Annotated in this window: 51 protein-coding genes and 2 pseudogenes (1 of these 53 running past the window's edge); 32 read left to right on the top strand and 21 right to left on the bottom strand. The window is 69.5% G+C overall.

The window, feature by feature from the left end:
• Positions 1–299: the final stretch of a CoA transferase subunit B gene (locus E3O49_RS02815; RefSeq protein WP_134366317.1), read on the top strand. Its footprint begins 346 nt before the window's first position; only the last 299 of its 645 coding nucleotides appear in the window; its start codon lies beyond the left edge, outside the window; the stop codon is at positions 297–299.
• Between the two features lie 10 nt (positions 300–309).
• Positions 310–660 carry an MmcQ/YjbR family DNA-binding protein gene (locus E3O49_RS02810; protein WP_134366316.1) on the top strand — a complete coding sequence of 117 codons (351 nt, stop codon included), beginning with the start codon at positions 310–312 and terminating at the stop codon, positions 658–660.
• A gap of 9 nt (positions 661–669) precedes the next feature.
• On the opposite strand, the gene E3O49_RS02805 is transcribed toward E3O49_RS02810, so the two are convergent.
• The gene (locus E3O49_RS02805; protein WP_338144967.1) at positions 670–1353 is read right to left on the bottom strand and encodes a histidine phosphatase family protein; all 684 of its coding nucleotides are present in this window, start codon (positions 1351–1353) and stop codon (positions 670–672) included.
• 38 nt (positions 1354–1391) lie between these two features.
• Here E3O49_RS02805 and E3O49_RS02800 point away from each other — a divergent pair, with 38 nt between their 5' ends.
• Positions 1392–1721: an antibiotic biosynthesis monooxygenase family protein gene (locus E3O49_RS02800; protein ID WP_134366315.1), complete on the top strand. Its 330-nt coding sequence runs from the start codon at positions 1392–1394 to the stop codon at positions 1719–1721.
• 81 nt (positions 1722–1802) lie between these two features.
• Entirely contained in the window at positions 1803–2156 is a 354-nt protein-coding gene (locus E3O49_RS02795) for a TM2 domain-containing protein (RefSeq protein WP_134366314.1), read from the top strand.
• Between the two features lie 10 nt (positions 2157–2166).
• Here E3O49_RS02795 and E3O49_RS02790 read toward each other — a convergent pair whose 3' ends face one another.
• A complete protein-coding gene (locus E3O49_RS02790; RefSeq protein WP_134405415.1) occupies positions 2167–2616 on the bottom strand; it encodes an Lrp/AsnC family transcriptional regulator in 450 nt (149 codons plus the stop codon).
• Positions 2617–2741: 125 nt separating this feature from the next.
• On the opposite strand from E3O49_RS02790, the gene E3O49_RS02785 reads away from it, so the two are divergent.
• The 4 genes and pseudogenes from E3O49_RS02785 to E3O49_RS18890 all read left to right on the top strand — a co-directional run bounded on the left by E3O49_RS02785 (position 2742) and on the right by E3O49_RS18890 (position 7129).
• The gene (locus E3O49_RS02785; protein ID WP_134366312.1) at positions 2742–3773 is read left to right on the top strand and encodes an ornithine cyclodeaminase; all 1032 of its coding nucleotides are present in this window, start codon (positions 2742–2744) and stop codon (positions 3771–3773) included.
• Positions 3774–3819: 46 nt separating this feature from the next.
• A complete protein-coding gene (gene ctlX, locus E3O49_RS02780) occupies positions 3820–4857 on the top strand; it encodes a citrulline utilization hydrolase CtlX (RefSeq protein ID WP_198416009.1) in 1038 nt (345 codons plus the stop codon).
• 256 nt (positions 4858–5113) lie between these two features.
• The gene (locus E3O49_RS02775) at positions 5114–5806 is read left to right on the top strand and encodes a thermonuclease family protein (RefSeq protein WP_134366311.1); all 693 of its coding nucleotides are present in this window, start codon (positions 5114–5116) and stop codon (positions 5804–5806) included.
• A gap of 253 nt (positions 5807–6059) precedes the next feature.
• A pseudogene (locus E3O49_RS18890) lies at positions 6060–7129 on the top strand (aggregation-promoting factor C-terminal-like domain-containing protein).
• Between the two features lie 92 nt (positions 7130–7221).
• On the opposite strand, the gene pflB reads toward E3O49_RS18890, so the two are convergent.
• On the bottom strand, positions 7222–9486 hold the full coding sequence (gene pflB, locus E3O49_RS02765; RefSeq protein ID WP_134403056.1) for a formate C-acetyltransferase: 2265 nt from the start codon (positions 9484–9486) through the stop codon (positions 7222–7224).
• A gap of 260 nt (positions 9487–9746) precedes the next feature.
• Here pflB and metH point away from each other — a divergent pair, with 260 nt between their 5' ends.
• Positions 9747–13409: a methionine synthase gene (gene metH, locus E3O49_RS02760; protein WP_134450957.1), complete on the top strand. Its 3663-nt coding sequence runs from the start codon at positions 9747–9749 to the stop codon at positions 13407–13409.
• Here metH and E3O49_RS02755 read toward each other — a convergent pair.
• The 5 genes from E3O49_RS02755 to cls form a co-directional block, all read right to left on the bottom strand.
• A complete protein-coding gene (locus tag E3O49_RS02755; RefSeq protein WP_134366307.1) occupies positions 13297–14205 on the bottom strand; it encodes an ECF transporter S component in 909 nt (302 codons plus the stop codon). The genes metH and E3O49_RS02755 overlap by 113 nt on opposite strands.
• Positions 14205–16178 (bottom strand): ATP-binding cassette domain-containing protein, encoded by a 1974-nt coding sequence (locus E3O49_RS02750; RefSeq protein ID WP_160141007.1) that lies wholly within the window; start codon positions 16176–16178, stop codon positions 14205–14207. Before E3O49_RS02750 ends, E3O49_RS02755 begins: the two co-directional genes overlap by 1 nt.
• A gap of 14 nt (positions 16179–16192) precedes the next feature.
• Positions 16193–16729 (bottom strand): hypothetical protein, encoded by a 537-nt coding sequence (locus E3O49_RS02745; protein ID WP_134366305.1) that lies wholly within the window; start codon positions 16727–16729, stop codon positions 16193–16195.
• Positions 16730–16945: 216 nt separating this feature from the next.
• The gene (locus tag E3O49_RS02740) at positions 16946–19498 is read right to left on the bottom strand and encodes a cation-translocating P-type ATPase (RefSeq protein WP_134434577.1); all 2553 of its coding nucleotides are present in this window, start codon (positions 19496–19498) and stop codon (positions 16946–16948) included.
• A 21-nt stretch (positions 19499–19519) separates the two neighbouring features.
• Positions 19520–20974: a cardiolipin synthase gene (cls, locus tag E3O49_RS02735; protein WP_166789199.1), complete on the bottom strand. Its 1455-nt coding sequence runs from the start codon at positions 20972–20974 to the stop codon at positions 19520–19522.
• 120 nt (positions 20975–21094) lie between these two features.
• On the opposite strand from cls, the gene E3O49_RS02730 reads away from it, so the two are divergent.
• Positions 21095–21565, top strand: a complete 471-nt coding sequence (locus E3O49_RS02730; RefSeq protein WP_134410242.1) for a methyltransferase family protein — start codon at positions 21095–21097, stop codon at positions 21563–21565.
• A 105-nt stretch (positions 21566–21670) separates the two neighbouring features.
• Positions 21671–23254 (top strand): HNH endonuclease signature motif containing protein, encoded by a 1584-nt coding sequence (locus E3O49_RS02725; RefSeq protein WP_134450953.1) that lies wholly within the window; start codon positions 21671–21673, stop codon positions 23252–23254.
• 9 nt (positions 23255–23263) lie between these two features.
• Here the strand turns inward: E3O49_RS02725 and E3O49_RS02720 are convergent, their stop codons facing one another.
• Positions 23264–23572, bottom strand: a complete 309-nt coding sequence (locus E3O49_RS02720; protein ID WP_134366301.1) for a hypothetical protein — start codon at positions 23570–23572, stop codon at positions 23264–23266.
• Positions 23573–23688: 116 nt separating this feature from the next.
• Between E3O49_RS02720 and E3O49_RS02715 the strand changes: the two genes are divergently transcribed.
• The 5 genes from E3O49_RS02715 (at position 23689) to E3O49_RS02695 (ending at position 31979) form a co-directional block, all read left to right on the top strand.
• A complete protein-coding gene (locus tag E3O49_RS02715) occupies positions 23689–23949 on the top strand; it encodes a heavy-metal-associated domain-containing protein (RefSeq protein ID WP_134434573.1) in 261 nt (86 codons plus the stop codon).
• Positions 23950–24084: 135 nt separating this feature from the next.
• Positions 24085–26301: a heavy metal translocating P-type ATPase gene (locus E3O49_RS02710; RefSeq protein ID WP_134450952.1), complete on the top strand. Its 2217-nt coding sequence runs from the start codon at positions 24085–24087 to the stop codon at positions 26299–26301.
• A gap of 71 nt (positions 26302–26372) precedes the next feature.
• The gene (locus E3O49_RS02705) at positions 26373–27878 is read left to right on the top strand and encodes a DUF3375 domain-containing protein (RefSeq protein ID WP_134366298.1); all 1506 of its coding nucleotides are present in this window, start codon (positions 26373–26375) and stop codon (positions 27876–27878) included.
• A complete protein-coding gene (locus tag E3O49_RS02700) occupies positions 27868–28599 on the top strand; it encodes a DUF4194 domain-containing protein (protein ID WP_160141006.1) in 732 nt (243 codons plus the stop codon). Before E3O49_RS02705 ends, E3O49_RS02700 begins: the two co-directional genes overlap by 11 nt.
• Complete coding sequence (locus tag E3O49_RS02695) at positions 28596–31979, top strand: ATP-binding protein (protein ID WP_160141005.1); 3384 nt, start codon at positions 28596–28598, stop codon at positions 31977–31979. The genes E3O49_RS02700 and E3O49_RS02695 overlap by 4 nt, the downstream gene beginning before the upstream one ends.
• Here E3O49_RS02695 and E3O49_RS02690 read toward each other — a convergent pair.
• Positions 31976–32806, bottom strand: a pseudogene (locus E3O49_RS02690) (SUMF1/EgtB/PvdO family nonheme iron enzyme). The gene E3O49_RS02695 and the pseudogene E3O49_RS02690 overlap by 4 nt on opposite strands.
• Here E3O49_RS02690 and E3O49_RS02685 point away from each other — a divergent pair.
• Entirely contained in the window at positions 32772–33353 is a 582-nt protein-coding gene (locus E3O49_RS02685) for a hypothetical protein (protein ID WP_134366295.1), read from the top strand. The pseudogene E3O49_RS02690 and the gene E3O49_RS02685 sit on opposite strands and share 35 nt — an antisense overlap.
• Here E3O49_RS02685 and E3O49_RS02680 read toward each other — a convergent pair.
• The 6 genes from E3O49_RS02680 to E3O49_RS02660 are packed head-to-tail and all read right to left on the bottom strand — an operon-like array spanning position 33350 to position 36808.
• Complete coding sequence (locus tag E3O49_RS02680; RefSeq protein WP_134366294.1) at positions 33350–33577, bottom strand: hypothetical protein; 228 nt, start codon at positions 33575–33577, stop codon at positions 33350–33352. The genes E3O49_RS02685 and E3O49_RS02680 overlap by 4 nt on opposite strands.
• Positions 33567–34667, bottom strand: coding sequence for a glycosyltransferase family 2 protein (locus tag E3O49_RS02675; protein WP_241976078.1), 1101 nt, complete (start codon positions 34665–34667; stop codon positions 33567–33569). Before E3O49_RS02675 ends, E3O49_RS02680 begins: the two co-directional genes overlap by 11 nt.
• Positions 34664–35011: a hypothetical protein gene (locus E3O49_RS16960; RefSeq protein ID WP_241976079.1), complete on the bottom strand. Its 348-nt coding sequence runs from the start codon at positions 35009–35011 to the stop codon at positions 34664–34666. Before E3O49_RS16960 ends, E3O49_RS02675 begins: the two co-directional genes overlap by 4 nt.
• Positions 35012–35063: 52 nt before the next feature.
• On the bottom strand, positions 35064–35507 hold the full coding sequence (locus E3O49_RS02670) for a DoxX family protein (RefSeq protein WP_174235665.1): 444 nt from the start codon (positions 35505–35507) through the stop codon (positions 35064–35066).
• A complete protein-coding gene (locus E3O49_RS02665; protein ID WP_134366293.1) occupies positions 35504–35812 on the bottom strand; it encodes a hypothetical protein in 309 nt (102 codons plus the stop codon). Before E3O49_RS02665 ends, E3O49_RS02670 begins: the two co-directional genes overlap by 4 nt.
• 51 nt (positions 35813–35863) lie before the next feature.
• Positions 35864–36808, bottom strand: a complete 945-nt coding sequence (locus tag E3O49_RS02660; RefSeq protein ID WP_241976080.1) for a 1-phosphofructokinase family hexose kinase — start codon at positions 36806–36808, stop codon at positions 35864–35866.
• A 220-nt stretch (positions 36809–37028) separates the two neighbouring features.
• Here E3O49_RS02660 and E3O49_RS02650 point away from each other — a divergent pair, with 220 nt between their 5' ends.
• The 3 genes from E3O49_RS02650 to E3O49_RS02640 all read left to right on the top strand — a co-directional run bounded on the left by E3O49_RS02650 (position 37029) and on the right by E3O49_RS02640 (position 38681).
• Positions 37029–37502 (top strand): hypothetical protein, encoded by a 474-nt coding sequence (locus E3O49_RS02650; protein ID WP_134366291.1) that lies wholly within the window; start codon positions 37029–37031, stop codon positions 37500–37502.
• Entirely contained in the window at positions 37499–38050 is a 552-nt protein-coding gene (locus E3O49_RS02645; protein ID WP_134366290.1) for a hypothetical protein, read from the top strand. Before E3O49_RS02650 ends, E3O49_RS02645 begins: the two co-directional genes overlap by 4 nt.
• Positions 38051–38303: 253 nt before the next feature.
• On the top strand, positions 38304–38681 hold the full coding sequence (locus tag E3O49_RS02640; RefSeq protein WP_134366289.1) for a rhodanese-like domain-containing protein: 378 nt from the start codon (positions 38304–38306) through the stop codon (positions 38679–38681).
• 79 nt (positions 38682–38760) lie between these two features.
• Here E3O49_RS02640 and E3O49_RS02635 read toward each other — a convergent pair whose 3' ends face one another.
• Positions 38761–39507, bottom strand: coding sequence for a ferritin-like domain-containing protein (locus tag E3O49_RS02635; protein WP_134366288.1), 747 nt, complete (start codon positions 39505–39507; stop codon positions 38761–38763).
• A 143-nt stretch (positions 39508–39650) separates the two neighbouring features.
• Between E3O49_RS02635 and E3O49_RS02630 the strand changes: the two genes are divergently transcribed.
• From E3O49_RS02630 to E3O49_RS02575, 12 genes are all read left to right on the top strand, one after another.
• Positions 39651–40337, top strand: a complete 687-nt coding sequence (locus tag E3O49_RS02630) for a response regulator transcription factor (RefSeq protein WP_134366287.1) — start codon at positions 39651–39653, stop codon at positions 40335–40337.
• The gene (locus E3O49_RS02625) at positions 40334–41749 is read left to right on the top strand and encodes a HAMP domain-containing sensor histidine kinase (protein ID WP_134366286.1); all 1416 of its coding nucleotides are present in this window, start codon (positions 40334–40336) and stop codon (positions 41747–41749) included. Before E3O49_RS02630 ends, E3O49_RS02625 begins: the two co-directional genes overlap by 4 nt.
• A gap of 16 nt (positions 41750–41765) precedes the next feature.
• Entirely contained in the window at positions 41766–42503 is a 738-nt protein-coding gene (locus E3O49_RS02620) for a glutamine amidotransferase (RefSeq protein WP_134366285.1), read from the top strand.
• A gap of 70 nt (positions 42504–42573) precedes the next feature.
• Entirely contained in the window at positions 42574–43263 is a 690-nt protein-coding gene (locus E3O49_RS02615; protein ID WP_134450947.1) for a universal stress protein, read from the top strand.
• A 9-nt stretch (positions 43264–43272) separates the two neighbouring features.
• On the top strand, positions 43273–43764 hold the full coding sequence (locus E3O49_RS02610; RefSeq protein WP_134366283.1) for a hypothetical protein: 492 nt from the start codon (positions 43273–43275) through the stop codon (positions 43762–43764).
• Positions 43761–44282, top strand: coding sequence for a hypothetical protein (locus tag E3O49_RS02605; RefSeq protein WP_134366282.1), 522 nt, complete (start codon positions 43761–43763; stop codon positions 44280–44282). The genes E3O49_RS02610 and E3O49_RS02605 overlap by 4 nt, the downstream gene beginning before the upstream one ends.
• A gap of 32 nt (positions 44283–44314) precedes the next feature.
• Positions 44315–46456 (top strand): 4-alpha-glucanotransferase, encoded by a 2142-nt coding sequence (malQ, locus tag E3O49_RS02600; protein WP_134366281.1) that lies wholly within the window; start codon positions 44315–44317, stop codon positions 46454–46456.
• A 69-nt stretch (positions 46457–46525) separates the two neighbouring features.
• Positions 46526–47548, top strand: a complete 1023-nt coding sequence (gene ligD / locus E3O49_RS02595) for a non-homologous end-joining DNA ligase (RefSeq protein WP_134366280.1) — start codon at positions 46526–46528, stop codon at positions 47546–47548.
• A gap of 79 nt (positions 47549–47627) precedes the next feature.
• Positions 47628–48578 (top strand): ABC transporter ATP-binding protein, encoded by a 951-nt coding sequence (locus E3O49_RS02590; RefSeq protein WP_198417462.1) that lies wholly within the window; start codon positions 47628–47630, stop codon positions 48576–48578.
• Positions 48575–48856, top strand: a complete 282-nt coding sequence (locus E3O49_RS02585) for a hypothetical protein (RefSeq protein ID WP_134366279.1) — start codon at positions 48575–48577, stop codon at positions 48854–48856. The genes E3O49_RS02590 and E3O49_RS02585 overlap by 4 nt, the downstream gene beginning before the upstream one ends.
• An 18-nt stretch (positions 48857–48874) precedes the next feature.
• Complete coding sequence (locus E3O49_RS02580) at positions 48875–50269, top strand: ABC transporter permease (protein ID WP_255578700.1); 1395 nt, start codon at positions 48875–48877, stop codon at positions 50267–50269.
• Between the two features lie 48 nt (positions 50270–50317).
• Positions 50318–52021 (top strand): AMP-binding protein, encoded by a 1704-nt coding sequence (locus E3O49_RS02575; RefSeq protein WP_134450945.1) that lies wholly within the window; start codon positions 50318–50320, stop codon positions 52019–52021.
• 35 nt (positions 52022–52056) lie between these two features.
• Here the strand turns inward: E3O49_RS02575 and E3O49_RS02570 are convergent, their stop codons facing one another.
• The 4 genes from E3O49_RS02570 to E3O49_RS02555 all read right to left on the bottom strand — a co-directional run bounded on the left by E3O49_RS02570 (position 52057) and on the right by E3O49_RS02555 (position 56093).
• Positions 52057–53469, bottom strand: coding sequence for a maltokinase N-terminal cap-like domain-containing protein (locus E3O49_RS02570; RefSeq protein WP_134450943.1), 1413 nt, complete (start codon positions 53467–53469; stop codon positions 52057–52059).
• Between the two features lie 76 nt (positions 53470–53545).
• Entirely contained in the window at positions 53546–54076 is a 531-nt protein-coding gene (locus E3O49_RS02565; RefSeq protein ID WP_134366275.1) for a GNAT family N-acetyltransferase, read from the bottom strand.
• A gap of 46 nt (positions 54077–54122) precedes the next feature.
• Positions 54123–55328, bottom strand: a complete 1206-nt coding sequence (locus E3O49_RS02560) for an MFS transporter (RefSeq protein WP_134366274.1) — start codon at positions 55326–55328, stop codon at positions 54123–54125.
• Positions 55329–55391: 63 nt separating this feature from the next.
• Positions 55392–56093, bottom strand: a complete 702-nt coding sequence (locus E3O49_RS02555) for a GntR family transcriptional regulator (protein WP_134366273.1) — start codon at positions 56091–56093, stop codon at positions 55392–55394.
• Positions 56094–56371 lie beyond the last annotated feature (278 nt).

Below are 56371 nucleotides of genomic sequence, written 5' to 3'. Positions count from 1 at the left end.
GGACCATCCCGGGAAAGATGGTCAAGGGCATGGGCGGCGCCATGGACCTCGTGGCGGGCACCCCCCGCGTGGTCGTGCTCACCGAGCACACGGCCAGGGACGGGTCGGCGAAGATCGTCAACGAATGCAGCCTCCCGCTGACCGGACTGAAGGTCGTCGACCGCATCATCTCCGACATCGCCGTCTTCGATGTGACGGATGCCGGACTCCTGCTGCGACGTCTGGCCCCCGGCGTCACCGTCGAGGAGGTCCGTGCGGCGACGGAGCCGGACTTCACCGTCGCGCCGGAGTCCGTCTAGTCTCGTAGCCATGACACCGGATGCCCTTGCCGAGTTCTGCCTGAGTCTTCCGCAGGCGACTGAGACGTTCCCCTTCGGTGAGGAGACAAGCGTGTTCAAGACCAGCGGCAACGGCAAGATCTTCGCCCTGAGCGCCCTCGCTGGCGAACCGCTCGCGGTCTCACTCAAGTGCGACCCGGAGGAGAGCCGTGCGCTCCGGGAGGAGTTCCCGCAGCAGATCACGCCGGGCTACCACCTCAACAAGAAGCACTGGATCACGATCGTGCTTGACGGGCAGATCGACGACGCCCTGGTCGAGCAACTGCTGCGGGACAGTCACGCCCTCGTCCGGCCGAAGGTGCCGCGGGGGAGAGAGATCTGAAGCCGGCGGTCACGCCACTGGCTGGGCGCCCTCGGTATCCAGGTCGGCCAGAGGCCCGCCGATCCGCAGGCCGACCCACGAAACGAGCGTCCAGCCATCCGTCGCTGAGCCGCTCAGTTCCACCACTCCCGTGTTCTCGAGGTCGTGCGAGCCCGCGAATCGGGGCGGCATGTTGAGGGTGCGGGCCGCGGTCCAGACCCGGATCGCCGCGCCGTGGCTGAAGACGGCGGCCGTCTCGACGTCGGCGGTGGCGGCCGCGATGTCGGCGTCGTACCGGGCGAAGAACGCGTGTCCGTCCGAGGCCCCCGGCATCCGGGCGTCGAGATCGCCGGCGCCCCAGGCGAAGACGGTCTGCATGTACGTGTGAACGGATGCCGGGTCGTTCAGCCCCTCGAGGGAGCCGGCCTCGATCTCGTGCAGCCCGGGGGACACCCGCACCTCGATGGACCGGTCGGCAGCCAGAGGCCGGGCCGTGAGTTGCGTGCGACGAAGGGTCGACGCGAAGATGGCGTCGACCGAGTCCAGCCGGAGCGTGTCCGGGATCACGGCGGCCTGCCGCGTGCCGAGCTCGGTCAGGCCCGGCCCCGGGTGGGAGGTGTCGAGCTGTCCGAGGACGTTGGCGGGCGTTTGGCCGTGGCGGATCAGGAAGAGTCGCATGTCGACTCCAGCATAGGTATCCGGGAGTGACAGCATGGGACGCAGACTGTGGATCAACGAGAGGGAGAACTTCGATGACGATCATCAAAATCAACGCGATCACCGTGCCGGGCGACAACGGTGACGAGCTGGCACGCCGGTTCGCCGCCCGAGCCGGGGCCGTCGACGACCGGCCCGGCTTCGAGGGATTCGAACTGCTGAGGCCCACGGATGACCGCCACACCTGGCTGGTCGTGACCCGCTGGGCCGATGAGGACTCCTTCCGGGCCTGGGTCAGCTCGCCGGCCTTCGGACACGGCCACCGCGCCGAGCCGGCCACGGAGGGCGAGCCCGCGGCGCGGCCGCCCGTCGGGATGAGCAGCGAGCTGTGGTCCTACGAGATTGCGGGCGGTTCCCCGGCCTGATCTGAGGTTCAAGGCCCACGGGTCGGGTATCGGTATCACTATGTCTAGCGACACTCTCTCATCGACAAGGAGATCCCCGCCATGACAGAGCAGTACCTTCCGCAGCCGTACCCGCCAGTCACGCCCGGTTACTCGCCGCCGCCGAAGTCGTTCGTGGCGACCTGGCTGTTCGCCTGGCTGCTCGGCTTCCTCGCCATCGACCGGTTCTACCTTGGCAAGGTCGGAACCGGCCTGCTGAAGCTGCTGACGGTGGGCGGCTTCGGGCTCTGGTGGCTGATCGACCTGATCCTCGTCCTGGCGGGCGCCCAGCGCGACAAACACGGCCGGCCACTGGCCGGGTACGCGGAGAACAAGACCGTCGCCTGGATCGTCACGGCGGCCGGGTTCGTGCTGTCCATGCTCTCCTCGGGCCTCGCCTCCTCGCTGAACTCCTAGGTTCGGCGTCTCAGGTGCCGGGCAGGTCCCCGGTCGAGACCGAACTGAGCAGCAGGCTGGTCTCGCTGTTCAGCACGCCCTCGATCGAGCGCACCTGCCCGAGCAGTCGGTCGAAGTCGGCCAGGGTGTCGGTGCGCAGCTCGGCGACCAGGTCCCAGCCGCCGTTCGCGGAGTGCAGGGCCTTCACCTCCGGATAGCCGCGCAGGGCGTGGATGACCTGGGCGATGGCCCGGACCTCCACCTCGATCAGCGTGATCGCCCGGATCGAATTGGGGTCCCGGTCCTCCCTGATCCTGACGCCGAACCCGACCACCGTGCCGGAGTCGGTGAGACGCTTGAGGCGGCTGTTGATCGTCGACCTCGTGACCCCGAGGTCGCGGGCCAGGCTGGCGACGGGCTCGCGGCCGTTCACGCGCAGGGCGGACAGGAGGCGGCGGTCGAGGTCGTCGAGGGGATACATTACACAAAGTGTATATAAACACCGCACAGAGTGCTCGATGAAGTGGTCAGATTGCGGCGATGAACCCATGGCGGCTGCACATCGCCTATGCATACGGTTGAAATCCTGATCGAGAGGAGCCGCACATGGTGCGATTTGTGGACGTGGGAAACATCAACCGGTGGGCAGCCGAAACCGGGGTGGAGCGCATCCTCACGGACATGGTCGAGTACATCGAGCGCGACTTCCGCCGCTGGCCCACGTTCGACAAGGCGCCGCGGGTGGCCAGCCATTCCCCGCTCGGCGTGATCGAACTCATGCCCACGAGCGACGGCGTCACGTACGGATTCAAGTACGTCAACGGACATCCGTCGAACCCGTCGCGCGGCCTGCAGACCGTCACCGCATTCGGCGTCCTCGCCGACGTGCAGAGCGGCTACCCCACGTTCTGGTCCGAGATGACCGTGCTCACGGCCTTCCGCACCGCCGCCACCTCGGCCATGGTCGCCCGCGCCCTGGCCCGGCCCGACTCGCAGACCATGGCGATGATCGGCACGGGCACGCAGTCCGAATTCCAGGCCCTGGCGTTCCGCGGCCTGCTCGGCATCAACCGGCTGCGCGTCTGGGACACCGATCCCGACGCCATCGCGAAGTTCGTGCGCAACCTGGCTCCGCTCGGTTTCGAGATCGTCGTCGCGGCCAGCGCCACGGATGCCGTGACCGGCGCCGACATCATCACCACCTGCACCGCGGACAAGGCGAACGCCACCGTGCTCACCGACGCCATGGTCGGCCCCGGAGTGCACATCAACGCGATCGGCGGGGACTGCCCGGGCAAGACCGAACTCGACGGCGCCATCCTGCACCGCTCGGACGTCTTCGTGGAGTTCACGGCGCAGACCCGGATCGAGGGCGAGATCCAGCAGATGCACCCCGAGTTCCCCGTCACCGAGATGTGGCAGGTCCTCCTCGGCCAGGCTTCTGGACGCACATCCGTTGATCAGATCACCGTCTTCGACTCGGTCGGTTTCGCCATCGAGGACTTCTCCGCGCTCCGCTTCCTGCAGGATGCCGTCGACCAGACCCGGTTCTACACCGACATCGACCTCGTGGCCGACCCCGACGACCCGAAGGACCTGTTCGGGCTCGTCACCGCCGGCGCGCCCGTTCTCGTCTGAGTCCGAGCCTGAGTCCGAATTCGAGTCTGAGCCGAGTCTGAGTCCGATGTCCGTACAGGCCCCGTCGGCCGTTCTGCTGATCCGACCTCATTTCTTCACGCCCAACCCGGAAACGGCGCACGACAACGCCTTCCAATCCGTCGATGCCGGGCACGATGCGGCCCTGATCGCCGAAGCCGCCTACGCCGAGGTGACCCGGGTGGCCGAGACTCTGGAGTCACGGGGCATCGTCGTGCACCTGTTCGACGACGACGGGCCCGGGCGGCCGGACAGCGTATTCCCGAACAATTGGATCTCCACCCACGCGGGCGGGCATGTGGCCCTGTACCCGATGCACGCGCCGAATCGCCGCACGGAACGCCGCGGCGACATCGTCGAGATGCTGAAACAGCGCTACCGGGTGCAGGACGTCGTCGACTATTCCGGGCTCGAACTCGACGACGTCTTCCTCGAGGGGACCGGGGCGATGGTGCTCGACCACGCGGGGCGGATCGCCTATGTGGCCCGGTCGCGCCGGGCGGACCCGATCGCGCTGGAGCGCTTCTGCACCAATTTCGGCTACGAACCGATCGTCTTCGACGCGGCCGACGAGAGCGGCCGGCCGATCTATCACACCAATGTCCTGATGTGCATCGCCACGGACTTCGCCCTGGTCGGGCTGGACCTGATCCAGTCGTCCTCGCGGCGCAGCCACGTCGTGGAACGACTCACCGCGCAGGACCGCGAGGTGATCGCCCTCGACCGGGAGCAGATCCGCAACTTCGCTGGCAACGCCATCGAGCTGCACGGCCCGGGCGGGCGGATGCTGGTGCTCTCGCGCCGCGCCCTCGACTGCCTCACCGCCGGGCAGCGCAGCGTGATCGAGCGCAGCTGCACGATTCTGCCCCTCGACGTGCCCACGATCGAGCTGGCGGGCGGCTCCATCCGCTGCATGCTCGCGGGGATCCACCTCGATCGGCGCGGTGCTCCGTCCCTGTCGGCCACGTCGCTCTCGACTGCCTCCCTCTCCACCCAGGCCGTCTCGCTGGCGGCCACGCCGCACGAGCGCAGTGCGTCACGGACGGAGCCGGGCCTGGCCGTGTGAGCGCGGATCGATCGGTTGCGCGGATCGGCCGTCGCTCGCGGCTCCCGCGTGGGTCCCCGAACCAATTCGACGGAGATTCTGCTGTAAAGAGGGCGTTTCGGTGGGTTTGGGGGCGTTTTGGGCAAAATCTCCGTCGAATTCGTCAGGGACGCGGCTGATCTGCCGGCAGCGATTACGCCGACCCGGCGCCCGTTCAGGCAACGCGAGTCTGGGTCGCGTGGGTCGCGTGGATCGCGCGATCTCCTAGTCTCAAGGCATGGGGAAGAAGAGAAAGTCCGGTTCGCGCCTGCTGGTTCTGGTGGTGGTTGCCGGCCTGCTCGGGGTCGTCGCGCTGCAGGGGCCGGGACCGCTCGCTTCGGTGGCGGACACCTGGCTCCGAGGCTGGCAGAGCATCGGCGGCACGGGCTCCGGCAGCAACGACTCGAGCAGCACTCAGGTGGGAGACCCGGGCTCCGGTAGCACGGACTCTTCGGCCGCGGCCGGCGACCCGAGCGTGTCCCCGGCCGCGGTTCCGGGGAGACCGGCCAACGCGGTCGCCATGACCGTCGAGCATGTGCACGACGGTGACACCCTCTTTCTCAGCGCCGGTGCGCCCAACGACCTCGTGCCGAACACCGATGACGTCAAGGTGCGGCTGGTCGGACTCGACACTCCCGAGATCGGCGACGCCGCCGAATGCTTCGGCGCTGAGGCGAGAGCCCAGTTGGAGGCAATGCTGCCCGACGGCAGCACCGTCTGGGTCACGGCGGACCGGGATCCGACCGACCGGTACGGCCGCAGCCTGTTCTACCTGTGGACCGATGACGGGCGTTTCGTCAACTACGAACTCGTCGCCGCCGGTGCGGCCGAGTCGCTCATGATCGCCCCGAACGACGCTTATTACGGTCTCCTCCGAGCCGCCGAAGACTCCGCAGCGCTGGCCCGCGCCGGCATGTGGGCGGCCTGTTGAGGGGGCACGTCCAGACAAACCAACGGAATGAGGCGCGAGAGCGGATCTCCCGATCAGCGTGAGATCAACTGGCCAGACCGGCTGCGGAAGAGCACCGGTCAGCCACTCTTAACGGGAGTTTGCCAGCTTAACATGAGGATTTATACAGAAAACGGGTGCATTTTTGCAGCTTCGCCCGGGCGGGTCCCCGCCTGAGGAAGTCGAACAAGAACCGTTGGCGCTTCACGCACGAGCGATTCGCTCCGTGGAAGTCATGCCTACCTCTGAATTTGAATTGTTCCTGTCCGCCATCACCGAGGAAACCGGCAGTCAAGTCGGTAACGACGAAGCCAGTGCCGATCAGGCCGGTGCAGACCAAGCCAGCGCCGACCATGGCGTCACCCGCCATGAGGAGACCCATCGGCGCAGAGGACGCCAGCGCCTGCTCGTTGCCGGTGCCGTTCTTGCGGTCGGGTCCATCCTGGGCACCGGTCTCGTCTGGCAGACCCTGTCGGCCCAGGCCGAGAGCGAGCGCGTCGCCGCCACGAAGGCACTGTCTGTGACCACCGGCGCCCATCCCGAGCAGACGTCCGGCTTCGCCGTCATCTTGCCGGCGCATGCGGCGTTTGCCGCGAGGAGCGTTCTCTCGGACGCCCAAATGGTGATGGAGGCGGGCCAGGGCAAGACGGACATCACGTCCCTCTCCAGCGCCGTCACCTCACTGGCCCATTACACCGTTCTCGAACCCGAGCGGGTCTTCGATCCCGTCGACCAGACCAGGGCCGAAACGGCGACTGTGCGGGCCTCCACGGCCGAGGTCGACCGGGTGGCCGCCGAGCAAGCCGCGAAGCAGGCCGCCGAGCTGGCCGCGAAGCAGGCCGCCGAACAGGCCGCCGCCGCGCAGGCCGCAGCGGCAGCCCAGGCCGCCGCTGCGGCTCAGGCTGCCGCTGACGCGCAGGCCGAGGTCGAGGCCGAGGCCGAGGCTGCGGCGAACGCTCCCGCTCCCGCACCCGCCCCGGCACCGTCAGCGCCGGCCAACCCCAGCGGAGCCCAGGCGATCGCCCGCGATCTGATGGCCGCGCAGTACGGCTGGGGCGCCGACCAGTTCGGTTGCCTCGTGAGCCTGTGGCAACGGGAATCAGGCTGGAACCTGAACGCCTACAACTCCTCGAGCGGTGCCACCGGCATCCCGCAGGCACTGCCCGGCAGCAAGATGGCCACGGCGGGCGCCGCTGGCAGACCAACCCAGCCACGCAGATCACCTGGGGCCTGAGCTACATCGCGGGCCGCTACGGCACACCGTGCGCCGCCTGGAACCATTCCGAATCCTCAGGCTGGTACTGACACCGGTTGGGGAGACTCAGAAGATGTTCAGACCCCGGGCGCGGAACCGATTCCGCACCCGGGCCTGACGTTCGTCCTGGATGGCGGTCGGGTCAGTGCTGGTGGAACGTGCGGCTGATGACGTCCATCTGCTGCTCGCGGGTGAGCCGCACGAAGTTCACCGCGTAGCCGGAGACGCGAATCGTCAGCTGCGGATAGTTCTCCGGGTGCGCCATGGCGTCTTCAAGCGTGTCGCGGTTGAGCACGTTCACGTTGATGTGGTAGCCGGTCGCCGACGTGTACGCGTCGATCAGGCCGACCAAGCTCGTGATCTGCTCCTCCTCGTTGTGGCCGAGCCCGCTCGGCACGACCGTACTGGTCAGCGAGATGCCGTCCTGCGCGTCACTGAACGGCAGCTTGGCGACGCTGAGCGCGGACGCGAGGAGCCCATGCGTGTCGCGAGCATTCATCGGGTTGGCCCCCGGCGCGAACGGCTCGCCGGCCCGACGGCCGTCGGGCGTGTTGCCGGTGGTCTTGCCGTAGACCACGTTGGACGTGATCGTCAGGATCGACTGGGTGGGGATCGCGTCGCGGTAGGTCGGGTGGCTGCGGATCATATTCATGAACCGCTCGACGATGTCCACCGCGATGGAGTCGACCCGATCGTCATCGTTGCCGAAGAGCGGGAACTCGCCCTCGACGTCGTAGTCCACGACCAGGCCGGTCTCGTCGCGCACCGGGCGGACCGTGGCGTACTTGATGGCCGACAGGGAGTCGGCGACCACGCTCAGGCCGGCGATGCCGCAGGCCATGGTGCGGATGACGTCCTTGTCGTGCAAGGCCATCTCCAGACGCTCGTAGGCGTACTTGTCGTGCATGTAGTGGATGCAGTTCAGCGCGTTGATGTAGGTCTCGGCGAGCCACTCGAGCGTTTCCAGGTAGGCCGGGAAGACGGTGTCGTACGAGAGCACCTCTTCGGCGTTCGGCATGGTCTCCGGAGCGACCTGCTTGCCCGACACCTCGTCTTTTCCGCCGTTGATCGAGTACAGCAGCGCCTTGACGGCGTTGACGCGTGCACCGAAGAACTGCATCTGCTTGCCCACGCGCATCGGCGAGACACAACAGGCGATCGCGACGTCATCACCCATCGCGGCCCGGAGGATCTCGTCGGACTCGAACTGGATCGCCGAGGTATCGATCGAGACCTGGGCGCAGAAACGCTTGAAGCCCTCGGGCAATGACCTGCTCCACAGCACGGTCAGGTTCGGCTCCGGTGCGGCGCCGATGTTGTACAGCGTCTGCAGGAACCGGAACGTGGTCTTGGTGACAAGGGGACGGCCGTCTTCACCGATGCCGGCGAGGGATTCGGTCACCCACGTCGGGTCGCCGGCGAAGATCTCGTCGTATTCCGGGGTGCGCAGGAAGCGCACGATCCGGAGCTTGATCACGAGGTCGTCGATGAGTTCCTGGGCGCTTTCTTCGGTCAGCACTCCGGCGGCCAGGTCGCGTTCCAGGTACGCGTCGAGGAACGCCGCGTTGCGGCCGAACGACATGGCAGCGCCGTTCTGTTCCTTGACCGCCCCGAGGTAGGCGAAATACAGCCATTGCACGGCCTCCTTCGCCGTCACGGCCGGCTTCGAAATGTCGAATCCGTAGCTCGCGGCCATCTGGACGAGTTCCTTCAGGGCCCGGATCTGCTCGGAGTTCTCCTCGCGGGCGCGGATGATGTCCTCGGTCGAGGGCTCCATGTCGAGTTCGGCGCGGTCGTTCTTCTTGCTTGCGATCAGGGCGTCGACGCCGTACAACGGAACCCGGCGGTAGTCGCCGATGATCCGGCCACGGCCGTACGCGTCGGGCAGACCCGTGATCAGGTGGCTGTTACGCGCACGGCGCACCGCCGGCGGGTAGACGTCGAAGACGGCGGTGTTGTGCGTCTTGCGGTAGTCGGTGAAGATCTTCTCCAGCTCGGGAGACACGGGATAACCGTAGGTCTCGAGCGAGGTGGCGACCATGCGCCAGCCGCCGAAGGGCATGATCGCGCGCTTGAGCGGGGCATCCGTCTGCAGGCCCACGATGACCTCGTTGGGCCGGTCGATGTAACCCGGTGCGTGAGCGGTGATGGAGGCCGGGGTGGTCGCGTCGACGTCGTAGACACCCTTGCGGCGTTCCTCGGGGAACATCTCGGACAACTTGGCCCAGATCCCCTTCGTGCGCTCCGTCGCTCCCGCGAGGAAGCTTGCATCGCCCAGATACGGCGTGTAATTGCGTTGGATGAAATCGCGTAGGTCGATCGAATCCTGCCAGGGGCCGGAAACAAAATCCGGTCGAACGGGCTGGGGCCCGTTGTCGTTGCGGCGGACTTCTTCTGTACTGGTCATCTGGATTGCTCTCCTCGGGGGATCGAGTTCCCCGCCGCGAAAGTCCCTTCCGCAGTCGGGCCGTGAGAGCCGATCGCGGGCCGCCGACAGTACTCGTGCGCGCCCGGATCTCCTCTCTGCCTGCCACGGTACTCGCCTTGGAAGCTGCAAAACAGGTGGACTTTCGGTGCGGCCGGGGGGAGTGTCCACGAGGCCCAGAGGTCGAAGGAGCCCGGCGTAACACGGGAAACGGCAGCCTGCCCCGCCTCTAAACTGGCCGGATGACCGAACCCCGTGCACACGACGCCGTCACACGCCCCGAAGCCGGACGGTCGCCGGCCGACGCGGATGGCGCGGGGGCCACGGATGCGGTGACGCCGGCCCGGGCGCAGGCGCTGATCGATGCCCTGACGGAGCGCGTCGTCATCGCCGACGGCGCCATGGGCACGATGCTGCAGGAGCACAACCCCACCCTCGAGGACTACCAGCAGCTCGAGGGCTGCAATGAGATCCTCAATGTCAGCCGCCCCGACATGATCGAGGCCATCCACGGTGCCTACCTCGACACCGGCGTCGACGCGGTGGAGAGCAACACCTTCGGCGCGAACTGGTCGAACCTCTCCGACTACGGAATCGAAGACCGGATCGAGGAGCTCGCGCGTCTGGGAGCGGAAATCGCCCGTCGGAGCGTCGAGGCCTACGAGGCCCGCGACGGACGGATGCGCTGGGTCCTCGGTTCGATGGGCCCCGGCACCAAACTGCCCAGCCTCGGCCACACCACCTACTCCCACCTCAAGGCGACCTTCGCCGAGCAGGCGATCGGCCTCATCCGCGGCGGCGCCGACGCCTTCCTGATCGAGACCTCGCAGGACCTGCTGCAGACCAAATCCGCGGTGAACGGATGCAAGCAGGCGATCAGTGAGACGGGCATCCGTCTGCCGATCTTCGTGGAGGTGACGGTCGAGACGACGGGAACCATGCTGATGGGCAGCGAGATCGGCGCCGCCCTCACCGCCCTCGAACCGCTCGGCATCGACGCCATCGGCCTCAACTGCGCCACCGGCCCGACCGAGATGAGCGAGCACCTCCGTCACCTCTCCCGGTACTCGCACGTGCCCGTGATGTGTATGCCCAACGCGGGCCTGCCGATGCTGACCGCCACCGGTGCGAGCTACCCGCTCACCCCGGAGCAGCTGGCCACCGCACACGAACAGTTCGTGAAGGAGTTCGGCCTGGGCCTGGTCGGCGGATGCTGCGGCACCACCCCCGCGCACATGAAGGCCGTCGTCGACCGGTTGCGCGGCACCCCCGTGCCCGCCCGCAAGGTCGAGGAGGATCCCGGCGTCGCCAGCCTCTACCAGCACGTCAGCTTCGATCAGGACAGCGCCTTCCTCGCGATCGGGGAACGCACCAACGCCAACGGGTCGCGGGCGTTCCGGGACGCCATGCTCGAGGAGCGCTGGGACGACTGCGTCGACATCGCCCGGGCCCAGGTGCGCGACGGCGCCCACCTGCTCGACGTATGCATCGACTACGTCGGCCGAGACGGCGTCGCCGACATCCGCCAGGTCGTGTCCCGGCTTGCCAGCGCGTCCACCCTCCCGCTCGTGGTCGACTCCACCGAGCCCGCGGTGCTGCAGGCCGGGATGGAGTTGATCGGCGGCCGCCCGGTCGTCAACTCCGTCAACTTTGAGGACGGCGAGGGCATAGGCTCACGCTTCGGCCGGATCATGCCGCTGGTCAAGGAGCACGGCGCGGCCGTGATCGCACTGACCATCGACGAGGAGGGACAGGCCCGCACCGCGGAGCACAAGGTGCGCATCGCCACCCGGCTGGTCGAGACCCTCGTCACCGAGTGGGGGATGCGGGTCGAGGACATCATCGTCGACGCCCTCACCTTCCCGATCGCCACCGGCCAGGAGGAGACCCGCCGGGACGGGATCGAGACGATCGAGGCGATCCGCCGGATCAAGGCCCTCTATCCCGGCATCCACACCACGCTTGGCGTCTCGAACGTGTCCTTCGGGCTGAACCCCGCGGCCCGGTCGGTGCTCAACTCGGTGTTCCTGCACGAGGCCGCCGAGGCCGGACTCGACTCCGCGATCGTCAACTCCGCCAAGATCGTGCCCCTGGCCTCCGTGCCGGACGACCGGCGCAAGGTGGCGCTCGACCTCGTCTGGGACCGCCGCGAGTACGACGCCGAGGGCAACCTCACCTACGACCCGCTGGCCGCCCTGCTCGACCTGTTCGCCGGGGTCGACTCCGCCGCGCTGAAGGACGAGCGCGCCGCCGAGCTCGCGGCCCTGCCGGTGGGCGAACGCCTCGAACGCCGCATCATCGACGGCGAAGCTAAGGGGCTGGAGGGTGACCTCGACCTGGCGCGGGCCGGCGGCCTCAGCGCCCTCGACATCGTCAACGTGCACCTGCTGGCGGGCATGCAGGTGGTGGGCGCCCGGTTCGGCAGCGGCGAGATGCAGCTGCCGTTCGTGCTGCAGTCCGCCGAGGTGATGAAGACCGCGGTCGCGCTGCTGGAACCCCACATGGAGAAGACCGAGGCAGCCGGCAAAGGCACGATGGTTTTGGCCACGGTGCGCGGCGACGTGCACGACATCGGCAAGAACCTCGTCGACATCATCCTCACCAACAACGGCTACGACGTGATCAACATCGGCATCAAGAAGACCATCAACGAGATCATCCAGGCCGCTGAGGAGCGCAATGCAGACGTGATCGGCATGAGCGGGCTGCTGGTCAAGTCCACCGTGGTGATGAAGGAGAACCTGCTCGAGCTCAATTCCCGCGGCCTGGCCGGCAAGTGGCCCGTGATCCTCGGCGGCGCGGCCCTCACCCGGGCCTACGTCGAGGAAGACCTCGCGGGACTGTTCGAGGGCACCGTGCGCTACGCGCGGGACGCCTTTGAGGGCCTGGCCCTGATGGAACCGCTGGTCGCCGTCGCACGCGGCGCCGACCCGGCATCCGTCGGCCTGCCGCCCCTGAAGAAACGCATCCACAAGCGCAGCCTGCTGACCGTGACCGAGCCGGACGCGATGCCGGCCCGCTCCGACGTGGCCGCCGACAACCCGGTGCCCGTGCCGCCGTTCTGGGGCACCCGCATCGTCAAGGGGATCGCGCTGGCCGAGTACTCCGCGTTCCTCGACGAGCGGGCGACGTTCATGGGGCAGTGGGGCCTGAAGCCCAGCCGCGGGGAAGACGGCGCGAGCTACCAGCACCTGGTCGACACCGAGGGCCGGCCCCGGCTGCGCTACTGGCTCGATCGCATCCTCGCCGAGGGGATCCTCGACGCCTCCGTCGCCTACGGCTACTTCCCCGCCTTCAGCGAGGGCAACGACCTGGTCGTGCTGCACCACGGCGACGACCCGTCCGGCGTGCTGGGCGTGCCCGGTCTGCTCGCGCCCGACGGCGGCTCCGGCGGCCCGGTGGGCTCCGAGCGACTGCGCTTCGCCTTCCCCCGCCAGCGCCGCGACCGGCACCTGTGCCTGGCCGACTTCGTGCGCCCGCAGGGTTCCGGGCAGACGGATGTCGTCGCCCTCCAGCTGGTCACGGCCGGCGCGAACGTCGACACGGTCACCGCGAAGCTGTTCGCCGAGAACAAATACCGCGACTACATGGAACTCAACGGCCTGACCATGCAGCTGACCGAGGCCCTCGCCGAGTACTGGCACTCCCGGGTGCGGGGCGAACTCGGCCTGGGCGCCGAAGACCCGGCCGAGCTGGCCGGTATGTTCAAGCTCGAGTACCGCGGCGCCCGCTTCTCGCTGGGCTACCCGGCCTGCCCCGAGATGGAGGACCGCCGCAAGGTGGTCCAGTTGCTCAGGCCCGAGCGGATGGGCGTGGTGCTGTCGGAGGAGCTGCAGCTGCACCCGGAGCAGTCGACGGATGCGTTCGTGTTCCACCACCCGGAAGCGAAGTACTTCTCGGTGTGACGAGCCTGCCGGGCCTGCCCGGCTTGCCCAGCTTCGCCCGGCGCAGGGCGGCCAGTGCGGCCGGGCCCACCAGCACGATGCCGATCGTGGTGGTGATGGCACGAACGGTGTCCCAGGTGAGCGTCGAGGTCACCAGCGTGTAGAGCGCGAAGGAGGCGAGGTTCTCGCCGAGCGGGGCATCCGCCGCATAGGAGATGTCGGTGCCCGAGCCCACGGCGAAGGGCCAGAACCAGAGGTTCATCACCAGCCCGAACAGGTACGACGAGGCGATGCCGTAGGCCACGAGCATGGCTATCTCGAGCCGGGCGGTGCCGTTCCGCGGGGTGCCGATCCGTGGCGTACGGATGCGCGGCAGCAGCGCCGCCCCGGCCCCCACCCAGCCGCAGGCGAACATCTGGAACGGGGTCCACGGGCCGAACCCGCCCCACAGTGCCGAGGACACCGCGATGGTGAGCAGGCCGAGCAGGAACCCGAACCGGGCTCCGTAGGCGCGCCCGGCCAGGATCAGCAGGATGAACACCGCCTCGACGCCGCCCACCCCGGTTCCCGCGATGCGCACCGCGGCGCCGACCGCCGAGAGCACCCCGAGCAGGGCCACGGTCTTGGCCGTGTACATCTCCCGGTCGAGCGTGAGTGCGAGGGCCACGATCAGAGCCGGAACGAGCGCGAACGCCACGATCGGGGCCGCGGCCCTGGCGTCCTCCGGCAGCGCCGACGCGAAGAACGGCCAGGCGAAACCCGCCGCGGCCAGGAGGCTGCCGCCCGCGAGCAGCCAGGACGTCCACCGCGCACGCATCAGGGCCTCACCAGCGCCGGTTCGGTGGTGAGCCGGCCGGCGGCCATCACGAGCGTCTTCGTGGCCAGGGACCGGGCGAAGTCGCGGTCGTGGGTGGCGAACAGCACCGCCGAGGCGTCACTCGAGGCGCGGACCAGCGCGGAACCCACGAGCTCCCGCGCACGCGGATCCAGCCCGCGCGTCGGCTCGTCCACCAGCAGCACCCTGGGGCCGGCGGCCAGCTGGATCGCCATCACCAGGCAGAGGCGTTCGCCCGCCGAGAGATCCCGCGGATGCTGCTGCATCAGGTGCGCCGCACCGGCGTTGGCACCGGCCCCGATCCCGGCACCGAGCCCGAGCAGGTCCGCGAAACGGGCAGCGGTCCCGGGCCCGTTGCCCGGCTTCAGCTGGCGGTCCGCCCGGCTGCACTCCTCGGCCACGGTCACGGCGAAGAGCAGATCGTCGAAGTTCTCCGGCACCAGGGCCACGAACGCGCGCCGGGCTCCCGCACGCAGCAAGGAGACGTCCTGCCCGGCCACCAGCACGCTCCCGCGGGCCGAGGGCAGCGCGATCGCGCGGAGCAGGCTGCTCTTGCCCGCGCCGTTCCGGCCCTCGAGGGCCACCCGGTCGCCGGCCGCGAGCTCGAACGAGACGTCATCGACCGCCAGTTCGGTCCCGTGCAGAACCGTGAGATGACGGATGCCGGCGAGCGGCCCCGCAGGTCCGGCTGGGGTCGCGGGTCGCGCTGTCGTCCGCGCCGCCCGTTCCGCCGCGATCAGCGCGCTCGGACGCTCACCGGGGCCGAGGGTGCGCACGTCTGTTCCGCGGATCTCGAGCCAGGCATCCGCTGCGCTCTCCCATTCGCGGGTGTTGTGCTCGGCGACCACGACGCACACCTGCGCCTCGTGGGCCAGCCGGTCGAGTACCCGCACCACCCGCCCTCGCGCCGGGGCGTCCAGGTCGGCGAGGGGCTCGTCCACGAGCAGCAGGATCGGTTGGGAGATCAGGGCGGCGCCGATGGCCACCAGGCTGGCCTCGCCGGCGGACAGCGCCTCCACGGTGCGGCCCTGCAGGTGCTCGATCTGCAGCTGCGCGGCCACCTCGTGCACGCGCTGCTCCACGATCACGGCGGCGACGCCCCGCACGGTCAGGGCGAATCCGATCTCGTCCCGCACGGTCTCGGCCACGAAGGAGAGCCGCACGTTCTGGGAGACGAGCCCGACGAAGCCGGCCGTTTCGCGGGGGGGAGTGGCCGCGCGGTCCAGGCCGCCCACCTCGATCACTCCGTGCTGGCCGCCGTCGTGGAAGTGCTGGAAGAGTCCGCTCATGCTGTGCAGAAGGCTGGTCTTGCCCGATCCGGTCGACCCGGTGATCACGGTCAGCGTGCCGGGAGCGAGGCTCAGGGTGAGGCCCTCCAGCTGCCAGCCGCCGCCCGCGAAGCCGAGCGCGGCATCCGTCATCACCACCGGCCGCTGGCAGACGCCGGGGGCGGTGCGGGCGGCGGCGAACCCGCGGGACTCCATCGACGCGGCCAGGCAGAGCGCCCGCTCCACGGTTTGTTCGAAGACGGGCACGAGCAGTGCCGGGATCGACCGTTCGCCGCGGAGCGCACTGGCGGTGTGAACGCGCCGCACCGAGGCGATCAGCGCCGGGAACGTGGCCCACGCGATCACGAGCGACCGGGACAGGGCGCGCAGCGGGCCCCGGGCGGCGCCTCGGGCGAAGAAGCGCCGCACGTCGACGACGGCGTTCAGCACACCGAACGCGAGGATGACGGCGGAGAAGGGCAGCGCGCTCTGAGCCGCGTTCCAGAGGCCCCCCGTGCTGACGGGGCCGAGCAGCGCGATGTGCGCGAACGGCCCGCCGAGCGGAATGCGCGGCAGGTCGAGCAGCACCGCGCCGCCGCCGGATGCCCCGCCGAAGACGACCCGGTAGACGACCCGCAGGGCCACGAACGCGACCGCGAGCAACGCCGCGGAGCGCAGGGGGGCCATGCGGAGCCGCAACATCAGCTGCCGGGCGTGGGTGTCTCGGTGCCGGTCGTGAAGACGAGGCCGACGGACTGGCCCGGCTCCAGCTTGAGGCTGCCGAGACCCTCCGACGCGTACTCCCAGGAGGCGTCTGCGGTGGGCTTGACCCAGAGCGCCCAGTAGGCGGCGGCCGCCGGCATGGACTGGCAGGCTTCGGTGAAGGGGGCCTCTCCGTCGATCTCGATGGTCTCGGCGGCGGCGGGGCGGTCGTTGACGCGGCAGACGACCTGGTCGCCCCACTCCACGGTTCCCTCGGTCGTCACGCCGGCCGACTTCATAACCTCGCTCGCGGCAACGGTGCCGGCCGCGCCGGTGTCGACGCAGTCCGTGATCCGGGCGGCGTCGAGGGAGCCGAAGTCGACGACCACGCTCACCCCGGCACAGGAGCCGTCCGTGGGCGCGGCCGTGGCCGCGGAGGCGGCCGGGGTCGAGCCGGTCTCGGGAAGGCTGGTGGAGCATCCGCTCAATGCCAGCGCCCCCACCAGGGTCAGGGTGGCGAGTGCTGTCAGCTTCATGCGCTCAAGAATACCGAGGCCCCGGCGCCGGTCCCGCTCTGTTACGCGCTCTGTTACGCGCCGCGGCTCCCCGGCCCCGCCGTCCAGACCAGCCGCCAGACCAGCCGCCAGACTCGCCGAACCGTGAGTAGCGCCCCTGAACGGACGAAAAACAGGGTCCGAAGTCACGGTTCGGCGGGGATTGGCGGGGATTAGTGGAACCGGCCGGCGCTACCGTTACGCGGCGCGGCCGCGGCGCCGGCGTCGGAGCACGGCTTTGAAGGCGGCGTCGGCCAGGATGACCAGGACGGCGCCGGCCAGCGGGAAGAGCCAGGCGGCCGGGGGAGGCCAGCCGCCGCCCAGGAGCCCGCTCGCGGCCGGGATACCGAGGAAGGCCAGCAGCAGGAGCAGTTCGGCGGCGACCGCGGCCAGTAGGGAACGGTTGCCCAGGAAAGGGAGCCCCCACGCCGGGATCGCCTCACTGCGGCAGGCGAAGGCGTTCGCCATCTGAGCGACCACGATCGTTGCGAACGCCGTGCCCGACGCGGCGGCCAGGAGCCCGGGTGCGACCTGCTGCCCCCACGACCAGCCGCCCAGCACCAGCACCGCGGCAAACCCGCCGAGCGAGGCGGCCGCCTCGACCGGGCCGAGCACCCCGAACGCCCGCCAGACCAGCGGGCGGTCGATCAGCGACCGCGAGCGCACCGGGCCGAGCATGACGCGCTTGCTCGGCGGCTCCACCCCGAGCGCCAGCGCGGGCAGCATGTCGCTGCCGATGTCCAGGGCGAGCACCTGGAGCACCCCGATCGCCAGGGGGAACTGGCCGCCGGTCAACGCCCAGACCGCGAACGGCGCAAGCTCGGCGACGTTGTCGGTGAGGTGGTAGGTGAGGAAGCGACGCGCGTTGGCGAAGGTCGCCCGTCCCAGCCGCACGGCGGTCACGATGGTGCCGAAATGGTCGTCGAGCAGCACGAGGTCGGCCGCCTCCCGGGCCACGTCGCTGCCGCTCCGGCCCATCGCGACCCCGACGTCGGCCTCTCGCAGGGCAGGCGCGTCGTTGACGCCGTCGCCGGTCATCGCCACCACGTGCCCGCGCTCCCGGAGCACCCGGGTGATGCGGAGCTTGTCCGCGGGCGTAACCCGGGCCACGACGGCTCCCGCCCGGTGGTCGAGCAGTTCGCCGAGCTCGGCGTCATCCTCGGGAAGCCCCGAGCCCAGGACGGCGCCGCCCGGTTGCAGCAGGCCGACCTCCCGCGCCACCGCCTCGGCCGTGTTCGGGTGGTCACCGGTGACCATGATCACGCGGATGTCCGCGTCCCGGCAGGCCTGCAGCGCCTCGTGCACATCGGGCCGGGGAGGGTCTTCCAGGCCGAGCAGGCCGAGCAGCTCCAGGTCCGTTTCGACGGCCTCCTCGGTCGGGGTGGCCGACCAGGGGCGTCCCGCCACCGCCAGCACGCGCTGGCCGGTGGCCGTCATCCGCGACAGCGCGCGGTGTGCCTCCTCCGGCACTCGGGAGCACCGCTCGAAGACCCGCTCCGGCGCGCCGATGGTGCTGGCCCGGCCGGCCAGCACGGCGGAGCTCATCATCCGTTTCGCCGTGTAGGGCAGGCGGGTCACGGGCCGGCTCGGGTCGTCCTGCCACCCGCACCGCATCGCGAGGGCGAAGATCGCGGCGTCCAGCGGGTTGCCTTCGGCCTGCCACTTGCCGGCGTGCGACACGGCCCGTCCGGTCACGCAGAGCACGGCGGATGCCGCCAGGCCCGGCAGCAGGGTCGTGGCCTCGGCTGGCCCGGTGATGGTCGCCGTCGGCTCGTAGCCGTCGCCCTGCACCCGCACCAGGCCCCCGGGGGTCCAGATCTCGACCACCGACATCCGGTTCTGCGTGAGGGTGCCGGTCTTGTCGGTGCAGATGAACGTGGTCGCGCCCAGGGTCTCCACGGCGTCGAGCCGGCGCACCAGGGCCTGCTCGTGCGCCATGGTCTGGGCGCCGCGGGCCAGGGACAGCGTCACGGTGGGCAGGAGGCCCTCGGGGACGAGCGCCACGGCGACCCCGACCGCGAAGAGGAAGGCATCGACCGGCCGGAGCCCGATCACGACGCCGGCGATGCCCAGGACGACGCCCGTGGTGACCGCGAACACGGCCACGGTCCGCACCACCCGGTTGAGCGCGTGGGTCAGTGGGCTGGGCGGCCTGGTCGCCGAACGCGCCAGCGCGGAGATGGCGGCCAGGGTCGTCGTCGCCCCGGTGGCGGTCACCCGTGCCTCCGCCTCGCCCTGCACCACGAACGTGCCCGCGCTGAGGAGCTCTCCTCGGTCGTGCCGCACCGGCTCGCTCTCGCCCGTCACCACGGACTCGTCCACGCCGAGCTCGTTGGCCTCCGTCAGCTCCATGTCGGCCGCGATCCGGTCGCCGGAGCTGAGCAGCACCACATCATCGCGCACAAGATCAACGGGGTCGATCGTGCGCATGCGGCCGTCCCGGCGCACCCGGGTGCTGCTGGGCAACAGTGCCCGCAGCCGCTCGGTGGACCGGTCTGCCCGGTAGTCCTGGGCGAACGCGAAGACGGCGTTGAACACGATCACCACCACGATGGCGACGGCCAGCACGGGCGTGCCGGCGAGGAGGGCGAGCCCGGCGGCCGCCCAGAGCAGGAGCGCGAGCAGGTGCGTGAACTGGCGGGCGAGCTCGCGCAGGGGGGAGGGGCGGGCCAGTCGGGGGAGCAGGTTCGGGCCGTCCTGGGCGAGCCGTCGTGCGGCTTCCTCCGAGGTCAGCCCGCCTGTCTCCGCCATGGTGAAACCCCCCTCACCCGGTCATTGCAGGGCCGAGGTCAGCCGGGCGAGACCGTCCAGCGCCGTGGCCCGCCCGGGTTCCCGGTTCCAGTCCGCCAGGGTGAGTTCGCGGCTGAGCGTCCGGTAGCCCTCTTCGACCTCCCGCATCTGGGCGACGAACGAAGCGCCGCGCACCAGCAGCGACACCTCCAGGTCGAGGCTGAAAGAACGGATGTCCATATTACTCGACCCGATCACGGCCACGTCCTCATCGATGGAGAGGTGCTTGGCGTGCAGGATGTACGGCGCCGGATACAGCCAGATGCGCACGCCCGCCTGAAGGAGCGCGCCGTAGTAGGAACGCTGGGCGTGGTAGACGGGCCCCTGGTCGCCGATCTCGGACACGAAGAGCTGCACTTCCAGGCCGCGCTGGCACGACGACGTGATGGCGTACATCATGGCCTCGTCGGGAACGAAGTAGGGACTGGTGATGATGATGCGTTTCTGGGCGGTGTAGAGCGATGCGAGGAAGAGCCGCAGGTTGTTCTCGCCCTCGAAGCCCGGACCGCTGGGGACGACCTGGCACTCCAGGGCCTCCGGGGACGTGTCACGGGGAACAGCGGCGGCGGGAACCCGTTCGTCGAGCAGCTTCTCGTCGGTCTCGCTGTACCAGTCGGAGAGGAAGACGGCGTTCATACCGCTGACGGCGGGCCCGGTCACCCGAACCACCAGCTCCTGCCACTGGAGCCCGCGTTTCAGGTTCTTCGCGGAGAGATAGCTGCGATCGATCAGGTTCTGAGAGCCCATGAAGCCCACCCGCCCGTCGACGACCACGATCTTGCGGTGGTTGCGCAGGTCGGGCCGCTGGTATTTGCCCTTGAACGGCTGCACCGGCAGCATGAAGCTCCACATCACCCCGATTCGGTCGAGCTCGGCGAACGTCGCCGCATGGCCGACCGTGCGGATCGAGGCGATGTGGTCCGCCAGGAGGCGAACCGTCACCCCACGCTTGACGGCCGCCTCCATCGCGGCGAAGAAGTCCTTCGTCGTGTCGTCCAGGGACACGATGTAGTACTGCACGTGCACGAACGTCGTGGCGGCGTCGATCTCGGCGGTCATGGCGGCGATGGAGGCCCGGTAGTCGCCGATCAGGTGCGCGGTGTTGCCGCCGACGAGTGGCACGGCGCCGAGGCCGGTGTTGAGGGTGACCACCGATGCGAACCAGTCCGGCCACTCGGTCCTGCCGTCCGTGAGGTCCATGCCCGCGACACTGTCGGCGATCGACCTGTTGATCTCGGCCTGTTTCTCCATCCTTTTCTTCGGCAGTTTGGAGCTGCCCAGGAGCAGGAAGAACAGAATGCCGAAGGGGATCAGGAAGAGCGCCAGCAGCCAGGCCATCGCCGCGGTCGGCTTCCGATTGCGCGGTATGACGATGATGGCGGCGATTCGGATCGCCAGGTCGACCAGGGCGGCGAGCACCGCGATCAGCAGGGGCATCTGTTGCGAGTCCACGTCGGCACTCTCTTCCGTTCGTCGGCCAGTCGATGACATGAACCTAGCGCGGGTCGGCCCCGCTCAATAGCGCCCGCACGCACCCCGCGGGCGGAGCCTCGAATCATGAAACGCGCGCTCGCGGTCGGCCTGGTGTCCGCACAATTCGTGCTGCTCGCGGCGCTGGCGTTCCTGCCCCACGGTTCTCTGTGGCCGGTCACCGTTGTCGTCGCCGTGGCCTCGGCCGCGCTCTGCCTGGCCGGCGCGGTTCTGGCCGTGCTGGGCGTGGTCGGTCTCGGTCCGGCGCTGACGGCCAGCCCGGTCCCGCGTGAACACGCGCCCCTGGTCACCACCGGCGTCTACGGGCTCATGCGGAGCCCGATCTATGCCGGACTCATCGCGGGCGCGCTTGGTCTCGCACTGATCGGCGCCTCGGTCTGGCACCTGGTGGCCTGGGTTGCCCTCCTGCTGCTCCTGGCCGGCAAGGCCCGGTGGGAGGAACGGATGCTGGTGGCCGAGCATCCGGACTACGCCGCGTACGGCGCCCACATCGGACGCTTCCTGCCGGCGGTGGGCCGGCTGCGCTCGCCGCGCTGATCCGGGATGACGCCGAGTGAAAGTATCGTCGTTCAGTTCTAAACTAAGCGGTAAATAGTTGACATTATTTCACACCTGTGTTCTGGATCGTGATATTCTGGTCGCATGGAGAACCTCAGAAATGAGAGCACCACGACGCTGGACGCCCTGGCCGCGTTCGACACCCTGACCGGCCCGGCGTTCCGGAACAGCGCCGGCGGTCCTGGCTTCGAGTTCGACGCCGAGGCCTTCTTCGACGTTGAGGAATTCGACGATGCCGGTTTGTACGCAACCGGTCTGCAGGCAGCCGGCCCGGCTGCGGGCGAACTGCGGTTCCTCGACCGCCGGGTCGGCATGCTGGCCGAGTTGGTCGGGGCGGCCGCGGCCGCCGATCGACTGCTGGCATCCGTGTCCGCGGCGCGGGCCGAGGCGGTGGAGCGCGTGCGGTCCTGGTGTTTCGAGACCGAGGCGAACGCGGAGCGTGAGCGGACCCGGCGCGCTCTGGTCGCGCGGGCGGTCGAGCACGGTGTGACCGCTGACGACGCTGACGACGCTGACGACGCTGACGACGCTGACGACGAGGTCGGCCGCCCGCATTCAGCGGTCTCGGCGGGTGTGCTGGGGTCAAGGTGGGATGCGCTCGAGATCGCCCATCGCACGGCGATCGCCGAGTTGGCCTGCGCGCTCCACGTGTCGCAGGCGGCCGCGTCGAATCTTCTCGCAAAGAGCGAGGCCCTCTCGGGGGCGTTCATGGCGACCCGGGACGCTCTGTCGGCCGGCCGGATCAGTTACGCGCATGCCCGGGTGCTGATCGAGCAGGCCAATTCACTGCCCGAGGAGGCCGGGGCGAGTTTCGAGGCCGAGGTGCTTCCGGTCGCGGAGCGGGTGACGGTGGCTCAGTTCGACCGGGTGGCCCGAAGGGTGCGGGAACGGACGCATCCGGAGTCGATCACGGTGCGCCGGCGAAAGTGCGAGGCCGACCGGGTTCTGGTGCTCGAGCCCGCGCAGGACGGCATGGGCTGGCTGCACAGTTATCAGCCGATGCCGGTGGCTCAGGCCATATTCACCCGGGTGGGCGACATGGCGGCGAGCCTGCAGGGGCTGGACGAGGAGCGCACCCTGGCGCAGTTGCGGGCGGATGTGTTCGCGGACCTGATGGTCGACGGGGTGACGCCGGCGGGCCTCGGCCGGGGTGTGCGGGCCACGGTGAACGTGACCGTGCCGGTTCTGACTCTGCTGGGCAAGAGTGAGGAACCGGGGCTGCTGGAGGGGTACGGTCCGATCGATCCGGAGACGGCCCGGTTGCTGGCGGCGGGGGCGCCGAGTTTCACGCGGATCCTGGTTCATCCGGAGACGGGGGTGATGCTCTCGGTGGGCCGGGATCAGTACCGGGTCCCGAAAGACCTGCGGCGGCTGATCGAGATCCGGGACGGGACCTGCCGGTTCCCGGGCTGCACCCGGCCGGCGGTGCGGGCCCAGGTGGATCACGGTCACGAGTGGCAGCACACCGGGGAGACCCGTTACGACAATCTGGCGTGCCTGTGTGCTCCGGATCATCGGTTGAAGACGCAGACGAACTGGACGGTGACCCAGCAAGCCGGGGGAGTGCTGGACTGGACGGCGCCGAGCGGTTTGAACTACCGGTCGGATCCGGCGGTCCCGTTCGAACCTGTGGAGCCCGCTGCGGACGTCGACCCACCGCCCTTCTGAGCAGGCGTTCTAGAAGAGAATCGCTGCGATCGTCCGGGCCACGACCACCAGGATCGTCGCCGAAGCCAGAGCCAGGGACGTGATCACCAGCCCACGCCCGCGGGCGCCCGCTGGAATCACCTGGAATGCCTGCATCGCGAACGACAGACCCAGCCCGGCGGCGATGGCGGCCGGGAACGGGAGCAGGACGGCGAGCACGACGCTGGCCGCAGACAGCCAGAATCCGGGCCTGCGACCGGGGGTCTTCGACCAGTCGAGGTGCGGTGCTCCGAGATTGAGGAGGTTGTTGCCCTCCATTTTGGCGCGCGGGTCGTCCACTGTGTTGCTCCTTCACGAGTCCTGGCTGTCAGTCTCACACGGACAAAGCCACGCAGCGGATCCAGGGTCGCTCGGATTCTCATTCCGCCAGTACCCCCTGGGGGTATAGTTGAACCATGTTCACAACCCAGCAGAATACCCAGCAGAACGACGCGACGACCACCGCTCTCCACGTCTCGGGCATGACCTGCTCGCACTGCGTCGCCGCCGTGACCGCAGAACTGTCGAAGCTCGGCGGCGCCGAGAGCGTGGACGTGGACCTCGTGGCGGGTGGCGTCTCCCTGGTCACCGTCGCCAGCACAGGTCCGCTCGATCCCGTCGCCGTCGCCGCCGCCATCGATGAGGCAGGCTACGAGCTCGTCTCAGAATCCGTCTGAGCTGACGCCGTGAGCACTGTCCCCGTGAGTCCGACACCGGCCGGTCCGATCCCTGCCGGTCCGATCCCCGCTGGTCCACGTCCAGCCGGTTCGAGCCCGGCGCGCGGTGAACAGGTCGACCTCCTTGTCGGGGGCATGACCTGCGCGTCCTGCGCGGCCCGGATCGAGAAGAAGCTGAACCGCATGCCCGGCGTCGAGGCGTCGGTCAACTACGCCACCGAGAAGGCCAGCCTCTTCGTACCGGAAGGCACCACGGTCGACCAGGCCATCGCCGTGATCGAGGAGACCGGGTACACCGCCGCCCGACCGCGGCCGCCGCAGGCAGAGCAGCCCGACGCTCCCGGAGCCCCCACCGCGCAGGACCTCGAGGTGGCCGCCCTGCGCCGGCGGCTGATCCTGTCCAGTGTCCTGGCCGCGCCGGTCGTGCTGATGTCGATGATCCCGGTGCTGCAGTTCACGAACTGGCAGTGGCTGGCCCTCACCCTTGCGGCTCCGGTCGCGGTCTGGGGAGCCTGGCCGTTCCACCGCGCAGCGTGGGCCAACCTGCGCCACGGCGCGGCGACGATGGACACCCTGATCAGCATCGGCGTGCTCGCCGCGCTCGGCTGGTCCCTGTACGCCCTGTTCTTCGGCATGGCCGGCATGCCCGGCATGACCATGACCTTCAGCTTCACCGCGAGCCCGGGTGGGGGAGCGGACGAGATCTACCTCGAGGTCGCCTCCGCCGTCACCGTGTTCATCCTGGCCGGGCGCTACTTCGAGGCTCGGGCAAAGAAACAGTCCGGCGCGGCACTCACGGCCCTGCTCGAACTCGGGGCGAAGGAGACGACCCTCCTGCGGGACGGCCACGAGATCACCGTGCCGACCTCGTCCCTGGTCGTCGGCGACCTGTTCGTGGTGCGTCCGGGCGAGAAGATCGCCACGGACGGCACCGTCGTCGACGGCAACTCGGCGATCGACGCCAGCATGCTCACCGGCGAGTCCGTGCCGGTCGAGGTGGGCCCCGGCGACGCCGTCGTCGGCGCCACCCTGAACTCGGGCGGCCGCCTGGTCGTGCGGGCCACCCGCATCGGCGCGGACACCCAGCTCGCCCAGCTGGGCCGCTTGGTCGAGCAGGCCCAGACCGGCAAGGCCGAGGTGCAGCGCCTCGCCGACCGGGTCTCGGCCATCTTCGTGCCGATCGTGATCGCGCTGTCCCTGGCCACCCTGGTCGCGTGGCTCCTGCTCGGCGCGGGCACCGTGGTGGCGTTCACCGCGGCCGTGGCGACCCTGATCATCGCGTGCCCGTGCGCGCTCGGACTGGCCACCCCGACCGCCCTGCTGGTGGGCACCGGGCGCGGTGCCCAGCTGGGCATCCTGATCAAGGGGCCGCAGATCCTCGAATCGACCCGCCGGGTCGACACCATCGTGCTGGACAAGACGGGCACGGTCACGACCGGCCGGATGACGCTCGTCGCGGCCGTGCCCGTGGCTGGCGTCGACGAGAAGGAACTGCTCACGCTCGCCGGAGCAGCGGAGACCGGGTCAGAGCATCCGATCGCCCAGGCCATCGTGTCCGGTGCTCGCGACCGGGTCGGAGCGCTGCCGGCCCCCGAATCGTTCGCCTCGACCGACGGGCTCGGCGTGCAGGCGCTGATCGAGGGACGGGTCGTGCTGGTCGGGCGGCCGCGCTGGCTGACCGAGCAGTGGGCCATCACCCTCCCCTCCGAGCTCCGCGCCGCGCTCGCCGTCGTCGAGGGCCAGGGCCGCACCGCGGTCGCCGTGGCCTGGGACGGCAAGGCGCGTGGGATCGTGGCCGTGTCCGACGTAGTCAAGAACACCAGTGCCGCCGCGATCGCGGAGTTCCGGCGTCTCGGCCTCCGACCCGTGCTGCTCACCGGCGACAACGAGACCGTCGCGGCCTCCGTTGCCGCCGAGGTCGGCATCACGGACGTCCGCGCCGGTGTGCTCCCGGCCGAGAAAGCAGAGATCATCCGGGCCCTGCAGGGTGAGGGACGCGTCGTCGCGATGGTGGGCGACGGCGTCAACGACGCGGTGGCCCTGGCCACCGCCGACCTTGGCATCGCGATGGGAACCGGAACCGATGTCGCCATCGAGGCCAGCGACCTGACCCTGGTCAGGAGCGACCTGATCGCGGCGGCCGACGCCATCCGGCTGTCCCGGCGCACCCTCGCCACGATCAAGGCCAACCTGTTCTGGGCGTTCGCCTACAACGTGGCCGCGATCCCGCTGGCCATGCTGGGGCTGCTGAATCCCCTGATCGCGGGCGGCGCCATGGCCCTGTCGTCGGTCTTCGTGGTGAGCAACAGCCTGCGCCTGCGCGGGTTCCGCGGTCTCGCGCCGGGCGCGTAGCAGCGCCCGGCGTGCCGACCGGCGGGCCGGTGCGACTACGGTTGAGGAGGCCCGAGAAAGGAACCTCCACCATGAGCGAAATCGCGGGCGAACTGGCGCGGGTGCGCGAAGCATTCGACAAACCCACCCTGCGCCTGCTGGACCGCAAGTGGGCGCCGTTCGTGCTTGCCGTCTTCAAATCCTCCTTCAGCCGGGACCGGCGCAGCGTGCAGGCCGACCTGCTGCACACCCAGGTCGACGCCTACCTGGCCGACCTGCGCTCGGTCGGCAGCGACGTCCCCGGCCGAAACGGCCGTGCCCTCTGCGTGCAGTGGATGAACGACCAGTGGCTCTACCGTGAGACCGGCGAGGGCGACGAGGAACACTACTCCCTCACCTCGCACGCGCTCGAAGCGCTGCTCCTGGTCGACAGCCTGTCGCGGGATCGAGCCCTGATCAGCGAGTCCCGCCTGACCACGATCGTCGACACCGTGCGCCACCGCGCCACGCAGGCCAACCCCGACCGGGACGAACGCATCCGCCGGCTCGACCAGGAGATCGCCGAGAGGACGAGCGAACGGGACCGCCTCGCCGCCGGCGGGGAGATCGCGGCCGTGTCGAACGAGCAGATGTTCGAGGGGTACGCGAACCTGATCGACCTGATCAACCAGCTGCCCAGCGACTTCAAGCGGGTTGAGGAGTCGGTCGCCGCCATGCACCGGCAGATCGTGAACGACTTCCGCGGCGAGGAGCGCCCGATCAGCGAGGTGCTCGACGAGTACCTGTCCAAGACGGATGCCCTGATGTCCTCGACCCCGGAGGGTCGCGCCTTCGAGGGGGCCTTCACCCTGCTGCGCAACGATGAGCTGCTCCTGGAACTGAAGACCGACCTCGAGACGATCCTGCTGCACCCCTTCGCCCTCTCGCTCACGAAGAACGACCGGATCGGCTTCATGGGAACCGTGCGACTGATCCGCAAGGGGATCGATGACGTCCTGACCCAGCGCAACGGGCTGACGACCACCCTGCGGGAACACATCGTCAACCACGACGTGGTCAAGGACCGCGAACTGGAACGCCTGCTGCGGGAGATCAACAAGGAGCTCGCCACCTGGATGCAGTCCGCCGGGCCCCGGTCCACGGTGACCGCCGAACTCATGCCGGGCACGCTCGACGTCGAGCACCTCAGGGAACGGTTCTACGACCCCGGCGCGCACCTGCCGCCGCCGGCCCTGGTCGACGTCTCCGAGGATGCCCCGCCGCCGCCGAGCCTGGACGACATGCGCAAGCAGGGCGGCCCGCTGCTGGGGGAGCTGCGCGACGCCATCGTGACGGCCTTCAGCACCGGGGACGCGGCATCCGTCGGCGACGCTTTCAACGACCTGGACCCGAACCTGCGTCGCCCGGTCGAAATCCTGGGGATGCTGCAGATCGCCACCCAGATCGACGCGGTCAGCCGCGCCGTGACCCTCGAACGGTTCGAGACGGTGCGGCCCGACGGCTCCAGCCGCAGCTTCGACGTGCCGCGCATCATTTTGAACGAGGACGAAACCGCGGCGCTGTCCGCCCTGAACTATGGATCTGACAATGACGACTGAGCTGACCGACGACACTGACCTTGCCCCGGAGGAGGAGGCGCGCAGCTTCTCGCTGTTCGAGGGCGACGAGGGTGGGCTCACCGTCGAGCAGCGCCGCACGCTGGTGCTGCTGATGAAGCACCGCTACATCTCCGCGGCCCTGCAGCCGGCGGAATGGCAGACGCTGCTGGCGTCTCGGAAGCTGCTCAAGTCGCGTCTGAACGACGTCTTCCTCGACCTGCACGTGGACCTGCACTACGAGGTGGCCTTCAAACGGCAGGCCGTGTCCGAGGGCGGCGACCGTTTCCCGACCCTCCTGCACGACGTGTCGTACACGCGGGAGGAAACGATCCTGCTGGTGCTGCTGCGCCAGCGGTTCCGCAGCGAGCGCGCCAACGGCCACGAGATCGTGATCGTGGATCGGGACAACCTGGTCGAGAATGTCGCCCATTTCCGCCCCGAGCACGCCACCGACCGCTGGGGCGACGCCCGCAAGGCCGCGGCCGCGGTGGACAGCCTCGCGAAGGCTCGGGTGCTGCTGAAGACCAGCGACCCTGACCGGTTCCGCATCTCGGCCGTGATCGAGGTGCTGCTGCCGGTGGAGCGGCTGAACGAATTGCTCGAATGGCTGGTGGCGCAGAACGCCCTGGACGCCGAATTCGATCCGTCGGCCGACTCCACCGACCTGACCGAGACCCTGCCCGAGATCCTGACCGACGCCCGGGTGGAGGCCACCTCATGACCGATTCCCCGCTGTTCTACGCCGACGGCCTCACCGAGGGCACCACCCAGTGGCGCGCCGACTCGTTCCAGATGGTCAACTGGGGCGGATTCCAGGGCCACCACGAGATCACCTTCGCCCCCACCGCCACGCTCGTCTCCGGCGCGTCCGGCACCGGCAAGAGCAGCCTGCTCGACGCGTATCTGGCACTGATGATGCCCTCCGACACCCCCTTCAACGGCGCCTCGAACGACGCCGGCTCCGGGCGCGCCCGCAGCGTCGACCAGCGCAACCTGATGACCTACCTGAAGGGCAAGACCGACTCCAACCGGGAGGCGGGCACGGGGGAGATGCAGGACCAGGTGCTTCGCGGCGCCAACGAGTCCACCTGGGGGGCCGTGTCGATGACGTTCATCGACGACAACCACCGCCGTTTCACCGTGCTGCGGGCCTATTTCGTTCCCCGCGGAGCGAGCAGATTCGCCGATATCACGATGAAGATGGCCACCACGGACGGCTATCTCGACCTGCGCGACCTGGCCGGCGTGACCGAGTCGCGGTTCGACAAGCGGGCGCTGAAGACCCGGTTCCCGGAGATGGATGTCTTCGACACCTATGCGGCGTTCGCCCAGACCCTCTACACCCGGCTGGGCATCGGCGCCAACGGCGAGGGCGGCAAGGCCCTCCGCCTGCTTGCGCGCATCCAGGCCGGGCAGCAGGTCAAAACGGTCGACGGGCTCTACAAGTCCATGGTCCTGGAAGAACCGGCCACCTTCGCCGCAGCCGACAAGGCCGTCGACCACTTCGAAGACCTGGAACGGTCCTACGGGGCCATGGTCACGGAGGCGCAGAAGGCCAGGGTGCTGGAGCGGCTGCCCGACCTGCACAGCGACTACGAGACGGCGAACGGCCAGGCCGACCTGATCGACGTCTTCGGGGTGCACCGCTCCGGGGACACGCCCTTCGTGCTCTGGCAGCTCCAGACCGAGCAGGTCCTGCTCGAAGCCGCCGCCGACGCCAACCGGGCGGAGCGCCGCGACAACCAGGAGCAGGCGACCCGGGCACGGGATGCCGAGACCGAGTTGAAGGGCCGGGTCGCCAAGATCCAGGACCAGCAGCGAGCCAACGGCGGCGACGTGCTGCTGCGCCTGCAGAACGACCTCGCCCGGCTGTCCGACAAACGCGACGACGTGGCCGGCGACCGGGCGAAGTTCGACGAGCGCATCCGGCTCCTGAACGTGGCCATTCCCTCGCACGACGAATTCGTCGAAGCCCAGGGCATCGCCGACCTCTTCCTCGCCCAGTTCGCCACGACCGAGGCGAGCCTCGAGGCCAAACGGGTGCTGCTCCAGCGGGAGGCCTACCCGGTGGAAAGCCAGATCCGCACCCTGAAGCAGGAACACGGATTCCTGAGCGGGCGGGCGAGCCTGGTTCCCCAGCATCTGCACAACGCCCGCCTGATGATCGCGGAGGCCGCGGGGATCCCGGTCGAAGACCTGCCGTTCGTGGCCGAACTCGTCGACATCGCCCCCGGCGAGGACGAGTGGCGCCAGGCCGCCGAGGTGACCCTGTCCTCCGTCGTGCGCGTCATGCTCGTTGACGAGACTCGCCTGGCCTCCCTGAGTCGGGCCATCGACCCGCTGAGCATCCCGGTGCGGATCCACTTCGAAGGGGTGGCGCTCCGGCCGCACCAGGACATCGCCGGCGACGACCGTTACGTCTCCGGCAAGCTCGTGTTCAAGGACTCGCCGTTCAGCGGCTGGGTGCAGGACCGGGTGCAGTCCGAGAACCTCGACGCGCTGTGTGTCGAGACCCCGGCCGGCCTGTTCGGCGACGGCCCCCGGGTCACCCCGAGCGGGCAAACCCGCAACGGCAAGCGGGGCGCCCACGGCTGGAACAGCGACCAGAAGTCCATCATCGGCTTCTCCAGCCGGGCTCGCCTGCACGACATCGACGAGGATCTGCTGCGGCTGAGCGCGAACGCCGATTCCCTTGCGCGCGAGGCATCCGTTGTGGCCAACCGCATCGCGGACCTGCGCGGCAGGAAGGGCGCCCACCAGTACATCATCGACAGCGTGTGGCCGGCCATCGACGTGCCGGGCGCGGAGGCCCGCATCCAGGACAAGGAGGCCGAACGTGAACGCGTCCTGGCCGACAGCGACGTTCTGCGTGCCCTCAAAGACGAGGAGCAGAGGCTGTCGGTCGAGCTGGAGAGCGCCCAGAAGGATAAGCACGCCGCCGACCGTGACGGCCAGGGCCTCGTGGCCGAACAGGGGCGCCTCGTGGACCGGCAGGACGCGGTCAGCAACCGGCTGGACCGGATCGAACGTGAGCAGTCCGTGTCCCTGTCGGAGGAGCATGCCGCCCACCTCGACGCCCAGTTCGCCATGGTCGGTGACCGGAGCGACCTCGCCGCATTCGACGGCGGCGTCCGGCGTCTCCGCGACCGGCTGACCGAACAGTCCAGCCAGGATCGCGACAGCGCCACGAGCGCCCGCACCACCCTGGTCGGCATCTTCGAGACCTTCCAGAGTCGTTGGCCGGACCCGAACATCGGCGTCTCGCTGGACTCGTACACGAGCTACCGCGACATCCTCGACGCCGTCTACACGCTGGGCCTGCACGAGCGGCGCCAGGAGTGGAAGCGGCGCCTGTCCCTGTGGAGCGGCCAGGACCTCGTTCCGCTGGCGGGGGCGTTCAACACCTCCATCGAGGAGATCGAGGACCGGCTCCGTCCGATCAACGAGATCCTCACGACGCTGCCCTTCGGCGCCGGGCGCGACCGGCTGAAGATCGCCCTGCGCCGCCTGCACCGAGATGACGCGACCGCGTTCCGGAAGGAGCTCAAGGTCCTCTCCTCCGGCGCGACGGAAGAGTTCACCGACGATCAGACCGAGAGCCGCTTCAAGCGGCTGCAGGCCTTCATGCACCTGATCCGCCGGTCCGATGCGGGTTCCAGGGCCGCCGCCCAGCGCGACCTACTGCTCGATGTGCGCAAGCACGTGGAGATCACCGCGGTCCGGATCACGCCCGACGGCACCGAAGTCAGCACCTACTCGTCCCTCGGCGGCAAGAGCGGCGGGGAATCCCAGGAGCTCGTGGCCTTCGTCGTCGGGGCGGCGCTGCGGTTCCAGCTGGGCGACGAGAGCCGCACCCGGCCGCGTTTCGCTCCGGTCTTCCTCGACGAGGGGTTCGTCAAATCGGACTCGGAGTTCGCGGGCCGGGCCGTGGCCGCCTGGAAGGGGCTGGGCTTCCAGCTCATCATCGGTTCCCCGCTCGACAAGGTCACCGCCCTCGAGCCGCACATGGAGCTGGTGCTGTCGATGACCAAGAACAACAGCACGGGATATTCGTACGTCACCCCGCTGTCTTCGCCGGTGCTGTCCTCGCCGGTGGCCTAAGCCAGGCTCACCGTGCGAAACCCGATGTTCGCGGCGGCCGAGTCGGGGGTGTTGGAGGCCCGGGCGGAGTTGCGATAACGGTTGCAGTAGGAGTCGTGGCACAGGAAGGAGCCGCCGCGCATGATGCGTTGGCGGCCGGCGGCTGGGCCGGTCGGGTTCTTGCCGGGGGAGTGCGCGTAGAAGTTGGCGTCCCACCAGTCGGAGCACCACTCCCACACGTTTCCGACGCTCTGCCAGACGTCGTACGGGTTCGGCTCGAATTCCCGCACCGGCGCGGTGGTCAGCCAGCCGTCCGCTCGGGTGTTGACCGCGGGGAACTCGCCCTGCCAGGTGTTGCACCGGTACCGGTCGCCTTACTCGTCGCCCCAGGGGTACAGGCGCCCCTCGAGGCCGCCGCGGGAGGCGCACTCCCATTCGGCCTCGGTCGGCAGCCGCGCCCGGCCCAGGATATCCTCCAGCTCCGCCGCGAGGGCGAGGTGGAAGACGGCCGAGTAGCCGAACACCTCCGACTCGGTGCGGAAGCCGGTGTCGGCGACGAAGGCCGCGAAGGCCGAGTCGGTCACGGAGGTGGCGTCCAGCTCGAAACCGTCGACCCGGACGGGGTGCACCGGCCACTCCCCGTCCCCGGGGTTGCCGACGCCGCTCGAGTCGCCCATCAGGAAGACCTGGCCGGGAACGGATACCTGGCCGATCGGGTGTCTGAGCGGGGTGGTGGTCATCACGTCTCCATCTGCATTCGGGCGCTGCCGCGTTTTCGCGGCCAGTATCGCACGACTAGAATTTTGGGGAGTCATGCACCAGAAAGTGAGTGCCGCCCTGCCTCCCATCAAGCGAATCGTCGAAGAAGGCCTGCTGATCGCGCTTTCCGCCGTGGGCATGGCCGTGAAGAACGACATCATCGTCGGCGCGCTCCGCGACAACCTCGACTACGACCCGGCGGTCTACGCGGCCGCCGCCCGCAAAGAGCTGACCCTGGTCGCTCATCAGAACGAGGAATACGGGCTGCGCGTCGGCCATCTCCGGAAGACACTCACCAAGGCCCGGTGGTCGGCCGACATCACCGCCGACCAGCGACACGACATCAGCCAGCTGGCCCTCCGGCGGCGCGTGCACAAGAAGCTCGCCCTCGCCCTGATGCACGTGGCCGAGGACGACGAGCAGGTCGCCCGCATCGTCGAACGCGCCCAGCATGTGGCCAGCGACGAGATCAGCGCCGCCCTCTCTGCCCGCCTGATCCGGCTCGCCATCGACTCGCGGGATCCCGACTACGAACGGGAGCGCGCCGAACGCACCGAGATGTTCGTGCAGATCGACCTCGCGGTGCTGGCGCTGAACCACGGCGTGGCGACCGGCGCCGCCGAGAGCGACTACTAGCGTCGTTCGTGCGCGTCCGGGTAGATGCTGCGCGTCTCGGATCGGCGATTGTGGCTCGGCAGCCAATCGATGAGGTAGATCCTGGGCAGGATCTTCGCGACGGCCAGCACCGCATACATCACGGTATTGATCGCCACAGACGTGGCCAGGACGGCGAAGAAGTCGGTCTGCAGGAAGGTCTCGGGCAGGAGAATCCCGGTCGGAGCCCTGAGGTCAGCGTGCATGAGATCTTCTTCCCGGTGTCGTCGCAGTGAGACCGTCGCCGTTTCCCCAGCGTGCCTGACGGCCGAACGTGATGTCGAGGATGCCCTTGACGTACACGGCATCGAGGAACATATCAAAGAGGAGTTCCGGGAACAGGGTTGCGGCCAGGAGGCGCCCCCGCCACCCTTCCCGCCACACGGAAACGACGCGTTCAACGATGAAGAGCGAGCCCACCCCCAGCCAGAAGGGGAACACCACCATCGCGTCCACGGACAGCGCCGTCAGCAGCAGGAGGAACATGAACGAGGACAGCGCGATGACGCTGTAGCCGATGCCCAACTGTTGGGCCCAGTAGCGGAACGTGGGCGGCGTCAAGGTGTTGGCCCCGAGGTTTTCCAGGGCCCCGCGCTGCCACCGCAGTCGTTGCGCCCACAGGGTGCGCAAGTCGGGCATCAGTTCGGTGACGACCGTGCACCGGGCGGGAGAAATGATCAGCGCGCCGAGTGATCTGAGTGCGATCGTGAGCTCGTTGTCCTCCGTGAGCGCGGCCGTGTCGTAGACGTCCTCCAGTTTTCCAGGGATCGTGACGCTCCGATTCTCCGCCACCGCCCGCAGCGCGGCCGGGCGGAACAGGGACGCGGTGCCGGTGAGCACGAAGACGTGGCCGCGTCGATGCCGGATCTGGCGTGAGTAGCGAATGTATTCGTTGCGCTGGAGCTGGCCGAGCAGCCCGAAACCCTCTTCCCCGTAGAAGAGGCCCCCGATGGCCATGAGGGCTCGGTCATCGGTGAGGCGGTCGACCGCGGCGGCCAGAAATCCGTCATCGAGCCTGGTGTCGGCGTCCAGCACCATGATGACGTCGTTGTCGCGTTGCAGGGGAAGCAGCTGTTTCAGGATCTGGTTCAGCGCGCCGGCCTTCTTCTCGGTGTTTCCCACCGATTCGAAAACCTCGACCTCGTGAGCCCGGGCGATGGCGACCGTCGAATCGGTGCAATTGTCGGCAACGACGATCACCCGATCGGGCTGGTGCGACTGAGCGAGAAGTGCGGAGAGCGTCGCCGGCAACAACGCTTCTTCATTGTGCGCGGGGATGAGTACCGTCACGGTCACCGGGCCGGCGAACTGCCCCGGGTCGACGCCATGAGGAGTTTGGGTGCGAGCGGAGTGATCCGACGATTCGTTGAGCGATGTGACTTTCTCGCCGTCAGCCGCTCCAGCAGGCCGATTCCCGCCGCGAACAGGAGCGCCAGGGCAATGGCGGCGGTCAGGACGCGACCGGTCGGCGCCTCCAGGTCGTAGAACAGGCCCCAGATCCCGCGGAGGGAATGGGTGGTCGGGGGCGGGCCTTCCGACGGATCGGTCGAAGCGACCGCGAACCAGAGCAGGAGCGCGGCGCCGCCGGCGATCACGGCAACGGCAAGACCGACGACGCGGCTGAACAGATTGGCCCCCATATGGCCACCCTATCGGAGGATTCCTTGGGTCAGATTCCTCGGGGCAACGGCCTCAGCCCCGTCGGCTCGCCCGCCAGGCGCGCCAGGCGCCGGTGCACCACAGGGCCCAGAGCACCAGCAGCGGCTGGAACGCCAGCCGGATGCCGCGGCCGAGGTCGGAATCCAGACCGAAGGAATCCGTGCCGGTCACGAACTGGGAGATGTTGCCGGGGAAGATCGCCACGAAGAACGCGGCCACGATCCAACCGACCTGCGCCCGTCGCCTGGCCAGCGTCAGCAGCGCGATGCCGAGAACGATCTCGACGATCCCGGACGCGACCACGACGAAGTCCCCATCCGTGGGAACCCACTGGGGTACCTGGGCCAGGAACGCCGTTCTGTTCCAGGTCAGGTGGCTGATCCCGGCGAGCAGGAGGAACGCGCCGAGGATGAGCCGGGCGGTCGTGCGGGGGAGGGAAGCCGGGGCCGTCACGGCGGCTGCGGGCCGGGCGCTCACGCGCCGACCGCGGCCGCGATATCCGCGTCGGTGCGGGCGTTGAACACGCCCCACATGATGTGGGTCGGACCGCTGCCGTCGCTGCCCGGTGCGGCGGCCCGGCTGGTCCAGCGATGTCGGATCGCGGCTGCACCCAGAACGGTGAGGGAGGGGGCGATACGGGTCTTACGGAGCGTGCCGGCCATCACGCTTCCGTCGGGAGCGAGCCGCCAGCCACGGTCGTGGGCGAGGACCTGACCGACCTCCTCGTCTGTGAGCCAACGGGAAAAGCTGCGACCGGGCGGGTCGATGGCGGTGAGCTTCATGCTCGCAACTGTACTTCCTGCGTCATCCGTGTTGTCCTGCGCAGTGCTGTCCTACGCCATGAGCCCTTCGAGTTCGGCTTCCAGCCGTTCCACGTCCGCTCGGCGGCATAGCTCCGTGGCCGGCGTCATCGCCGTCGCGCTGCCGGCCGCGACGCCGGCCCGGAAGGCTGCCTCGACCGGGTGGCCCTGCGCGATGCGCAGCACGAAGGCGCCCAGGAAGCTGTCGCCCGCGCCGACCGTGCTCTGCACCTGCACGCGGGGCACCGGCAACCGCATGACGCCCGCGGCCGATGCCAGCACGGCCCCTGCCCCGCCGAGTGTCAGGGCCACGAGTTCCGCGGCCCCTCGGCCGACCAAGGTGGAGGCCACGTCGACCTGGCTCTCCTCGCTCTCGAGCGTGGCACCGGCATACTCGCCCAGCTCCCGCCGGCTCGGCTTGACCAGGTACACCCCTTCGGCGAGGGCTTCGGCGAGAGCGTCCCCGGACGCATCCACGATGCACCGGGCATCCCGCTGGTGCGCCAGGCGGGCAACCCGGGCGTAGAAATCGTCCGGCACGCCGGGAGGCAGGCTGCCGCTGGCGACCACGAAACCGTTCACCGGAATCGCCGCCTCGACGAGTGCCAGACAGGCGCGCCACTCGGCTTCGCCGAGTTCGGGGCCCTCCAGCACGAAACGGAACTGCTTGCCCGTGGTGGTCTCATCGACGGTGAAGTCTTCCCGGGTGCTGCCGGAGATCGGCACGACCAGGGTCGGAATGTGCTCGGCCTCGATCAGGCGGCGATACGCTTCCCCGGTGGGTCCGCCCGCGGTGTACACAGCCAGGGCCTGACCGCCCAGCCGTTGCACCACCCGGGCGACGTTCATCCCTCCGCCGCCCGGGTCCAGGCGCGAAGCGCCGCAGCGCAGCTTGTGTTCGCTGACCACCCGCTCGGTCGAGGTGCTCACGTCGAGGGCCGGGTTCACGGTGAGGGTCAGAATCGGTCGCGTCGACATCCCGGTTGTCTGTGTCTTCCTTGAGGCTTCCATGAAGCCAGAGTAAGATTCCGCGCGATCACCATGCCGCGCTATCCGGCTCCCTGGGGTGACAGCTTCGGCATGTGCACGGACAAATTCGGGGTGAGCTGGCTCGTCAATATCTCGCCGGCGCAGCACTAGCACCCGGATATCGGCGGGCCTACAGTCACGGGAGGCGCGCTGAGGAGGTGGAGTGGTCATGGCCGGAACGAAGGGCAGTACGGTCACACGGCCTTCCAGCGGTCGTGCGGCGACCGTGACCGTATGGGTTCTGGCTGCCCTGGCCCTGGCCGTCGCTGGCGCGGGCTTCGCCACCGCCAACCACATCGACAGCGTCACGAGGGCCGTGTTCTCGACCGAGCTCCAGGAGTTGCGCGGCGACCTGAGCGGGTCGGGCGTGGTGGCGGCCGAACTGAGCGCCCGGACCGACGGCGTCGCCGCCGCGATGGCGGCGGCTGTGCGTGCGGCCGAGGAACACATGTCCGCGCGCAACGAGCTGGTGGAAGGCTTCAATCGCGGCATCGACCAGTACAACTCCTCCGGCGCGGTCGACATCGTGCAGAGCGAGCTGCCGCCGCTGATCGACCGGTACCGGGGATCGGTCGCCGACCTGCACGACTGGCAGGAGCAACTGGCTGCGGCCGTCGATGCGCTCCACGGTGCGGTGCCATGAGTGACGGTGCCTGGCCGAACGGTGCCTGGAACAGCGGCAGCCCGGATGCCCCGGGGCCGGCCGAGTACGTCACCGTGCCGCTTCCGCCCACCCGGGGACCGGCCTTCTGGGTGGGGCTGGGCGTGCTGGTGATCGGCCTCGTCCTGGGCGTGGCCTCCGTGCCGTTCGTCAACTCCAGTGTGCAGCGCAGTCAAGCCCTGGGACGCTACGCCGAAGCCAGTACCAAGGCGGGTTTCGCTGCCACGCTGGGGGACGAGACCGTGGTCACCGCTCAGGAGCTGGCCGGTTTGACCCAACTGGATGCGGCGAGCGCACCCGCGATGAGGCAGTTCCTGCTGAGCGGGGACAGTTTCAGGTTCAACCTCTCCAACGAGGACGTGAACGGCCGGCGAAGTGCCGAGGAGGACGCGTACCGGCAGCTGGCGTCGTCGGCGGATCGTCTGGCCGACGTGCTGGCCGTCGACGGCGCGATCAAGGAGACCCTCAACGCGGCAGTTGCGGAAGGCGATACCCCTGGGGGTATACTGGGGTTTCCGCTAGATCAATGAAGGAGTGACCATGTGCAGTCCCATCCGTTGCAACCGTTGCAATAAAATCACCTGGACCGGCTGCGGTGAGCACGTCGACAGTGTCATGGCCGGCGTTCCCGCCGAGCAGCGTTGCACCTGTAACTAGTCCTGCCCCGCGCCAGCAAAGCGCGCGAGAGACTGACCGCCACCACTGGCGGCCAGTCTCTTCTGCGTGCGGCGCGGGTTGACAACCCGGGCGAATCTTATACCCCCGGGGGTATAAGGTGGAGTCATGAAAACCTTTTTCGCAGCCCTGGCCCTGGCGTCCGTCGCCCTGTTCGGCCTGACCGCTTGTTCCGCCGCCGCTCCTGCGGCTCCGCCCGTGGCCCTGGCCGCCGACGCCGTCGTGATCGACGTGCGCACCCCGGGGGAGTTCTCCGCCGGACACCTCGAGGGCGCGGTCAACATCGACGTCCAGTCTCCTGACTTCGACAGCCGGATGGCCCCCCTCCCGACCGACGGTGACTACCTCGTCTACTGCCAGTCCGGTAACCGCTCCTCCGCAGCCGCGGCCCGCCTGGCCGAGCTGGGCTACACCTCGGTCACGGACGGCGGCGGCATCTCCGCCGCGGCCTCGTCGACCGGCCTCGCGGTCGTGACCACGCCGTAGCAGCGACACCGCACCACGACCAAGCCGCACAGGGTGCCCACCGAAGTGGGCACCCTGTGCGGCTTTTCGCGTGCGATACCTAGCCGCCGAAGGCGACGAGGTGGCGCTCGGAACCCGCGAGCAGGTGCTCGTAGACAGCGAGCACGTCCGGGGCGGTGACGCCGTCCTGCGCGGCCGTGAGATCGGCGATGTCGGTCTTCTCGACCGTGCGTGCGGCCTCGAGCGCGGCATCCTGGCTGGCCGAACCATCGGCGAGCAGGGTGTCGTAGAGCTTCTGGGTGCTGTCGGTGGTGAACGTGCCGGCCTCGATCCCGTCGGTCGGGTCGGTCACGGCGTAGCGCTCGAGGAGCGTACGGACGGCGTCCAGGTGCTTGACCTCCGCCTTCGCGACCCTGCTGAATTCAGGGGTGTCGTACAGATCGGCGAAGGCGACGTACAGGTCGTGCGCCAGCTTCTCCTCCTCGGCCATGGCCGCGATCGCGGTCTTCTCCTCGTCGGTCATGGTGCCGCTGGCCACGTCGGCGATGCCGGCGCCCATTCCGGCGCCGCGATTCCCGGTGCCCTTCTCGGCGCCATTTCCGGCGCCCATGCCGGTGCCGGCGCCGTTGCCGTCGCCCATTCCGACGTGGTTCTCCTGGCCGTTCTTCATCATCTCCGAGTGGGCGTGCGGCTGGCTGGTGCTGGTTCCCGATCCGGCTCCCGGCCCCTGCCCGTCACCGTTTCGCGCATCACTGTTCTGGGCGATCGCGGGGACGGTCCCGGCGGCGATGAGGGCGGTGGCCACAGCGCCGGTGGCGATATAGGTGGCAATGATTCTCTTGCGCATGGTGTGCTCCTTTGACTGAGTTTGTTGTTGCTGTGATCAATCTCCCGCAGGGGCGTGCAGAGACTCTGGCAGGCGTGTGGAGACGGTGTGGAGATCCCGGCCGGCATCCGGCGCTCGGGGGCGGCCGGGAGTTATGGTGAGGTATGCCCACGGTGCTGGTCGTTGAGGACGAACGCGACATACGAGACGTGCTGCGCCGCTACCTGGAGCGGGCCGGATTCTCCGTGCTCACGACCGCGTCCGGGGCGGAGGCGCTGCGGTTGCTCTCCACGGCCGACCTGGTTGTGCTGGACCTCGGTCTTCCGGACATCGACGGGACCGACGTGCTCCGGGAGGTGCATGCCCTGGGCAATCTGCCCGTCATCGTGCTGACCGCACGCAGCACCACCGAGGATCGCATCCGCGGGCTCGAGCTGGGCGCGGACGATTACGTGACGAAGCCCTTCAGCCCCCATGAGGTGGTGTTGCGGGTGCAGGCCGTCCTTCACCGCTACAGCGGAGTGACCGCGGAGGCCGGCCCGGTCACCTACGGCAACCGGAGGCTGCGGATCGATGAGGGCTCACACCGGGCCTGGTTGGATGACACCCTGCTCGACCTGACCCCCACCGAGTGGGGTCTCCTCGCGGCCGTGGTTGCCGCCCCGGGCCGGGTCTACTCGCGCTATGAACTGGTGAACAGGGTTCGCGGCTACGAGTACGCCGGCTACGAGCGCACGATCGACTCGCATATCAAGAACCTCCGGCGCAAACTCGGGGTCGACGGGGCAGATGTCGTGGAGACCGTGCTCGGCGTCGGCTACCGCCTCGGGTTCGCCCAGGATCCGCAGTGAGCGCCGTGGGATCCGGGCCGCGTGTAGGCCTGGGATCGCTCGGCCGCCGGCTTCTGCTCGCCTTCGTCCTGGTCGCCGTCTCGTCGGTGCTCGTTCTCACCGCGGCCGCCCTGATCGGGGTCGACCGCGGCGAACAGGTCGCCCAGGCGGCCGAGCATCAACAGGTCGCGCAGTCGGCCGCTGCCGCCGCCGCCGACGCGTATCAGCAGGCCGGCGGCTGGGAAACGGCCGATCTGAGCCGTGCACTGGCCGTCGGCGAGGCCGCCTCCGGCCGCCTGGCCGTGCTCGATCAGGACGGAGCGACGCTGCAGAGCGCCACACACGGCTCCGGCGGGAACCCCGGCGGGCCCGGCCAGGGCAACGGGTCCGGGTCAGGTTCGGGCATGGGCCAGGTCGTCGTCACGGCGCCGATCGTGGTCGACGGCACCCGGGTCGGCACGATCCGGGTGGCCTTCGGGGGTTCCGCGGGCACCCGGGTGCTCGACGTGGCCTGGGCGTGGATCGCCGTGGCGGCCGGCGTCGCACTGGTCATGGCCATCGGTACGAGCTGGCTGGTCACCCGCCGGCTCGTGCGACCGATCCGCGGAATGACGGATGCCGCACGGTCGTTCACCGCCGGCGACCGCCAGGCGCGCGTGACCGGGACGGCGCCGGGGGAGCTGGGCGAGCTGTCCGTCGCGTTCAACGGGATGGCCGACGCGGTCGTGCGCTCCGACCGGGACCGGCGCAATCTGACGGCCGATGTGGCCCACGAGCTGCGCACTCCGCTGGCAGCGCTGCAGGCCGGACTGGAGGAACTCCGTGACGGTCTGGTGCAGCCGACCCCGGAGGGCCTGGCCGGTCTGCATGACCAGTCCCTCCGGCTGGGCCGGGTGGTGGCCGACCTCGCCGAGCTGTCCGCGGTCGAGACGGCGGGCCTGTCCCTGCACCTGGCCCCGGTCGACCTCGCCCGGTTGGTGCGGGAGGAGGCTTCGCTGCGCGAGCCGCAGTTGCGGGCGGTGGGACTGGGCGTGATCCTCGACCTGGCGGGGCCGGTATCCGTCCGAGCCGACGCCGACCGGGTGCACCAGGCGGTCGGCAACCTGCTGGCCAACGCGGCCCGGTACTGCCGCCCGGGGGACGAGGTCACCCTCGCGGTCACCGTCGAAGGCGCCGGTGGATCCAGTGGATCCGGTGGGCATGCGGTGCTCACGGTCGCCGACAGCGGCCCGGGAATCCCCGCGGATGAGCTGCCGTTCATCTTCGACCGGCTCTGGCGGGGGCGGGCCGCCGAAGAGGTGGCGGGCTCCGGGATCGGGCTGGCCCTCGTGCGCGAGATCGTCACCAGCCACGGCGGCACCATCGGGGCGACGTCCGCTCCGGGGCGGGGCGCCACGATCACGATCCGGCTGCCACTGAGCCCGGGCCGGTGACCGCTACGATGATGCTGTGAAGCCCTTTCTGCTGCTGGCCACGCGTCCCGAAGATGAGGCTGCCGACGACGAGTACGCCGGTTTTCTCGAGGCCGGGGGACTGGCGCCTGACCAGCTCCGGCGCGTGCGCCTGGAAGCCGGCCCGATGCCGCCGATCGTCCTGTCGGACTACTCCGGCATCATCGTCGGGGGCAGCCCGTTCAACGCGAGCGATCCGCCGGAGACGAAGAGCGCGCTTCAGCGCCGGATCGAAGGCGAACTCGGGGAGCTACTCGACCGGGTCCTGGCCGAGGACTTCCCGTTCCTCGGCGCCTGCTACGGCATCGGCCTGCTCACGAGCCACCTCGAGGGCACGCTCAACGGCGAGGGGGCGGAGGAGGCCGGGCCGACCATGATATCCCTCACCGAGGAGGGTTCGACCGACCAACTGTTCGCCCGGCTGATCCCGACCTTCGAGGCGTTCGTCGGCCACAAGGAGGCGTGCGCGGTCCTGCCGGCCGGCGCCGTGCTGCTCGCGACCGGGCGGGACTGCCCGGTGCAGGCCTTCCGGGTGGGACGCAACGTCTACGCCACCCAGTTCCATCCGGAACTGACCAATGCGGGCATCCTGACCCGCATCCGCATCTACCGCGAGTTCGGCTACTTTGACCCCAACGGGATGGACGAGGTCATCGCGGCGATCGACGCATCCGTCGTCACCGAGCCGGCCACCCTGATGAAGGCCTTCGTCGAACGGTTCGCCACCGAGGACTGATCTCCGCCTGCAGCCGGGCACGTGCGACCCGGCACTTGCGGGTTGGGCGCAGGCCGCCCATGCTGACGGCATGTGGCAGGTCATCATGATTGTGCTGGTCGGCTGGATCCTGGTCGGTCTCTCCGTGGCGCTGGTGATGATCCGGCGGGGCCACGACGTCGTAATCTGGCTCGTACTCGGCGTCGCCGCAGGCCCGTTCGCGATCGCCCTGGCCGGACTGGGGGCCTACCTGGAGCGGCAGATCCCGGTTCTCAAGACGGTGGAAATCACCGATCAGCCTCGCACCGATCAGCTCCTCACCGATCGGATTCGGATGCTGGCCGGCATCGACGGCTCCGACGCCGCCACCCATGCCGTCGTGGCCGCCGCGACCATGTTTGGGGCGCGGCTTAGCTCCGTCACGCTGCTGACGACCCTTGACTACGACACGGCGTTCGGCGCATCCGCCGCCCGGGTGGACCGGATCATCGGAGATGCCCAGGCCGCTGCCGTGCGCACCCTCTCGGCGATGGGCCTGCGTCCGCACAGCGCCCGGGCGAGCGGCGGGGCGGCCGAGCAGATCGCTCTCAGCGCGGCGTCCGGGCACTACGACCTGATCGTCCTGGGCTCGCATCGGCGCCGGCAGTCACCCCTCGGCAGCGTGACGAATCGGGTGGCCGAGAGGTCGCCGATCCCGGGTTTGATCATTCCTCCGGCCCGGCTTGCGGCGGCGACGACGACGGATGCGACGGGGCTTGGCACTCGGGAAAATACCCCGTAGGGTATAAAAATGCGAATCGGATGGAACGCCCTGCGACGCTGGCCCGCTCGGCGTTGGGGCGTGGCCCTGTTGAGCGCGATCGTGACGGTCCTCGTGATCGCGATCCCGACCGACCTGATCGACACGCCCTTTTTCGCCCGCGAGGTCCCCCCGACAATGTGGTCCTGGCCAGTGCTCCTGCTCAGCGCGATCCTGGCCGGCCTCGTCACCGCCACCTACGTCGCCTATCCGGACGGTGCGGAGCCCGGAAAGGCGGAGGGGCGCCTCGGCCTGGCCGGATGGCTGATCACCTTCTTCGCGGTCGGCTGCCCGGTGTGCAACAAGATCGTTCTCCTCGCGCTCGGCACCACCGGCGCCCTGCAGTTCTTCGAACCGGTCCAGCCCTACCTCGCCGCCGCGTCCATCGCGCTGCTCGGCTGGGCGCTCCGGGCGCGCCTCACCCGCGAAAATTCCTGCCGGCTCACCGCCGCAGCACCCGACAAGGAGTCAGCCACAGTATGAGCGTCACCGGAATCACCGGCATCACAAGCATCACGGTCCTGTTCGGAGAACTCCGATCCTGGTCGGTGCCACGCCGGCTGATTGCCGCCGGCGTGGCCGCCGCCGCGCTCGTCGGGCTGACCATCGTGTCGGGTACCCTCTCGGTGATCGATGGCGCGATTGTCTTCCCCGGTGCGTGGTGGGGGTATCTGCTCACCGTGGTCGGCTCGGGGCTGGTCGGCCTGGTCGTCGCCGGCTACGTCGACGCGCCAATCGGCGCGGAGGCCACCATGTGCGATCTGCGCTGGCCCGTGCTCGGCCTGATCGCACTGTCGCTCTCGACCGATCTGCGCACGGCGGTGCCGCTGCTCGAGGGATTCGTGCGCCCCGTGGTGGCGGTCGCGGCCGTGGTGCTGCTGGTGTGGGCCCTGCGCGAAAGGCTGCAGAGCGAGCACGACGCCACCACCGGTGCAGACGGTGAAGTGTGCACGACCTGCCGCCCGCTGTTCCCGCTGGCTCAGGGCCGTTCGGGGCAGTAATCCGGGGCGATGCCGGCCCGTAGAGTTGGACCATGAAACACGAACAGATCGACGGCACTCCGGCGGCGCTGGTGGAGTTGGCACGGCTACTCGGGGTCGACACCTCATTTTGCGGCTGGGACGGCGTGGAACGTCCGATCGAGAGCCGCACCCTCCGGGGCGTGCTGACCGCGCTGGGCGTCGCAGCCGGAACGGGCGTCGAGATCGAGTCGTCCCTGGCCGAGCAGCGCCTGGCGCCGTGGCGCCGGCTGCTGCCGCCGAGCGTCGTCATCCGCGAGGGCAGCGAATTCGAGCTGCCCGTCCACGCGCGCCAGGGCTCCGCCACATCGGTCTGGATCATCGCCGAGGACGGCGCCCGCTTCGAGGTGCCGCAGCACGGCGACGCGGGGGAGACGCGCGACGTCGACGGCCGGCCCGTCAGCCGGCTCGCCTTCACCATTCCGACCGGACTTCCCCTGGGCTGGCACACCCTGCACGCCGACGACGACGGCCGCACCGGGGAGGCCGTGCTCGTCGTCACCCCGGCCCGGCTCCGGACCCCCTGGCTCGCCGCCGGGCGCCGCGACTGGGGCCTGATGGCACAGCTCTACTCGGTGCGCTCCTCCCGCTCCTGGGGGATCGGTGACTTCGCCGACCTGGGCGACCTGGCCGCGATCTCCGGCTCCCAGTACGGTGCCGGCTTCGTTCTGGTCAATCCCCTCCACGCCTCCGAGCCCGCGCCGCCGGTCGAGCCCTCCCCGTACCTGCCGTCCAGCCGGCGATTCTTCCACCCGCTCTACATCCGGGTGGAGGACGTGGCCGAATACGCCTACCTCCCCGCCGAGGCGCGTTCGGTCGTGGAAGCCCTGGCCGCCCGGCAGCATCCGGCCAACCTGAACGTGGACCGGCTCGACCGGGATTCCGCCTACGCCGCCAAACTGACCGCCCTGGAAGCCATCCACGAGGTGCCCCGCAGCCCGGCCCGCGCGCAGCAGTTCGACACGTTCCGCGCCGAGCAGGGGCAGGGACTCTCGGACTTCGCCCTCTGGTGCGCCCTGTCCGAACGCTTCCCCGTCGACGCCGCGGAGTGGAGCATCGAGCCGCGCGGCCCGCAGGGCCCGTTCGCCGCCGCGCACCGGGACGGGCTGGCCGGACGGGTCGAGTTCCACAGCTGGTTGCAGTGGCTCTGCGACCAGCAGTTGGAGACCGCACAGCGGGCCGCGACGGATGCCGGGATGTCCATCGGCATCATGCACGACCTGGCCGTCGGCGTGCAGACCACGGGGTCCGATGCGTGGACCCTGCGTGACGTGCTCGCCCAGGGCATGACCGTTGGCGCGCCGCCGGACATGTTCAACCAGCAGGGCCAGAACTGGTCCCAGCCGCCGTGGCACCCGGGCCGGCTCGCCGAATCGGGCTACGCCGCCTATCGGGACATGCTCCGCAGCATCCTGCGTCACGCGGGCGGCCTGCGGATCGACCACATCCTCGGGCTGTTCCGGCTCTGGTGGATCCCGGCCGGCGGAGGCCCGGGCGAAGGCACCTACGTGCACTACGACCACGAGGCGCTGATCGGCATCCTGGCCCTCGAAGCCCAGCGCGCCGACGCGATCGTGATCGGGGAGGACCTGGGCGTCTTCCAGCCCTGGGTGCGGGACTACCTGGCCGAACGCGGCATCTTCGGCACCTCGATCCTGTGGTTCGAGCGGGACAACGGCGTGCCCGTGCCCCCGGAGCACTACCGCCAGCAGTGCCTGACCAGTGTGAACACCCACGACTTGCCGCCGACGGCCGGCTACCTGGCCGGCGACCACGTCACCCTGCGCGAATCGCTCGGCCTGCTGGGTCGCCCGGTGGCCGAGGAACGGGAAGCCGACCGCGCCGAGCAGGCAACCATGTTCGCCGCTGTGCGCGAGCGGGGACTGCTGCCGACGACCGAGGACGGCCCGGCCCTTCCGGTGCAGCAGACGGTGGAGGCGCTGTACGCGTACACCGCGCTGACGCCGTCGTTGCTCCTGGGCGTGGCCCTGGTGGATGCGGTCGGGGAGAGGCGCACGCAGAACCAGCCGGGGACGACGGACGAGTACCCGAACTGGCGGATTCCGCTGGCCGGGCCGGATCTGGACCTCGTGCTGATCGAAGACCTGCCCGCGAACCCGCGGTTCGCAGCCCTGGTCAGGGCGATCACTCCCTGACCCTGCGGCGGCTGACCCGGTGGCCGGCCGGCCGTGGCGGAGCCGGCCAGCCGTGACTACAGTGTGGTCATGGCCGGCCCCGCCGTTCTCCTTCCCGTGCCGGGACCCCACGGCACCCGTGACGTGCGCATCACGAGTCCGGACAGAATCCTCTGGCCGGACCTCGGCCTGACCAAACTCGACCTCGCCCGCTATCTCGTCGACGTGGGTGAGGCCTTCACCCTGGCCAACGGGGACCGTCCGATCTCGCTTCAGCGCTTTCCCGGCGGCATCGACGGGGAGCAGTACTTCTCCAAGAACCCGCCGCAGGGGGCGCCGGATTTCGTGCGGTCGGTGACCGTGGTGTATCCCAGCGGCCGCTCGCATCCGCAACTCGTGATCGACGAGCCGGCGGCGGCCGTCTGGGCGGTCCAGATGAACACCCTCGTCTTCCACCCCTGGGCCTCCCGCGCGGGCAACCCCGACAACCCCGACCAGCTGCGGATCGACCTCGACCCGCAGCCGGGAACCGACTTCTTCGACGCCGTTCCGGTCGCCCGGGAACTCCGCATGGTGCTGGCGGAGGCCGGCCTGACCGCTTTCGTGAAGACCTCCGGCAGCCGCGGGCTGCACATCTTCGCTCCGATCGAGCCCACCCACGAGTTCCTGCACGTGCGCCACGCCGTGATCGCGGCGGCCCGCGAGCTCGAGCGCCGCCTGCCGCGCACCGTCACGACGTCCTGGTGGAAGGAGGAACGGGGGAAACGGGTGTTCGTCGACTTCAACCAGGCCAACCGTGACCGCACGATGGCGGGGGCCTACAGCCCGCGGCCGCTCCCGCAGGCGCCGGTCTCCTGCCCGCTCGCCTGGTCCGAGCTCGCACACGTCGCCCCCGGCGACTTCACCATCGTCACGGTGCCCGAGCGGCTCCGGCGCACCGGGGACCCGTGGGCGGATCTGCAGGCGCGCCCCGGCACGATCGACACCCTCCTCGGCTGGTGGGACCGTGACCTCGCCGACGGGCTCGGCGAAATGCCGTTTCCCCCGGACTTCCCGAAGATGCCCGGCGAGCCGCCCCGGGTGCAGCCCAGTCGCGCTCGCAAGCCCGGCTGAACGGTCGATCGGGCGCAGAGGCGCCTAGCAACGGCGCGGGGCCCGGTTTATCCTCGGGGAAAATGCCGAAGGCAGGGGAGTGATTGCCGTGAGTGTGGTCAACGTCAACGGGCTTCGGAAACAATACGGCGGACTGACGGTTGTCGACGACCTGTCTTTCTCCATCGAGCAGGGAGAGATTTTCGCCCTCCTCGGCCCGAACGGCGCCGGGAAGACCACGGCCGTGGAGATCCTCGAGGGGCACCGCACCCGCGACGGCGGAACGGTGGATGTGCTCGGGTTCGATCCCGAAACCGGCGGGCGGGCGTTTCGGGAACGCATCGGGATCGTGCTTCAGGAGGCAGGCTTCGACGAGGACTTCACGGTCGGCGAGCTGGTGCGCCTCTACCGGGGACTGTACCCGCGTCGGCGCGATGCCGACGCCGTGATCGGGCAGGTCGGGCTGGCCGAGAAGAGGAATGCGCGCGTCAAGACCCTGTCCGGCGGGCAGCGCCGGCGCCTGGACCTCGCGCTGGGCCTGGTGGGTGACCCCGAGGTCCTCTTCCTCGACGAACCCACGACCGGGTTCGACCCGTCCGCACGTCTGCGGGCCTGGGACCTGGTCGAGGGACTGCGGGAAATGGGTAAGACGGTTCTGCTCACCACGCACTACCTTGACGAGGCCGAGCACCTGGCGGACCGGGTGGCCGTGATCGTGCGCGGGCGGCTCGTGGCACTCGGCACGCCGGCCGCTCTCGCCGCCGAGCAGCACGCCGCCGTCGTCTCCTTCCGGTTGCCGGAGGGCGCCGAGCCGCGGGACCTGCCGGCCCTCGAGTCCCGGCCGTTGCCCCACGGGGCCGACTGGGAGGTGGCCACGGACCACCCCGCCGCGGTGGTGCACGCCCTGACCGGCTGGGCGCTGGGGCTGGGCAGCGAACTGCCGGCGCTGAGCGTGCGCCGCCCCTCGCTCGAGGACGCGTACCTGTCGCTGATCGGGGGTGCCGATGCGGCGGACGCGGCGGAGGCGGCATCCGGGGAGCCCCGGCCATGACCTCCGCCGCGACCCGGATCGACATCGGCCGCCCGGGCACGGTCCGCCTGGTCCTGGGACAGCTCGGCTATGCCGTCGTGGCATTGTGGCGGTCGCCGACCGTGCTGATCTTCACGTTTGCCATGTCCCTGGTCTGGCTCGTCGTGATCGGCATCGTCGCAGGCAACGAATACCTCGGCCCGGGGTCCGGCGTGCGCGTGATGCAGTTCGCCACCCCCGTCGCCGTCGCGATGGGAACCTTCTTCGGCACCTATCCCACCCTCGGAACGACACTGTAGGAGGCCAGGGACGCCGGCATCCTGAAACGCCTGCGCGGCACCCCGCTCCCGGCCTGGACCTATCTGGCCGGTCAGATCGCCGCGGCCGTGCTCTACTCGACGGCATCCCTGCTGCTCACGCTCGGCGTCGCCGTGCTGGGTTACGACGTGCAGCTCCGAGCCGAGGTCCTGCCGGCCCTGACGGTGACCCTGTTGGTGGGCATAGCCGCCTTCGCCGCACTCGGCCTGGCCATTGCCGCGGTGTCCTCGACCGCGGCACTGGGCCAGGCCCTGTCGATCGGCAGCGCCATCGTGCTCGCGTTCATCTCCGGCCTGTTCTTTGTGGGCGGCGAGCTCCCGGCCGGGCTGACCCGGATCGCATCCGTGTTTCCGCTGAAACCCTACGCGGACGCCCTCACGGACCAGTTCGACCCGTATGCGACCGGTGCCGGCTGGGACCTCCCGGCGCTCGGGATCCTGCTCGCCTGGGGACTGGCCGGTGCGGTCGTGGCTTCACGGGCCTTTCGCTGGGAACCGCGAGCGGATCGGCCGGGCGCCACGCGGGTGCGTGCCGCCCGCCGCCCCGGGGACGCGGCGACCGCGGCGACCTCAGCGACCTCGACTACCGCGGCGACCTCGGTCGGGCGTCCCTCGGCGGCGCGGCTGGTGTTCGACCAGGCGCGCGCCGCGAACCGCGCGACCTGGCGTGACCCGGGTTCGGTGCTGTTGGTGCTCGTGCCGGTCGGGCTCTACGGGCTGTTCCTGACGGTCTTCGGGGGCAGTGTCCAGCCGATGGGCGGCATCCCGTTCGCGATCTTCTACGCGGCGAGCATGATCACCTGGGGCACCGGCACGGCCGTGTTCATGAATATGCCTGAGGCCCTCGCGCGGGCCCGCGACCGAGGCGTGCTCAAACGACTGCGCGGCACCCCGCTTCCGGCGCGCCACTATCTGGCCGGCGGCACCGTGGCCGGGCTGGGCCTGACTCTCCTGGTAGCCGTGCTGGGCCTGACTCTCCTGGTAGCCGTGCTGGTGCTGTCCGTCGGCGCTGTCTTCTTCGGGCTCCGCATCCCCGCGGCCGGCCTCGCACTGGAACTCGTGGTGATCATCGTGGGAACCCCGTCGATCGCGGCCTGCGGGTTCCTGCTGGCGGCCCTGGTGCCCAATTCCCTGGCCGTCGGGGCGGTGGGCCTGATGGTCCTGTTCGTGCTGGCCTTCTTCTCCGACATCTTTTTGGTCGGCGCCGGGCCGGAATGGATGGGTGCCGTCGGCTCGGTCTTCCCCCTGAGGAACCTGCAGAACGCGCTCACGGCTGCCTGGGATCCGGCCGGACCGGTCGTGGCGTGGGGCAATCTCGCGGTGCTGGCTGCCTGGTCGGCCGGAGCCGGCGCGCTGGCCGTACGGTTCTTCCGGTGGGATCCCCGCCGCAGCTGACGGGTGTCGTATGCCGTTCCGGGTATTCGAACCGAGGAAGATGGATGGGTGACCAACCCCCAGAGCACCACCAGCTTCCGCGACGCGCGCGACCGACTCCTTCAGCTTCGGGACGTCCACGCGCAAGCCGCCGCCGAGTTCGAGTGGCCGGATGTGGGTGCTCACTTCAACTGGGCGACCGACTGGTTCGACGTGATGGCCGCGGGGAACGACAAGACCGCCCTGTGGATCGTCGAGGAGGACGGCCGTGAGCTGAAGGTCAGTTTCGCCGAGATGCTGGCCCGGTCTGACCAGGTCGCGACCTGGCTCACCCGGCACGGCGTCGGCCACGGCGACCACGTGATGCTGATGCTGGGCAACCAGGTCGAACTGTGGGAACTGATGCTGGCCATCATGAAGGTGGGCGCGGTCATCCTGCCGACCTCCACCGTGCTGTCCGCCCACGACCTGGCCGACCGGGTGGCGCGCGGGGGAGTCGGCCACGTCATCGCGAACGCTCACGACGCGGCCAAGTTCGACACGGTCGCGGGCGACTACTCCCGCATCTGCGTCGGCGAACCCGCGGAGGGCTGGGCCGACTACGCGGACGCCGATCTGGTCGTGGCGGAGAAGTGCGCGGTCGTCGTGGCATCCGATGACCCGTCCCTGATCTACTTCACGTCCGGCACCACCAGCAAGCCGAAGATGGTCGTGCACACCCAGACCTCCTACCCGGTGGGCCACCTGACCACGATGTACTGGATCGGGCTCCGCCCCGGCGACGTGCACCTGGCGATCAGTTCGCCCGGCTGGGGCAAGCATGCCTGGAGCAGCTTCTTCTCCCCGTGGATCGCCGAGGCGACCGTCTTCGTCTACAACTACGGCCGGTTCGACCCGTTCGCCCTCGCCGACCAGCTGCACCGCGCGAAGGTCACGACGTTCTGCGCCCCGCCGACCGTCTGGCGGATGCTGATCCAGTCAGACCTCGGCGTCAAGCCCCTGGGCCTGCGTGAGATCCTGGCCGCCGGTGAGCCGCTGAACCCGGAGGTCATCACCCAGATCCAGCGCGCGTGGGGACTCACCATCCGTGACGGCTACGGCCAGACCGAGACGACGGCGATCGTGGGGAACGCACCCGGGTCGATCCTCAAGGCCGGCTCGATGGGGCTGCCCCTGCCCGGGGTGGCCGTCACCCTGCTCGACCCGATCACCGGGGAGGTCACCGAGGAGGGCGAGATCTGCCTGGACCTGTCCCGCGCCGCGGTGAACCTGATGGCCGGCTATCACGGCGACCCCGAACGCACCGCCGAAGCCGTGCGCGACGGGTATTTCCACACCGGGGATGTCGCCAGCCGGGACTCCGACGGCTACATCACCTTCATCGGACGCACCGACGACATCTTCAAGTCCTCCGACTACAAGGTCTCCCCGTTCGAGGTCGAGAGCGTGCTGCTCGAGCACCCGGCGGTGGCCGAAGCGGCCGTCGTACCGGCTCCGGACGACACCCGGCTCAACATCGCGAAGGCTTACGTCGCCCTGGCGGCCGGCTGGGAGGCCGACGGGGAGACGGCCCTCTCGGTGCTGCGCCATGCCCGCACCGGCCTGCCGCCGTACATGCGGGTGCGGCGGGTCGAGTTCTACGAGCTGCCCAAGACCAGTTCCGGCAAGATCAGGCGGGTCGAACTCCGGATGCGTGAGGACGCCGCCGCTGAACAGGGGGTGCGTCTGCCGGGCGAGTGGCGGGACGACCAGTTCCCCGAGCTGAAACGGTAGCGGCTGAAACGGTGGCGCGGAAGGCCGGCATCCCGCTAACGGGCTTCGATGCTCCGCGCGGTGACCTCCGCAGCCAGCGCCCTGATCGCCGCCAGCGGGATGGGAAGCCAGGACGGCCGGTTACGGGTCTCGTAGACCGCCTCGTAGAGGGCCTTGTCCAGTTCGAAAGCGTCCAGGAGCGCCTTCTGTTCCTGCAGGTCCGTCCCAGACCGGACGGCGTAGCCCTCGAGGAACGCCTGCCGGCAGGCGGAGGCCCAGTCATCGGCCTCCTCGGCCCGGTGCGCGGGGTAGGACTGCCGGGCCGTGCCGGCCACGTACGAGAATGAGCGCAGCATGCCGGCGACGTCCTTGAGCGGGACATCCGGCTGAGTGCGGTCCGCCAGCGGGCGCAGGGGTTCGCCTTCGAAGTCGACCAGAACCCAGCCGCGACCGGGCACCTCGAGCACCTGGCCGAGGTGGTAGTCGCCGTGGATGCGCTGCAGCCTCGGCCACGGCACGAGTCGGGCCCGCTCGAGCACGGCCTCGATCGCGGTGCGGAATCCGGCCAGGGCCGGCACTTCGGTGGCGGCGCTGAGAAACCGCTCGCGCATGCTGTCGAGTTCGGCCGCGATGACCGCCGGGGTGGCGTCGCGGGTGGGCATGACACTGGCCAGGTCCGCGTGCACGGCGGCGGTCGCCTCGCCCAGCTCTCGAGCCTGAACGGTGAAATCCGTTCCGGCCGCGGCTTCCCGCAGTGCCGAGCGCCAGGCATCCTCGACCCCGGGCAGGAATTCCTGGGCGAAGGCGAGGTGCCCCGTCAGGACCGTGCCGGGTGCGGCCGGGTCCTGCCAGTGGCCGACGACGCAGCCGACCGGTTCGGGCACATAGCGGGAACCGGCCCTGGCCAGGGCGGACTGCACCGAGATGTCCGGATTCTCACCGTCGTGCACCGCGCGGAAGACCTTGCAGATGATGGGTCGCGCCGGCCGGCCGTCGTCGCCGATGCAGTCGTAGATGATCGAGGTGTTCGACTGTTCACCGCTGAGAACGCGGCTGGACGCCATCGTCGGCGGCCGAAGAGCAGACTCGCCCTCGAACAGGAGTTCTCCCCGGGCACCCGGGGAGGATTTCTCCTCCAGGATGAAGCGCAACAGAGCCCGGGAATACGCGGCGTCGACGGGGCCGTCGTAGACGTAGGCATCGCCGAGCATCCCGATCAGCGCGTGCTCGCCGCCGGGCAGGGGGTTCACCCGTTCGGTCAGGGGCACCTGGTAGAGCGTGGGGGGCACGGCCGTGGAATCCACGACCAGTTCGGTGCGGATGAGCACGCCGGACTCATCCGTGGGGAGAGTCCACCTGCCGATTCCGACGAGGGCCGGAATGCGGCCCGTGCCGCCGAACCAGCGCTGGGCCGCGGCCCAGTGGTCGAGGGAGTCCGGAAGTGCAATTCCGCGACCATCTTCAGTCATAGCGCCAGCGTACGCCTGCGGGGGGTGCGCCGTGACAGCTCCCGGCCGGGACCGGTACGATCACCGCGCCGGTGGCTCAGGCCGGGACCGGGAGCTCCGGGCGGACCTCCGCGGACGCCGAGAGCAGGGACACGACCACCGTGTCGTTCTTGGTCGACTGACGGCCGATTTCGCCGAAGCCGAGGCGGGCGTGGAAAGCCAGGGACCGGGGGTTGGGCGGCGCGACGTTGACCTCGCAGAACACCCGGGAGACTTCGGCGGCGCGGGCGGCCTCGAAGATGGCCGCGTACAGCACCCGGCCGAGGCCCCGGTTCCGGGCGTCGGACGAGACCACGATGCGGTCGACGTAGAGGAAATCATCGGATTGGGCCGAGAACCAGCGATAGTTCTCGCTGGCATAGTCGGCGGCCACGGCGAAGACCACCGCGAAGCCGAGAATCTCGTCCGGCCGGCTGTCCTCCACCACCGCGATCGCCAGGCTGCTCGCCGCCAGGAGCGCGGCCAGACTGCTCTCATCGTGGGGGTTGACGGCCGGAACGGCGGTGTTGTTGAGCGCGAGCAGCGAGTCGGAGTCGTCGGCACGGAGGGGCCGGAGGGAATAGCGCATAGACAGGAGGATACCGAATGGGGACGGGCCGCACCGCGTGGCCGGTTCACCGGGGTGCGGAGCCGCGGCGGCTTTCGTGCGTCACCAGGATGAGGCAGAGCAGGCAGACGACCATCAGGATGGACATCAGAGTGGTGTAATCGGCAACCGAGTTGAGCCAGGCGAACACGACCGGCAGCAGGAATCCGATGTAGGTCAGGCTGTAGTACACCCCGGTCAGTCCGGCGAGGTTGGCGGGGGTCGAGATCCGTTGGATTTCGACCAGGCCGGCGACGATGCTGATCCCGTAGGCGGCGCCGAGCACCACGGCCGTGAGAAGGGCGAGAACGGGAGAGCGCACGATGGCCGTGATCACCGAGAACAGCACGCCCAGCAGCATCACCGACATGCCGGCCACGAGTGCCTGCCCGCCGGTGACCCGGTTGATGCGGGCCACCTGCGGCTGCACGAGGGCGCCGGTGCCGAGGGTGACTACGGTGAGGAGCGTCGCATAGGCCAGGTTGAAGTCGCCCAGCCGGTCTTCCACGAGCTTGGGCATGATCGCATAGGCGATTCCGGCGGCACCGAAGACCCAGGGCGCGGAGGGCGCGATCAGCCGCAGGAACCGGCGGTGACCGGCGAGCGGAACAGCGAGGTCCTGCCAGAACGGGCGGTGTGCCCGGTGGTGAGGAACGGTTTCGGGGGCCCGGGCGAGCCAGGGGAGAACCAGCAGGCTTAGAACGATGTGCACCAGGTACGGGGTCAGCGTCGGCAGCGGCCCCCACTGGGCCAGACCGCCGGCCACCCCCGCGCCGAGCCCGAAGCCGAGCGTGAGAGTGAGTGCGGGCCGCCGGGCGCCGGCGGTGCGGCCGGCTCGGCGGTCGAACGGCGGGCCGGAGAGCTCCTTGAGCCAGGCGGTTCCCACGCTCATGGCGACGCCCACGCTCAGGCCGGCCAGCAACCGTCCCAGCGAGAGCATGATGCCGCTCGTGAAGCCGAGGCCGAGAAGGATGCTGGCCGCGATTCCGATCAGCACGCCGGCAACCGACAGCGGTTTGCGGCCGTACCGGTCCGACAGCGCCCCCGCCAGCAGTAGTCCGGGGATCAGGCCGACCACGTAGAAACCGAGGAAGAGATCGGCCATCACGGCGGAGTAGTGGCCGAGCGACTCGTACATGTGCAGAAGGGGGGTGAAATGGTTCCCGCCCCAGGCCATGACGAAGAGGGCGGGTGCGGCGAGTTGCCAAGGTGGAACGGTACGGCGGGAAGTCATGAATCTTTCTGGAACGTGTGCTGCGGGGATGCGGAGGAAGATGCGGATGGACGGCGCGGAGGATCAGGGCGCGAGGTGCGCGTGATGACCGTCCTCCACGTGCTGGCGGAGGGCGATCTCGTAGGACGGGGTGTCACCGGCGCGCAGGTGCCCGGCCAGCACCCTGTGCTCGGCGACGAGTCGGTCGAGGTTGCGGGGATCCCGGCTGGCGGCCCGGTGGATGAGGCGCTCGAGCCGCGGCCCCAGCCGCGTGTACATGTCGTCGATGACCCGGTTGCGGGTCTCGTCGACGATGCGGGTGTGGAATCGGTGGTCTGCGCGGGCGAACGTGAGCAGGTCGCCGGCGGCGGCGGCATCCAGCTGCACCCCGATCAGGTCCTGCAGCTCGGCGTCCACGGCCGGGATGTCCTGCGGCCGCTCGGCCAGGCGGGGGACAGCGGCGGTCTCGAGCATCACGCGCACCTGAAGCAGCTCGGCCGTCTCTGCGTCGTCCACCGCGGTGACGACCGCGCCCTTCTTGGGGAAGAGCGTGAGCAGACCGTGCGCCTGGAGGGTGAGGAAGGCCTCTCGCACGGGGGTGCGGCTGACGGAGAGCGCCTCGGCGACCTCGCCTTCGGTGATGAAGGAGCTCGCCGGCAGTGCCCCCGAGATGATCCCCTCGGCCACCTTCGCGTAGACGCGGCCCACGGCGGAGGCACCCGCGGTGGAGGAGCCGGCCGTCGCCGAACCGGCGCCGGGCGCGCGGGACTCCAGGAGGAAACTCATAACTCGATTCTAGTCATAAATACATCAATAGATGCAAAGTTTTACGCAGTTTCGAGTTGTTTCGGGCACTTATCGGGACCCGGATCGGGAGTGGCCATCCTTTTAACCGCGCGCGTGCGTGGCACGCGAAAAAGCGCGGAAGAGCCAGAACGCGAGGAATACGCTGCCGGGCACCTCGACGGGAGTAGGGTTGAGACAGAGGGCAAGTCACGGTGCATCGTCGCATTAGCCGGAGCCTCGTGATCCTGCTCTCTGCGCCCGACCGCGGGAGAGACACT

It is taken from the genome of Cryobacterium shii (genome assembly GCF_004402595.1).
Classification (GTDB): domain Bacteria; phylum Actinomycetota; class Actinomycetes; order Actinomycetales; family Microbacteriaceae; genus Cryobacterium; species Cryobacterium shii.
Note: the sequence above shows the minus strand (reverse complement) of the source record. Positions and strands in the feature narration are given on the sequence as shown.

What these genes read in the sequence shown, in the direction of transcription:
- E3O49_RS02810 (WP_134366316.1), top strand. Translation starts at nt 310, where the DNA reads ATGACACCGGATGCCCTTGCCGAGTTCTGCCTGAGTCTTCCGCAGGCG.
- E3O49_RS02805 (WP_338144967.1), bottom strand. Translation starts at nt 1,353, where the DNA reads ATGCTGTCACTCCCGGATACCTATGCTGGAGTCGACATGCGACTCTTC.
- E3O49_RS02800 (WP_134366315.1), top strand. Translation starts at nt 1,392, where the DNA reads ATGACGATCATCAAAATCAACGCGATCACCGTGCCGGGCGACAACGGT.
- E3O49_RS02795 (WP_134366314.1), top strand. Translation starts at nt 1,803, where the DNA reads ATGACAGAGCAGTACCTTCCGCAGCCGTACCCGCCAGTCACGCCCGGT.
- E3O49_RS02790 (WP_134405415.1), bottom strand. Translation starts at nt 2,616, where the DNA reads ATGTATCCCCTCGACGACCTCGACCGCCGCCTCCTGTCCGCCCTGCGC.
- E3O49_RS02785 (WP_134366312.1), top strand. Translation starts at nt 2,742, where the DNA reads ATGGTGCGATTTGTGGACGTGGGAAACATCAACCGGTGGGCAGCCGAA.
- ctlX (WP_198416009.1), top strand. Translation starts at nt 3,820, where the DNA reads ATGTCCGTACAGGCCCCGTCGGCCGTTCTGCTGATCCGACCTCATTTC.
- E3O49_RS02775 (WP_134366311.1), top strand. Translation starts at nt 5,114, where the DNA reads ATGGGGAAGAAGAGAAAGTCCGGTTCGCGCCTGCTGGTTCTGGTGGTG.
- pflB (WP_134403056.1), bottom strand. Translation starts at nt 9,486, where the DNA reads ATGACCAGTACAGAAGAAGTCCGCCGCAACGACAACGGGCCCCAGCCC.
- metH (WP_134450957.1), top strand. Translation starts at nt 9,747, where the DNA reads ATGACCGAACCCCGTGCACACGACGCCGTCACACGCCCCGAAGCCGGA.
- E3O49_RS02755 (WP_134366307.1), bottom strand. Translation starts at nt 14,205, where the DNA reads ATGCGTGCGCGGTGGACGTCCTGGCTGCTCGCGGGCGGCAGCCTCCTG.
- E3O49_RS02750 (WP_160141007.1), bottom strand. Translation starts at nt 16,178, where the DNA reads ATGGCCCCCCTGCGCTCCGCGGCGTTGCTCGCGGTCGCGTTCGTGGCC.
- E3O49_RS02745 (WP_134366305.1), bottom strand. Translation starts at nt 16,729, where the DNA reads ATGAAGCTGACAGCACTCGCCACCCTGACCCTGGTGGGGGCGCTGGCA.
- E3O49_RS02740 (WP_134434577.1), bottom strand. Translation starts at nt 19,498, where the DNA reads ATGGCGGAGACAGGCGGGCTGACCTCGGAGGAAGCCGCACGACGGCTC.
- cls (WP_166789199.1), bottom strand. Translation starts at nt 20,974, where the DNA reads ATGCCCCTGCTGATCGCGGTGCTCGCCGCCCTGGTCGACCTGGCGATC.
- E3O49_RS02730 (WP_134410242.1), top strand. Translation starts at nt 21,095, where the DNA reads ATGAAACGCGCGCTCGCGGTCGGCCTGGTGTCCGCACAATTCGTGCTG.
- E3O49_RS02725 (WP_134450953.1), top strand. Translation starts at nt 21,671, where the DNA reads ATGGAGAACCTCAGAAATGAGAGCACCACGACGCTGGACGCCCTGGCC.
- E3O49_RS02715 (WP_134434573.1), top strand. Translation starts at nt 23,689, where the DNA reads ATGTTCACAACCCAGCAGAATACCCAGCAGAACGACGCGACGACCACC.
- E3O49_RS02710 (WP_134450952.1), top strand. Translation starts at nt 24,085, where the DNA reads ATGACCTGCGCGTCCTGCGCGGCCCGGATCGAGAAGAAGCTGAACCGC.
- E3O49_RS02705 (WP_134366298.1), top strand. Translation starts at nt 26,373, where the DNA reads ATGAGCGAAATCGCGGGCGAACTGGCGCGGGTGCGCGAAGCATTCGAC.
- E3O49_RS02700 (WP_160141006.1), top strand. Translation starts at nt 27,868, where the DNA reads ATGACGACTGAGCTGACCGACGACACTGACCTTGCCCCGGAGGAGGAG.
- E3O49_RS02695 (WP_160141005.1), top strand. Translation starts at nt 28,596, where the DNA reads ATGACCGATTCCCCGCTGTTCTACGCCGACGGCCTCACCGAGGGCACC.
- E3O49_RS02685 (WP_134366295.1), top strand. Translation starts at nt 32,772, where the DNA reads ATGCACCAGAAAGTGAGTGCCGCCCTGCCTCCCATCAAGCGAATCGTC.
- E3O49_RS02680 (WP_134366294.1), bottom strand. Translation starts at nt 33,577, where the DNA reads ATGCACGCTGACCTCAGGGCTCCGACCGGGATTCTCCTGCCCGAGACC.
- E3O49_RS16960 (WP_241976079.1), bottom strand. Translation starts at nt 35,011, where the DNA reads ATGGGGGCCAATCTGTTCAGCCGCGTCGTCGGTCTTGCCGTTGCCGTG.
- E3O49_RS02665 (WP_134366293.1), bottom strand. Translation starts at nt 35,812, where the DNA reads ATGAAGCTCACCGCCATCGACCCGCCCGGTCGCAGCTTTTCCCGTTGG.
- E3O49_RS02660 (WP_241976080.1), bottom strand. Translation starts at nt 36,808, where the DNA reads ATGTCGACGCGACCGATTCTGACCCTCACCGTGAACCCGGCCCTCGAC.
- E3O49_RS02650 (WP_134366291.1), top strand. Translation starts at nt 37,029, where the DNA reads ATGGCCGGAACGAAGGGCAGTACGGTCACACGGCCTTCCAGCGGTCGT.
- E3O49_RS02645 (WP_134366290.1), top strand. Translation starts at nt 37,499, where the DNA reads ATGAGTGACGGTGCCTGGCCGAACGGTGCCTGGAACAGCGGCAGCCCG.
- E3O49_RS02640 (WP_134366289.1), top strand. Translation starts at nt 38,304, where the DNA reads ATGAAAACCTTTTTCGCAGCCCTGGCCCTGGCGTCCGTCGCCCTGTTC.
- E3O49_RS02635 (WP_134366288.1), bottom strand. Translation starts at nt 39,507, where the DNA reads ATGCGCAAGAGAATCATTGCCACCTATATCGCCACCGGCGCTGTGGCC.
- E3O49_RS02630 (WP_134366287.1), top strand. Translation starts at nt 39,651, where the DNA reads ATGCCCACGGTGCTGGTCGTTGAGGACGAACGCGACATACGAGACGTG.
- E3O49_RS02615 (WP_134450947.1), top strand. Translation starts at nt 42,574, where the DNA reads ATGTGGCAGGTCATCATGATTGTGCTGGTCGGCTGGATCCTGGTCGGT.
- E3O49_RS02610 (WP_134366283.1), top strand. Translation starts at nt 43,273, where the DNA reads ATGCGAATCGGATGGAACGCCCTGCGACGCTGGCCCGCTCGGCGTTGG.
- E3O49_RS02605 (WP_134366282.1), top strand. Translation starts at nt 43,761, where the DNA reads ATGAGCGTCACCGGAATCACCGGCATCACAAGCATCACGGTCCTGTTC.
- malQ (WP_134366281.1), top strand. Translation starts at nt 44,315, where the DNA reads ATGAAACACGAACAGATCGACGGCACTCCGGCGGCGCTGGTGGAGTTG.
- ligD (WP_134366280.1), top strand. Translation starts at nt 46,526, where the DNA reads ATGGCCGGCCCCGCCGTTCTCCTTCCCGTGCCGGGACCCCACGGCACC.
- E3O49_RS02585 (WP_134366279.1), top strand. Translation starts at nt 48,575, where the DNA reads ATGACCTCCGCCGCGACCCGGATCGACATCGGCCGCCCGGGCACGGTC.
- E3O49_RS02570 (WP_134450943.1), bottom strand. Translation starts at nt 53,469, where the DNA reads ATGACTGAAGATGGTCGCGGAATTGCACTTCCGGACTCCCTCGACCAC.
- E3O49_RS02565 (WP_134366275.1), bottom strand. Translation starts at nt 54,076, where the DNA reads ATGCGCTATTCCCTCCGGCCCCTCCGTGCCGACGACTCCGACTCGCTG.
- E3O49_RS02560 (WP_134366274.1), bottom strand. Translation starts at nt 55,328, where the DNA reads ATGACTTCCCGCCGTACCGTTCCACCTTGGCAACTCGCCGCACCCGCC.
- E3O49_RS02555 (WP_134366273.1), bottom strand. Translation starts at nt 56,093, where the DNA reads ATGAGTTTCCTCCTGGAGTCCCGCGCGCCCGGCGCCGGTTCGGCGACG.